Source organism: Geodermatophilus sp. SYSU D00525 (assembly GCF_054050475.1).
The window spans coordinates 111242-167697 of record NZ_JBJGZK010000009.1 but is presented as its reverse complement, the minus strand read 5'-3'; the positions used below and the strand labels follow the sequence as shown (position 1 = coordinate 167697).

Annotated in this window: 58 protein-coding genes (2 of these 58 running past the window's edge); 27 read left to right on the top strand and 31 right to left on the bottom strand. The window is 76.4% G+C overall.

Annotated elements, in window-relative coordinates:
• Window positions 1-791, bottom strand: the 5' portion of a protein-coding gene (locus ACI796_RS10540) for a DUF3866 family protein (RefSeq protein WP_456941177.1). The gene continues 262 nt to the left of window position 1, outside the view; only the first 791 of its 1053 coding nucleotides appear in the window; the start codon lies at window positions 789-791; the stop codon falls past the left edge of the window.
• Window positions 792-917: 126 nt separating this feature from the next.
• Here ACI796_RS10540 and ACI796_RS10535 point away from each other — a divergent pair, with 126 nt between their 5' ends.
• The 5 genes from ACI796_RS10535 to tatC all read left to right on the top strand — a co-directional run bounded on the left by ACI796_RS10535 (window position 918) and on the right by tatC (window position 4438).
• Window positions 918-1895, top strand: a complete 978-nt coding sequence (locus ACI796_RS10535; RefSeq protein WP_456941176.1) for a helix-turn-helix transcriptional regulator — start codon at window positions 918-920, stop codon at window positions 1893-1895.
• Window positions 1892-2857, top strand: a complete 966-nt coding sequence (locus tag ACI796_RS10530) for a helix-turn-helix transcriptional regulator (RefSeq protein WP_456903010.1) — start codon at window positions 1892-1894, stop codon at window positions 2855-2857. Before ACI796_RS10535 ends, ACI796_RS10530 begins: the two co-directional genes overlap by 4 nt.
• A gap of 23 nt (window positions 2858-2880) precedes the next feature.
• Window positions 2881-3090 (top strand): hypothetical protein, encoded by a 210-nt coding sequence (locus ACI796_RS10525; protein WP_456941175.1) that lies wholly within the window; start codon window positions 2881-2883, stop codon window positions 3088-3090.
• An 86-nt stretch (window positions 3091-3176) separates the two neighbouring features.
• On the top strand, window positions 3177-3482 hold the full coding sequence (tatA, locus tag ACI796_RS10520) for a Sec-independent protein translocase subunit TatA (RefSeq protein ID WP_456941174.1): 306 nt from the start codon (window positions 3177-3179) through the stop codon (window positions 3480-3482).
• Window positions 3483-3502: 20 nt separating this feature from the next.
• Window positions 3503-4438: a twin-arginine translocase subunit TatC gene (gene tatC / locus ACI796_RS10515; protein WP_456941173.1), complete on the top strand. Its 936-nt coding sequence runs from the start codon at window positions 3503-3505 to the stop codon at window positions 4436-4438.
• On the opposite strand, the gene ACI796_RS10510 is transcribed toward tatC, so the two are convergent.
• Complete coding sequence (locus ACI796_RS10510) at window positions 4426-5835, bottom strand: FAD-dependent oxidoreductase (protein WP_456941172.1); 1410 nt, start codon at window positions 5833-5835, stop codon at window positions 4426-4428. The genes tatC and ACI796_RS10510 overlap by 13 nt on opposite strands.
• Window positions 5836-6069: 234 nt before the next feature.
• Here ACI796_RS10510 and ACI796_RS10505 point away from each other — a divergent pair, with 234 nt between their 5' ends.
• The 3 genes from ACI796_RS10505 to ACI796_RS10495 all read left to right on the top strand — a co-directional run bounded on the left by ACI796_RS10505 (window position 6070) and on the right by ACI796_RS10495 (window position 10902).
• Entirely contained in the window at window positions 6070-6960 is an 891-nt protein-coding gene (locus ACI796_RS10505) for a diacylglycerol kinase family protein (RefSeq protein WP_456941171.1), read from the top strand.
• Window positions 6961-7259: 299 nt separating this feature from the next.
• A complete protein-coding gene (locus ACI796_RS10500) occupies window positions 7260-10106 on the top strand; it encodes a DEAD/DEAH box helicase (protein ID WP_456941170.1) in 2847 nt (948 codons plus the stop codon).
• Window positions 10107-10257: 151 nt separating this feature from the next.
• Complete coding sequence (locus ACI796_RS10495; protein WP_456941169.1) at window positions 10258-10902, top strand: DUF4333 domain-containing protein; 645 nt, start codon at window positions 10258-10260, stop codon at window positions 10900-10902.
• Here ACI796_RS10495 and ACI796_RS10490 read toward each other — a convergent pair.
• Window positions 10878-11852: a 5'-3' exonuclease gene (locus tag ACI796_RS10490; protein WP_456941187.1), complete on the bottom strand. Its 975-nt coding sequence runs from the start codon at window positions 11850-11852 to the stop codon at window positions 10878-10880. The genes ACI796_RS10495 and ACI796_RS10490 overlap by 25 nt on opposite strands.
• An 89-nt stretch (window positions 11853-11941) precedes the next feature.
• Between ACI796_RS10490 and ACI796_RS10485 the strand changes: the two genes are divergently transcribed.
• The 5 genes from ACI796_RS10485 to ACI796_RS10465 all read left to right on the top strand — a co-directional run bounded on the left by ACI796_RS10485 (window position 11942) and on the right by ACI796_RS10465 (window position 16203).
• On the top strand, window positions 11942-13081 hold the full coding sequence (locus ACI796_RS10485) for a M24 family metallopeptidase (protein ID WP_456941168.1): 1140 nt from the start codon (window positions 11942-11944) through the stop codon (window positions 13079-13081).
• On the top strand, window positions 13056-13523 hold the full coding sequence (locus tag ACI796_RS10480) for an Lrp/AsnC family transcriptional regulator (protein ID WP_456941167.1): 468 nt from the start codon (window positions 13056-13058) through the stop codon (window positions 13521-13523). The genes ACI796_RS10485 and ACI796_RS10480 overlap by 26 nt, the downstream gene beginning before the upstream one ends.
• Before the next feature lie 15 nt (window positions 13524-13538).
• Entirely contained in the window at window positions 13539-14426 is an 888-nt protein-coding gene (locus ACI796_RS10475) for a DMT family transporter (protein WP_456941166.1), read from the top strand.
• Window positions 14427-14555: 129 nt separating this feature from the next.
• A complete protein-coding gene (locus tag ACI796_RS10470) occupies window positions 14556-15683 on the top strand; it encodes an Rv2578c family radical SAM protein (RefSeq protein ID WP_456941165.1) in 1128 nt (375 codons plus the stop codon).
• A gap of 223 nt (window positions 15684-15906) precedes the next feature.
• The gene (locus ACI796_RS10465; RefSeq protein WP_456941164.1) at window positions 15907-16203 is read left to right on the top strand and encodes a DUF1540 domain-containing protein; all 297 of its coding nucleotides are present in this window, start codon (window positions 15907-15909) and stop codon (window positions 16201-16203) included.
• A 76-nt stretch (window positions 16204-16279) separates the two neighbouring features.
• On the opposite strand, the gene ACI796_RS10460 is transcribed toward ACI796_RS10465, so the two are convergent.
• Together ACI796_RS10460 and ACI796_RS10455 are read right to left on the bottom strand one after the other, a co-directional pair.
• Window positions 16280-17134, bottom strand: a complete 855-nt coding sequence (locus ACI796_RS10460) for a hypothetical protein (RefSeq protein WP_456941163.1) — start codon at window positions 17132-17134, stop codon at window positions 16280-16282.
• Between the two features lie 294 nt (window positions 17135-17428).
• A complete protein-coding gene (locus ACI796_RS10455) occupies window positions 17429-17932 on the bottom strand; it encodes an AMP-binding protein (protein ID WP_456941162.1) in 504 nt (167 codons plus the stop codon).
• Window positions 17933-18046: 114 nt separating this feature from the next.
• Here ACI796_RS10455 and ACI796_RS10450 point away from each other — a divergent pair, with 114 nt between their 5' ends.
• The gene (locus ACI796_RS10450) at window positions 18047-19186 is read left to right on the top strand and encodes a carboxylate-amine ligase (protein ID WP_456941161.1); all 1140 of its coding nucleotides are present in this window, start codon (window positions 18047-18049) and stop codon (window positions 19184-19186) included.
• A gap of 30 nt (window positions 19187-19216) precedes the next feature.
• Window positions 19217-20077 (top strand): lysophospholipid acyltransferase family protein, encoded by an 861-nt coding sequence (locus tag ACI796_RS10445; protein ID WP_456941160.1) that lies wholly within the window; start codon window positions 19217-19219, stop codon window positions 20075-20077.
• Window positions 20078-20080: 3 nt separating this feature from the next.
• Here the strand turns inward: ACI796_RS10445 and ACI796_RS10440 are convergent, their stop codons facing one another.
• Complete coding sequence (locus ACI796_RS10440; protein ID WP_456941159.1) at window positions 20081-20614, bottom strand: GNAT family N-acetyltransferase; 534 nt, start codon at window positions 20612-20614, stop codon at window positions 20081-20083.
• Between the two features lie 83 nt (window positions 20615-20697).
• Here ACI796_RS10440 and ACI796_RS10435 point away from each other — a divergent pair, with 83 nt between their 5' ends.
• The 4 genes from ACI796_RS10435 to ACI796_RS10420 all read left to right on the top strand — a co-directional run bounded on the left by ACI796_RS10435 (window position 20698) and on the right by ACI796_RS10420 (window position 25391).
• Window positions 20698-22221: an amidohydrolase gene (locus tag ACI796_RS10435; protein WP_456941158.1), complete on the top strand. Its 1524-nt coding sequence runs from the start codon at window positions 20698-20700 to the stop codon at window positions 22219-22221.
• 197 nt (window positions 22222-22418) lie between these two features.
• Window positions 22419-24050, top strand: coding sequence for an apolipoprotein N-acyltransferase (gene lnt, locus ACI796_RS10430; protein WP_456941157.1), 1632 nt, complete (start codon window positions 22419-22421; stop codon window positions 24048-24050).
• Window positions 24047-24838 carry a polyprenol monophosphomannose synthase gene (locus ACI796_RS10425; protein WP_456941156.1) on the top strand — a complete coding sequence of 264 codons (792 nt, stop codon included), beginning with the start codon at window positions 24047-24049 and terminating at the stop codon, window positions 24836-24838. Before lnt ends, ACI796_RS10425 begins: the two co-directional genes overlap by 4 nt.
• Window positions 24839-24878: 40 nt before the next feature.
• The gene (locus ACI796_RS10420) at window positions 24879-25391 is read left to right on the top strand and encodes an FxsA family protein (RefSeq protein ID WP_456941155.1); all 513 of its coding nucleotides are present in this window, start codon (window positions 24879-24881) and stop codon (window positions 25389-25391) included.
• A 4-nt stretch (window positions 25392-25395) separates the two neighbouring features.
• Here the strand turns inward: ACI796_RS10420 and ACI796_RS10415 are convergent, their stop codons facing one another.
• The 6 genes from ACI796_RS10415 to ACI796_RS10390 form a co-directional block, all read right to left on the bottom strand.
• Window positions 25396-25950, bottom strand: coding sequence for a dihydrofolate reductase family protein (locus ACI796_RS10415; protein ID WP_456941154.1), 555 nt, complete (start codon window positions 25948-25950; stop codon window positions 25396-25398).
• 177 nt (window positions 25951-26127) lie between these two features.
• Complete coding sequence (locus ACI796_RS10410) at window positions 26128-26472, bottom strand: RNA polymerase-binding protein RbpA (RefSeq protein WP_456941153.1); 345 nt, start codon at window positions 26470-26472, stop codon at window positions 26128-26130.
• 192 nt (window positions 26473-26664) lie between these two features.
• On the bottom strand, window positions 26665-27396 hold the full coding sequence (locus ACI796_RS10405; RefSeq protein WP_456941152.1) for a thymidine kinase: 732 nt from the start codon (window positions 27394-27396) through the stop codon (window positions 26665-26667).
• Window positions 27393-28739, bottom strand: coding sequence for an MFS transporter (locus ACI796_RS10400; RefSeq protein WP_456941151.1), 1347 nt, complete (start codon window positions 28737-28739; stop codon window positions 27393-27395). Before ACI796_RS10400 ends, ACI796_RS10405 begins: the two co-directional genes overlap by 4 nt.
• Before the next feature lie 61 nt (window positions 28740-28800).
• Complete coding sequence (locus ACI796_RS10395) at window positions 28801-29700, bottom strand: lysophospholipid acyltransferase family protein (protein WP_456941150.1); 900 nt, start codon at window positions 29698-29700, stop codon at window positions 28801-28803.
• Window positions 29697-30473, bottom strand: coding sequence for a glycerophosphodiester phosphodiesterase (locus ACI796_RS10390; protein WP_456941149.1), 777 nt, complete (start codon window positions 30471-30473; stop codon window positions 29697-29699). Before ACI796_RS10390 ends, ACI796_RS10395 begins: the two co-directional genes overlap by 4 nt.
• A 105-nt stretch (window positions 30474-30578) precedes the next feature.
• On the opposite strand from ACI796_RS10390, the gene ACI796_RS10385 reads away from it, so the two are divergent.
• The gene (locus ACI796_RS10385) at window positions 30579-31004 is read left to right on the top strand and encodes a hypothetical protein (RefSeq protein WP_456941148.1); all 426 of its coding nucleotides are present in this window, start codon (window positions 30579-30581) and stop codon (window positions 31002-31004) included.
• Window positions 31005-31037: 33 nt separating this feature from the next.
• On the opposite strand, the gene ACI796_RS10380 is transcribed toward ACI796_RS10385, so the two are convergent.
• Entirely contained in the window at window positions 31038-31277 is a 240-nt protein-coding gene (locus ACI796_RS10380; protein ID WP_456941147.1) for a hypothetical protein, read from the bottom strand.
• A gap of 586 nt (window positions 31278-31863) precedes the next feature.
• Window positions 31864-32817, bottom strand: coding sequence for an ABC transporter permease (locus ACI796_RS10375; protein ID WP_456941146.1), 954 nt, complete (start codon window positions 32815-32817; stop codon window positions 31864-31866).
• Window positions 32818-32887: 70 nt separating this feature from the next.
• Between ACI796_RS10375 and ACI796_RS10370 the strand changes: the two genes are divergently transcribed.
• Together ACI796_RS10370 and ACI796_RS10365 are read left to right on the top strand one after the other, a co-directional pair.
• On the top strand, window positions 32888-33745 hold the full coding sequence (locus ACI796_RS10370; protein WP_456941145.1) for an ABC transporter permease: 858 nt from the start codon (window positions 32888-32890) through the stop codon (window positions 33743-33745).
• A gap of 665 nt (window positions 33746-34410) precedes the next feature.
• Window positions 34411-36366, top strand: a complete 1956-nt coding sequence (locus tag ACI796_RS10365) for an MFS transporter (protein WP_456941144.1) — start codon at window positions 34411-34413, stop codon at window positions 36364-36366.
• A gap of 57 nt (window positions 36367-36423) precedes the next feature.
• Here ACI796_RS10365 and ACI796_RS10360 read toward each other — a convergent pair whose 3' ends face one another.
• Window positions 36424-37071 carry a LysE family translocator gene (locus ACI796_RS10360; RefSeq protein WP_456941143.1) on the bottom strand — a complete coding sequence of 216 codons (648 nt, stop codon included), beginning with the start codon at window positions 37069-37071 and terminating at the stop codon, window positions 36424-36426.
• 125 nt (window positions 37072-37196) lie between these two features.
• Window positions 37197-37799 carry an antibiotic biosynthesis monooxygenase gene (locus ACI796_RS10355; protein WP_456941142.1) on the bottom strand — a complete coding sequence of 201 codons (603 nt, stop codon included), beginning with the start codon at window positions 37797-37799 and terminating at the stop codon, window positions 37197-37199.
• A gap of 185 nt (window positions 37800-37984) precedes the next feature.
• Here ACI796_RS10355 and ACI796_RS10350 point away from each other — a divergent pair, with 185 nt between their 5' ends.
• A complete protein-coding gene (locus tag ACI796_RS10350; protein ID WP_456941141.1) occupies window positions 37985-38686 on the top strand; it encodes a M50 family metallopeptidase in 702 nt (233 codons plus the stop codon).
• A 6-nt stretch (window positions 38687-38692) separates the two neighbouring features.
• Here the strand turns inward: ACI796_RS10350 and ACI796_RS10345 are convergent, their stop codons facing one another.
• Both ACI796_RS10345 and ACI796_RS10340 read right to left on the bottom strand, forming a co-directional pair.
• Window positions 38693-41065, bottom strand: a complete 2373-nt coding sequence (locus tag ACI796_RS10345) for a glycoside hydrolase family 65 protein (protein WP_456941140.1) — start codon at window positions 41063-41065, stop codon at window positions 38693-38695.
• Complete coding sequence (locus ACI796_RS10340; protein WP_456941139.1) at window positions 41062-41793, bottom strand: HAD family hydrolase; 732 nt, start codon at window positions 41791-41793, stop codon at window positions 41062-41064. The genes ACI796_RS10345 and ACI796_RS10340 overlap by 4 nt, the downstream gene beginning before the upstream one ends.
• A 169-nt stretch (window positions 41794-41962) precedes the next feature.
• On the opposite strand from ACI796_RS10340, the gene ACI796_RS10335 reads away from it, so the two are divergent.
• A complete protein-coding gene (locus tag ACI796_RS10335; protein ID WP_456941138.1) occupies window positions 41963-42508 on the top strand; it encodes a YbhB/YbcL family Raf kinase inhibitor-like protein in 546 nt (181 codons plus the stop codon).
• Between the two features lie 64 nt (window positions 42509-42572).
• On the opposite strand, the gene ACI796_RS10330 is transcribed toward ACI796_RS10335, so the two are convergent.
• Window positions 42573-43376, bottom strand: a complete 804-nt coding sequence (locus ACI796_RS10330) for a GNAT family N-acetyltransferase (RefSeq protein ID WP_456941137.1) — start codon at window positions 43374-43376, stop codon at window positions 42573-42575.
• Between the two features lie 114 nt (window positions 43377-43490).
• On the opposite strand from ACI796_RS10330, the gene coaA reads away from it, so the two are divergent.
• Complete coding sequence (gene coaA, locus ACI796_RS10325; protein ID WP_456941136.1) at window positions 43491-44453, top strand: type I pantothenate kinase; 963 nt, start codon at window positions 43491-43493, stop codon at window positions 44451-44453.
• A 274-nt stretch (window positions 44454-44727) separates the two neighbouring features.
• Entirely contained in the window at window positions 44728-44931 is a 204-nt protein-coding gene (locus ACI796_RS10320) for a DUF5999 family protein (protein WP_456941135.1), read from the top strand.
• Window positions 44932-44947: 16 nt separating this feature from the next.
• On the opposite strand, the gene ACI796_RS10315 is transcribed toward ACI796_RS10320, so the two are convergent.
• Window positions 44948-45778: a hypothetical protein gene (locus tag ACI796_RS10315; protein WP_456941134.1), complete on the bottom strand. Its 831-nt coding sequence runs from the start codon at window positions 45776-45778 to the stop codon at window positions 44948-44950.
• 112 nt (window positions 45779-45890) lie between these two features.
• Between ACI796_RS10315 and ACI796_RS10310 the strand changes: the two genes are divergently transcribed.
• Window positions 45891-46529: a DUF5701 family protein gene (locus tag ACI796_RS10310; protein ID WP_456941133.1), complete on the top strand. Its 639-nt coding sequence runs from the start codon at window positions 45891-45893 to the stop codon at window positions 46527-46529.
• Window positions 46530-46601: 72 nt separating this feature from the next.
• Here ACI796_RS10310 and gcvP read toward each other — a convergent pair whose 3' ends face one another.
• The 11 genes from gcvP to ACI796_RS10255 all read right to left on the bottom strand — a co-directional run.
• Window positions 46602-49589: an aminomethyl-transferring glycine dehydrogenase gene (gcvP, locus tag ACI796_RS10305; protein WP_456941132.1), complete on the bottom strand. Its 2988-nt coding sequence runs from the start codon at window positions 49587-49589 to the stop codon at window positions 46602-46604.
• Window positions 49590-49723: 134 nt separating this feature from the next.
• Complete coding sequence (locus ACI796_RS10300) at window positions 49724-50299, bottom strand: MerR family transcriptional regulator (protein ID WP_456941131.1); 576 nt, start codon at window positions 50297-50299, stop codon at window positions 49724-49726.
• 303 nt (window positions 50300-50602) lie between these two features.
• Window positions 50603-51088 carry a bifunctional nuclease family protein gene (locus ACI796_RS10295; RefSeq protein WP_456941130.1) on the bottom strand — a complete coding sequence of 162 codons (486 nt, stop codon included), beginning with the start codon at window positions 51086-51088 and terminating at the stop codon, window positions 50603-50605.
• Between the two features lie 91 nt (window positions 51089-51179).
• The gene (gene ftsR, locus ACI796_RS10290; RefSeq protein WP_456941129.1) at window positions 51180-51917 is read right to left on the bottom strand and encodes a transcriptional regulator FtsR; all 738 of its coding nucleotides are present in this window, start codon (window positions 51915-51917) and stop codon (window positions 51180-51182) included.
• Between the two features lie 18 nt (window positions 51918-51935).
• On the bottom strand, window positions 51936-52454 hold the full coding sequence (odhI, locus tag ACI796_RS10285) for an oxoglutarate dehydrogenase inhibitor Odhl (protein WP_456941128.1): 519 nt from the start codon (window positions 52452-52454) through the stop codon (window positions 51936-51938).
• A 264-nt stretch (window positions 52455-52718) separates the two neighbouring features.
• Window positions 52719-53123: a glycine cleavage system protein GcvH gene (gcvH, locus tag ACI796_RS10280; RefSeq protein WP_387988174.1), complete on the bottom strand. Its 405-nt coding sequence runs from the start codon at window positions 53121-53123 to the stop codon at window positions 52719-52721.
• Between the two features lie 55 nt (window positions 53124-53178).
• Complete coding sequence (locus ACI796_RS10275; protein ID WP_456941127.1) at window positions 53179-54195, bottom strand: DUF881 domain-containing protein; 1017 nt, start codon at window positions 54193-54195, stop codon at window positions 53179-53181.
• Complete coding sequence (locus ACI796_RS10270; RefSeq protein ID WP_387988172.1) at window positions 54192-54524, bottom strand: small basic family protein; 333 nt, start codon at window positions 54522-54524, stop codon at window positions 54192-54194. The genes ACI796_RS10275 and ACI796_RS10270 overlap by 4 nt, the downstream gene beginning before the upstream one ends.
• A gap of 3 nt (window positions 54525-54527) precedes the next feature.
• Window positions 54528-55400, bottom strand: a complete 873-nt coding sequence (locus ACI796_RS10265) for a DUF881 domain-containing protein (protein ID WP_456941126.1) — start codon at window positions 55398-55400, stop codon at window positions 54528-54530.
• Window positions 55401-55456: 56 nt separating this feature from the next.
• A complete protein-coding gene (locus ACI796_RS10260; RefSeq protein WP_456941125.1) occupies window positions 55457-56191 on the bottom strand; it encodes a CDP-alcohol phosphatidyltransferase family protein in 735 nt (244 codons plus the stop codon).
• Between the two features lie 104 nt (window positions 56192-56295).
• Window positions 56296-56456, bottom strand: the end of a protein-coding gene (locus ACI796_RS10255; protein ID WP_456941124.1) for an elongation factor G-like protein EF-G2. It continues 1906 nt past the right edge of the window; only the last 161 of its 2067 coding nucleotides appear in the window; the start codon falls outside the window, past its right edge; its stop codon occupies window positions 56296-56298.

The window sequence follows — 56456 nt, the reverse complement described above, 5'->3', positions numbered from 1 at the left end:
CGCCCGAACGCGGTCAGCGAGTGGTGGGAGACGCCGCGGTGGCGGGGGCGCGGGTCGGCGTCGGAGATCCGCAGCGCGCCGATCGGCTCCCCGCCGAGCACGCTGACGGCGTTGCACGCCTCCCCGGCCGCGACCCCGGAGAAGCCCCACGGGGTGCCGGTGCCCAGGTTGCCCGGGCCCTGGGTGACGACGGCGACGTCGGCGCCGAGCACGTGCCGTGCGGCCAGCAGCCCGGTGTGCAGGGTGACCGCCTCCAGGTCGCCGCCGAAGGCCTGCCCGACGGTGACCACCCCGGCCAGCGACGGCGCCAGGGTGTGCAGTGTGCGGGAGAAGCCGGCCACCAGGGCGCCGCCGTCGGTCATGACGTAGGCGACCTTGAGGTCGGGGTCGGTGGCGAACACGCCGATGAGCACGGCCGGCAGCGCCGAGTGCAGGTCGGCGACGACGACCGGCATCCCGCCGAGGTCCTCGGCCGCGGCGATGGTGTCGTGGTGCGCGGTGTCCTGCTCGTCCACGCCCTGCACGCTCACCTGCAGCGGCGTGTAGCGCGCCTTGACCAGGTGGCCGGGGCCGGTGGGGTCCGGCGGCAGCCGGTCGGGGACGGCGACGACGAGCGCGTACCCGCCGGTGCCCAGCCGCTGCGCCCACGCGGTCGTGTTGAGCAGCACCTCGTCGCCGACCTCGGGCACGCCCACCAGCGACGGGTGCGCCAGCGAGCGCACCGCGCCGTCGCCGGGCACCTCCACGGTGAGCTCCAGCGCGTCGCGCCAGCTCCTCCCGGTCGCGGTCACCGTGCCGCGTCGCCAGCGGATCCGTTGCGCAGTCGTCCGTTCCCCCACGGGGCCGAGGCTAGCCAGGGAGCGGCTCGCGCGCGGCCGGGACGGTGGGGGAGCGCGCGTCTGACTAGCCTGGGGCGCGTGTCGGCGAAGCGGGCGGAGCGGCTGGTCAACCTGGTCATCGCGCTGCTCGGCACCCGCCAGTACGTGACGGCGGCGCGGATCCGGTCGACCGTCCCCGGCTACGAGCCCGACGACGGCACCGCCCGCGCCGACGAGGCGTTCAAGCGGATGTTCGAGCGGGACAAGGCCGACCTGCGCGAGATGGGGATCCCGCTGGAGACCGGCCGCACCAGCGTCTTCGACACCGAGGACGGCTACCGCATCGCCCGCGCCGACTACGAGCTGCCCGAGATCACCCTCACCGGCGAGGAGGCCGCCGCCGTCGGCCTGGCGCTGCGGCTGTGGGAGTCCGCGCAGCTGGCCGGGGCCGCGCACAGCGCGCTGGTGAAGCTGCGCGCCGCCGGCGTCGACGTGGACCCGACCCGGCTGCCGATCCAGCCGCGGCTGGACTCCGACGAGCCGGCGTTCGAGCCCTGCTACGCCGCGGCCCGCGACCGCCGGGTGCTGCAGTTCGACTACCGCCGTCCCGACGAGGACGCCCCGGCCCGCCGGCACGTGCAGCCCTGGGGCGTGGTCGCCTGGCACGGCCGCTGGTACCTGGTGGGGCTGGACCTGGACCGGCAGGCCCCGCGGGTGTTCCGGCTGTCCCGCGTCGTCGGCACCCCGCGGGCGACCGGGCCGGAGAACGCCTTCGAGCCCCCGCCGGACCTGGACCTCGCCGGGATCGTCGCCGGCCAGTTCGGCGGCCGGGGCGAGGAGCAGCTGGTGGTCGTGCGCGCCCGGCCGGGCACCGCCGTCGGGCTGCGCCGCTGGGCGACCCCGCTGGGCGCCGGGGCGGACGGGGAGGACCGGCTGCAGCTGCGCACCACCGAGCCGTGGCGGCTGGCCGACCAGCTGGCCGCCTACGGCCCCGACGTCGTCGTGGAGTCGCCGACGGCGGTCCGCGACGCGGTCGTCGAGCGGCTGACCCGCCTGGCCGCCATGGGGGAGCGATGACGAGCCCGGCCACCAACGAGCGGATGACGCGGCTGCTCTCGCTCGTCCCGTACCTCACCGCCCGGCCCGAGGGCGTGCCGCTGGCCGAGGTGGCCCGCGACTTCGGGGTGCCCGAGCGGCAGCTGCGCCGCGACCTCGAGCTGCTGTGGATGTGCGGCCTGCCCGGCTACGGCCCCGGCGACCTCATCGACCTGTCCTTCGAGGGCGACCGGGTGCGGGTCACCTTCACCGCCGGGATGGTCCGCCCGCTGCGGCTGACCACCGACGAGGCGGTCGCGCTGGTGGTGGCGCTGCGCACGCTGCTGGACCTGCCCGGGCTGGCCGAGCAGGAGGCGGTGAGCCGGGCGCTGGCCAAGGTGTCGGCCGCCGCCGGGCACGCCGCCGAGCGGGTCACCCCGGTGGCGCTCAGCGTCGACGCCCGCGAGCAGGCCCTCGCCGTCGTCCGGCAGGGCCTTGAGCGCGGCCGGGCGCTGCACCTGCACTACTACGTGCCCACCCGCGACGAGCGCACCGAGCGGACCGTCGACCCGATGCGGCTGCTGCTGGTCGACGGCCGCTGGTACCTGGAGGCCTGGTCGCGGGAGGTGGCCGGCGTCCGGCTGTTCCGGCTGGATCGCATCGACGACGTCGAGGTGCTCGACGAGCCGGCCGCCCCGCCGCCGCAGGCCGCGCCGCGGGACGTGGAGTCCGGCCTGTACCAGCCGGCGCCCGGCGCGCCGGTGGTGCGGCTGCGGCTGGCCCGCACCGCCCGCTGGGTGGCCGAGTACTACCCGGTGGAGGACGTCCGCGAGGTCGAGGACCCGCCGGGCGGGCTGGCGGTCGCGCTGCGCACCCACGACCTGGCCTGGGCGCGCCGGCTGGTCGCCTCCCTCGGGGGCGCGGCCACCGTCGACGAGCCGGCCGAGCTCGCCGCTGCCGTCGCCGCCGACGCGCGGGCCGCCCTCGCCCGGTACGGCGCCTGATCCCCGGCGCCTAGGCTCACCCCGTGCTGCTGCTCGTCGTGTGGATCGTCGCCGTCGTCGTGTCGCTGGTCGTCCTCGGCGCCATCGCCCACGGCCTGCTGGGGGCGTTCCGGCGGCTGGGCCGGGAGCTGGCGGCCGCCGAGCAGGAGGCCCGGCCCGTCCTGGAGCAGGCCCAGGCCACCGCCGCCCGCGCGGCCGCGCTCGCGGACGAACGCCGGTCGAACGACCGCTGAACCGCCGTCGACCCCGCCCTTTGGGGGGACCGGGTGCCCACACCCCCGGCGTAGCATCGGCCCCGCCCCCGCGACCTGGAGGACGCATGAACCTCGGCCCGCTCGAGATCGGCCTGATCATCCTGGCCGTCCTGTTGCTGTTCGGCTACAAGAAGCTCCCCGACGCCTCGCGCTCGCTGGGCCGCTCGCTGCGCATCTTCAAGGGCGAGATGAAGGGCATGAAGGACGACGACCGCACCGCGGCCCCGTCCGCGCCGCTGCCGCCGGCCGCGCTCGACGCCGCCGACCGGGACCGGCGCGCCCAGCTCGAGGCCGAGGCGGCCGCCGCCGAGGCCCGCGCCGCGGAGCTGCGGGCGCGCGCCGCGCAGCCCGGCGCCGCCGACGCACGCTGACCGCCTCCCCGGGCAGCGACGTGAGCGGTCCCTCCCTGCGCCGCCGCCGTCGTCGGCGGGCGCCGCGGGACCCCGAGGCGACGATGACCCTCGTCGCGCACCTCACCGAGCTGCGCAACCGCGTCGCCAAGGCCCTGCTGGCGCTCGCGCTGGGCACCGTCGCCGGGTTCCTCTGGTACGACCACGGGCTGCTGACCTTCCTCAGCCAGCCCTACTGCTCGCTGCCCGCCGACCTGCGCTTCCAGGGCGACGAGAGCTGCTCGCTGGTGGTCCTCGACGTCTTCGGCGGTGTGCTGCTGCGGCTGAAGATCGGCCTGATCGCCGGGGCGGTGCTGTCCAGCCCGTTCTGGCTCTACCAGCTGTGGGCGTTCATCACCCCCGGGCTCAAGCGCAACGAGAAGCGCTACGCGATCACCTTCGTCGCCGTCTCGACGACGCTGTTCGCCCTCGGCGCGGTGCTGGCCTACGTCACCCTCTACAAGGGCCTGGAGCTGCTGCTGGAGCTCGCCGGTGACGAGGTGGCCTTCCAGCTCACCGCGCCGGACTACCTCGGCTTCGTCATCAGCCTGCTGGTCGCCTTCGGGCTGAGCTTCGAGCTGCCGCTGATCGCGGTGGCGCTGAACCTGGTCGGCGTCCTGTCGCACGCCGCGCTGGCCCGCAGCCGGCGGTGGATCTTCTTCCTGACCATCGTCTTCGCCGCGTTCATCACGCCCACCCAGGACCCGTTCACCATGCTCGCCATGGCGCTGCCGATGGTGGTGCTGTTCGAGCTGGCCATCCAGGTCGCCCGGTTCGTGGACAGGCGGCGGGCCCGGCGGGAGGCCGTGGAGCACTTCCACGACGTCCCCGATGACGAGGCCTCCCCGCTCGACGCCCGGCCCTCCGACCTCGACGCCGCCCCGACCCGGCGCGAGGACCTGCTGCCCGGCACCCCGGCGGACACCTACCGCGGCTGAGCCGCCGGGAGTCCCGCGGCGGCCAGCGCCTCGACCAGGACCGACCGCGGGGGTGCGGCCGGCGGGCCGTCGTCGCCGGGGGAGGGGTGCCCGGGCCGCCACCCCCGGGCGAGCAGCCCGGCCACCCGCGGCTGCACCGCGGCCAGCGCCGCCGGCGGGTCGACCAGCTGCGCGTGCCGCAGCACGGCCCGGCCCACCTCCGGGTCGGCGCCGGCGGCGGCGAACACCAGCCGGCCCGGCAGCGGCGCCCCGTCCCCGGCGGGCCCGGACGGCGGGCCGGCGCCCCACCCGGAGCCCCACCCCGCGCCGTCGCGGGCGGCCCGCCACGTCCGGGCGCGGGCGAGGTCGGCCCGGCAGCCGTCGTCGAACCACTCCCGCAGCTCGCCGAGCACCCAGGCGTCCACCCGCGCGCGCCAGGACCGGGCGTCCCCGGGCGCGGCGGCGACGGCCTCCGCCAGGCGCAGCGCGTGCGCCACCGCCAGCGCCGAGCCGCGGCCGAAGTGCGGGTTGCTGGTGCTGACGGCGTCGGCCAGCGGGTGCAGCCCCAGCGGCGCGTCGTCGGTGAGCACCCGGAAGGTGCTGCGCAGGCCGCCCATGACCAGCACCGGCGAGACCGGGACGGCGCGCGCCGGGTCGGTCCACAGCGCGGCCAGCGGCACCAGCCGGGTGACCGCCTCGAAGCCGGGCAGCTCCTGCGACCGGGCCAGCTGGGGGTCGTCGGGCAGCCGGGTCAGGCAGACGGTGAACGTGCCGGCGTCGTGCGGGAAGACGAGCACGGCGTACCCGTCGCCCTCGGCCACCGAGACCACGCCCCGCTCCACCGGCGCGAACCCGGCGCCGGGCAGCAGCCGGTAGCGGCGGGAGACGTACACCTCGTCGGCCGGGACGTCGACGGTGTCGCCGACCCAGGGGCGCGACAGCCGCCCGCGCCGGCCGGTGGCGTCGACGACGAGGCCGGCGGGCAGCACGCCGCCGCCGGCCAGCCGGACACCGGAGACCGCCCCGCCGGCCACGTCCACCCGCTCGACCCCGGCGCGCAGCCGGGTCACGCCCGGCTCGGCGTCGGCGGTGCGCCGCAGCACCCACTCCAGCGTGCTGCGCCGGCACCGCAGGGCGGTGAGCCCGTCGGCCAGCCGCACCGGCTCGGCGCCGTGGGCGACCAGCGCGTCGAGCACGTCGGGAAGGCCGGCGGCGAGCTCGGCGTGCAGCCGGGCGAGGAAGGCGTGCGGCTGGTGGAACTGCGCCACCCCGCGGCGGCGCCAGTCCGCGGCGGTGGCGACGTCGCCGGGTGGCTGCGCGCCGTCCCGGTCCACCAGCTGCACCCGGTGGCCCTGACGCGCGAGCGCGACCGCGGCGGTCAGGCCCGAGATCCCGGCTCCTGCGACGACGACCTGCACGACGACCTCCGCACGACTCGACGGGGCCGGTGGGGTCTCCCCGGGAAGGTGTTGCTGGGCAACAGACCGGCGGCGTCATCGACCCACCGGCGGCGCGACGGTGTCAAGATCAGGACGGCGCGGTACCGACCTCCGACCAGGCCGTTTCCACCGCAGGGAGGGGGTGTCGTCCCCGGGGCGCGCCGGGCCGTAGCGTGGGCCGGCCGCTCGCCGGAGGCAGGGGAGGGAGACCGGGTGGACGTCGCCGTCCTCGTCAGCGCCGCCGCCGGCCGGGGCCGCGCCCGCACCGTGTCCGCGGCCGCCCTCGACGCGCTGCGCCGCGGCGGGCTCACCCCCACGGTGCTCGCGGCCGGCACCCGCGCCGAGGCCGAGCGGGCCGCGGCCGGCGCGGTGGCGGCCGGCACCGGCGCCGTCGTCGCGATCGGCGGGGACGGCGCCGTGCACGCCGCGCTGCAGGCGGTCGCCGGCACCGGCACGCCGCTGGCCGTCGTCCCGGCCGGCACCGGCAACGACCTGGCGCTGGCCCTCGGCGTGCCCCCCGAACCGGTGGCCGCGGCCACCGCGGCCGCCGCCGACCTGCGCGCGGGCACCGTCCGGTCCCTCGACGCCGGCCGCACCGCCGGGCGCTGGTGGGCCACCGTGCTGTGCTGCGGCTTCGACTCGGCGGTCACCGACCGGGCCAACCGGCTGCGCTGGCCGCGGGGGCCCCGCCGCTACGACGTCGCGATCCTCGCCGAGCTCGCCCGGCTGCGGCCCCGCGAGATCACCCTCACCCTCGACGGGGAGGCGCGGACGCCGCCGGTCACGCTGGTCGCCGTCGGCAACACCGCCTGGTACGGCGGGGGCATGCGGGTCTGCCCGGCCGCCGACCCCGCCGACGGCCTGCTCGACGTCACGGTGGTCGGGCCGGTGTCCCGCCGGGAGCTGGTGCGCACCCGGCCGCGACTGACCGAGGGCACGCACGTCGACCACCCCGCCGTCACGGTGCACCGCGCCGCGCGGGTGGAGCTGGCCGGCACGGGGCTGACCACCTACGCCGACGGCGAGCCGGTGGCGGCACTGCCGGTGCGCGCCGAGGCGGTGCCCGGCGCGCTGCGGGTGGTGGGGTCGGCGCGCCCGGCCTGAGTCCGCCGAGGCCGGGGACGGGCTCCGGCGCGCCCAGGATCACCCTCCGTGGCCGGGGGCTCGGGAATGCCGGGGATATATGCCAGGGATCCTGACGCTGCGTGACGTCGCCGACCACCGCCTGCTGTGGGGACGAGGGGGCCAGGCGCCTGCCCGTACCGGGCAAACCCGCCCAGTACGACCGTTATCCCCAACTTTACGACCATCTAGCGGTGGTGCGGCGATCCGGGGGAGGGGCGATGACGCCGGGAGGTCCGGTCCGGGCTGAGGGTCGTCCGGGGAGCGCCTAACGTGGGGGCATGTCCAGCCCCGCCGAGCGGTACGCGGCTGCCCGGCGGCGCAGCGCGCACCCCACCCTCGCCGACTTCACCGCCGAGCTCGGCTTCTCCCTGGACCCGTTCCAGGTCGAGGCCTGCGAGGCGCTCGACGAGGGCGCCGGGGTGCTGGTGTGCGCGCCCACCGGGGCCGGCAAGACCGTCGTCGGCGAGTTCGCCGTGCACAAGGCGCTGGCCGAGGGGCGCAAGGCGTTCTACACGACGCCGATCAAGGCGCTGTCCAACCAGAAGTACAACGACCTGGTCGACCGCTACGGCGAGGCGAAGGTCGGGCTGCTCACCGGGGACAACGCGATCAACGGCGACGCGCCCGTGGTGGTGATGACCACCGAGGTGCTGCGCAACATGCTGTACGCGGAGTCCCCGGCCATCGCCGGTCTCGGCTACGTGGTGATGGACGAGGTGCACTACCTCGCCGACCGCTTCCGGGGTGCGGTGTGGGAGGAGGTGATCATCCACCTGCCGGCGTCGGTGACCCTGGTGTCGCTGTCGGCGACGGTGAGCAACGCCGAGGAGTTCGCCGACTGGCTGGTCACCGTCCGCGGGCACACCCGGGTCGTCGTCAGCGAGGTCCGGCCGATCCCGCTGTGGCAGCACATGCTGGTCGGCAACCGGGTGTTCGACCTGTTCAGCCTGCGGCCCGCCGCGCACGCCGCCGAGCAGGGCGAGACCCCGCGCGGGCAGTCGACGCGCGACCGGGGCGCCAGCGTCGTCGATCCCGAGCTGGTCCGGTACGTGCGCGAGCACGAGCGGCGGCTGGACACCTGGGGCGGCGGCAACGGGGGCTCGCGGCGGGACCGGGACTGGCACCGGCCGCGCTACCGCCCGCCGGCCCGCCCGGAGGTCGTGGAGCGGCTCGACCGCGCCGGGCTGCTGCCGGCGATCACGTTCGTGTTCAGCCGCAACGGCTGCGACCAGGCCGTGCACCAGTGCCTGATGGCCGGGCTGCGGCTCACCGACGAGGCCGAGCGCGCCGAGATCGCCCGGATCGTCGACGAGCGCACCGGCAGCCTGCCCGACGAGGACCTGCACGTCCTCGGCTTCTGGGAGTGGCGCGAGGGGCTGCTCGCCGGGCTGGCCGCCCACCACGCGGGCCTGGTGCCGGCGTTCAAGGAGACCGTCGAGGAGTGCTTCGTGCGCGGCCTGGTCAAGGCCGTGTTCGCCACCGAGACCCTGGCGCTGGGCATCAACATGCCCGCCCGCACCGTCGTGCTCGAGCGGCTGGTCAAGTGGAACGGCGAGGCGCACGTCGACGTCACGCCGGGGGAGTACACCCAGCTCACCGGGCGGGCCGGGCGGCGCGGCATCGACGTCGAGGGGCACGCCGTCGTCGTCTGGGCGCCGGGCATGGACCCCTCCGTCGTCGCCGGGCTGGCCAGCACCCGCACCTATCCGCTGCGGTCGTCGTTCCGGCCCAGCTACAACATGGCGGTCAACCTGGTCGGCTCCTACGGCCGGGCCCGCGCCCGCGAGCTGCTGGCCTCCTCCTTCGCCCAGTTCCAGGCCGACCGCTCGGTGGTGGGCCTGGCCCGGCAGGCGGCCCGCTCCGAGCGCGACGCGGAGCGGTTCGCCGCGGAGATGGCCAGCGAGGGCGGCGACGTGCTGGCCTACGCCCGGCTGCGGCGGGAGATCGCCGACCGGGAGAAGGAGCTGTCCCGCGACTCGCAGGCCAAGCGGCGCATGGAGGCCGCCGACACGCTGGCCGCGCTGCGCCCCGGCGACGTCATCCGGGTGCCCTCGGGCCGGCGGCAGGGCCTGGCCGTCGTCCTCGACCCCGGCGTCACCGACCTGTCCGACCCCCGCCCGCTGGTGCTCACCGAGGACAAGTGGGCCGGCCGGCTGGCCAGCGTGGACTTCCCGACGCCGGTGACCGCGCTGGCCCGGGTGCGGGTGCCGAAGAACTTCAACCACCGCAGCCCGCACGCCCGCCGCGACCTCGCCGCCACGCTGCGCACCGCGCGGCTGGAGAACGACCTCGGCGCCCGGCGGGTCAAGCAGCGCTCGGCCGCCGCCGACGACCCGGTGCTGCACGACCTGCGCCGCGCGCTGCGCGACCACCCGGTGCACGCGCTGCCCGACCGGGAGGAGCGGGTGCGGTTCGCCGAGCGGTACCTGCGCGCGGTCGCCGACGCCGAGGCCACCCACCGGAAGATGGCCGAGCGGACCGGCTCGCTGACCCGGCAGTTCGACCGCACCTGCGACGTCCTCGAGGAGCTGGGCTACCTGGTGCCCGAGGCGGTGCCGCTGGTGCCCGCCGACACCGAGGAGCCCACCCCCGTCGACGACGTCCCGCTGGTCACCGAGGAGGGCCGGCGGCTGGCACGGGTCTGGTCGGAGGCCGACCTGCTGGTCGCCGAGTGCCTGCGCGCCGGGGTGTGGCGCGGGCTCACCCCGGCCGAGCTGGCCGCGGCGGTGTCCACGCTGGTGTTCGAGGCCCGGCGGGAGGTGCCCGGCCAGCCGGCGGTGCCCGCGGGGAAGGTGGGCGGGGCGATCGCCGAGATGCGCCGGATCCGCGCGCGGCTGCAGGACGTCGAGCTCGACCGCGGCCTGCCCGCCAGCCGCGACCTGGACCTCGGCTTCGCCTGGGCGGCCTACCGCTGGGCCGACGGGCAGACCCTCGACCGGGTCCTGGCCGGCGCCGAGCAGGCGGGCACCGAGCTCTCCGGCGGCGACTTCGTCCGCTGGGCCCGGCAGCTGGTGGACCTGCTCGACCAGCTGGCGAAGGTGGCCGACGAGGCCGTGGCCGGCGTGGCGCGGGCCGCGGTGGGGCTGGTGCGTCGCGGGGTGGTCGCGGTGGCGGTCAGCGGCTGAGGGGCCCGCCACCCGGCCGGTTTCCCACGCCGCGGAGGGGCTGCCGAACGGACCTGGTGGTGCACAATCTCCCCCGCTCCGGGGACGGACGGTCATCGGAGCGCGGGAACACGATCCGGCCCCCGCGGGGCCGCACCGGACGGGAGCGACGATGACCAACCCACCGCAGGGTGGCCAGCCGGGGCAGTACGGGCAGCCGGGGCAGTACGGCCAGCAGCCGGGGCAGCCGGGCCCGTACGGGCAGCCGGGGCAGTACGGCCAGCCGGGTGGGCAGTACGGGCAGCCCGCCGCCCAGCCGGGGCAGTACGGGCAGCAGCCGGGCCAGTACGGCCAGCCCGCGGGCTACGGGCAGCCCGGCTACGGCCAGCCGGGCCAGCAGCCCGGCGGTTTCGGGCAGCCGGGGCAGTACGGGCAGCAGCCGGGGCAGTACGGCCAGCCCGGGGCCTACGGGCAGCCCGGCTACGGCCAGCCGGGCCAGCAGCCGAAGAAGTCGCGGACCGGGCTGGTCGTCGGGCTGGTCGCGCTCGCCGTCGTCGTGATCGCCGCGGCGATCGTCCTGCCCCTCGTGCTGCGCACCGAGGTGCTCGACCGCGCGCAGGCCGAGAGCGACATCGCCCAGCAGTTCGAGGAGACCTTCGGCGTCGCGATCGACGTCTCCTGCGACGACGAGATGACGGTGGAGGACGGCGCCACCTACGAGTGCACCGGCACCACCGACGACGGCGAGGACGTGACCCTGCAGGTCGCCATCACCGACGCCGCCGCCGCCGCCTACACCTGGGAGGTCGCCTCCTGACCGGGGGGCGCTGACCCGGGCCGGCCGGCGCCTCGGTCGAGCGCGTCGGCCGGCCAGCCCAGGGCGGCGCCCAGCCGCCCGAGCGAGGACCGTAGCCCGTGCGCGTCGGCCAGCGCGGCCAGCGCCGCGGCGTCGGCCGGCCGGGCGGGCAGCGCCCCCTCCACCGGCGGCAGGTCGACGTCGCGGGCCACGGCCACCACCACCGGCGCGGCGTCCAGGTACTCCCCGCCGGCGTGCAGCTTCCTGAGCACCGCGGCGGTCAGCGGCGCCCTCGGCACCGCGGTGCCGGCCGCGGCGGCGCGGATGCCGGCCAGGTCGCCGAACTCGGTGACCAGCGCCGCCGCCGTCTTCGCGCCGATGCCGGCCACGCCGGGCAGGCCGTCGCTGGGGTCCCCGCGCAGCACCGCGAAGTCGGCGTAGGCCCGCCCGGGGATGCCGTACTTCGCGGCCACCGCCGCCTCGTCGACCACCTCGATGTCGGCGATGCCGCGCGCGGTGTACAGCACCCGGACGCCGCGGGCGTCGTCGACGAGCTGGAACAGGTCCCGGTCGCCGGTGACGACGTCGACCGGCCCGCGCGCCCGGGTGGCCAGCGTGCCGATGACGTCGTCGGCCTCGTAGCCCGGCGCGCCGACCCGGGCGATGCCCGCCGCGGCCAGCACGTCCACCAGCACGGGCACCTGCGGCGACAGCTCGTCGGGCGTCTCCTCCCCGCCGTCGGGCGAGAGCCGGTGCGCCTTGTACGACGGCAGCGCCTCCACCCGGAACGCCGGGCGCCAGTCGTCGTCCCAGCAGGCGACCAGCCGGGTGGGGCGGTGGGCGGTGAGCAGCCGGGCGGTCATGTCCAGGAAGCCGCGGACGGCGTTGACCGGGCGGCCGTCGGGGGCGGTCACGCTGGTCGGGACGCCGTAGAAGGCCCGGAAGTAGAGGCTCGCGGCGTCGAGCAGCATCGTGGTCACGGGCGGACCGTAGCCGCCGCGGACGACGGGCCGGGGAAACCGGCGCGGGCCCGGCCGGGGCGCGGGGCTAGTGTCCGGGCGTGGCAAGCAGCGCGGGGGCCCTCGTCAGCATCGACCGCGTGCACGCCGCGCGCGCCGTCGCCGCGGAGCTCGGCGTCGACGTCCTGGTCCTCACCCCGGGCTCGGACCTGCGCTACCTGTCCGGCTACCACGCCCACGCGATGGAGCGGCTGACCGCGCTGGTGGTCCCGCGCCGCGGGGAGCCGCTGCTGGTCGTCCCGCGGCTGGAGGCGCCGATGGTCGACGCCGGCCCGGCCGGCGCGCTCGGCCTGGACCTGCACGCCTGGGACGAGACCGACGACCCGTTCGCCGTCCTCGCCCGGGAGGTGACCGCCCGGCTGGGCGCCGCCCCCACGCGGGTCGCGGTGGGGGCGCGCACCTGGGCCGAGCACGCCCTCGGCGTGCACCGGGCGCTGCCCGGCTCGGTGCTGGAGCTGGCCACCCCGGTCCTCGACCGGCTGCGGATGGTCAAGACCCCGGCCGAGGTGGAGGAGCTCGCCCGCGCCGGCGCGGCCATCGACCGGGTGCACGCCCGGATGGGGGAGTGGCTGCGGGTCGGGCGCACCGAGGCCGAGGTCGGCGCCGACATCTCGGCGGCGATCCTCGCCGAGGGGCACGTGGGCGTGGACTTCACCATCGTCGGCTCCGGCCCCAACGGCGCCAGCCCGCACCACGAGCTCTCCGACCGGGTGGTGCAGGCCGGGGACCTGGTCGTCGTCGACATCGGCGGGGAGACCGCCACCGGCTACCGGTCGGACTGCACCCGCACCTACGCCGTCGGCGGGGAGCCCGACGCCGAGGTGGCCGAGTGGTACGCGGTCCTCCAGGAGGCGCAGGAGGCCGCCGTCGCCGCCGTCCGGCCCGGGGTGACCGCCGAGCAGGTCGACGCCGTTGCCCGCGACCGGATCACCGCCGCCGGGTGGGGCGGGCACTTCATCCACCGCACCGGGCACGGCATCGGCCTGGACACCCACGAGGCGCCCTACATCGTCGCGGGCAACGACCTGCCGCTGGAGGCGGGGATGGCGTTCTCCGTGGAGCCGGGCATCTACCTGGCCGGGCGCTGCGGCGCCCGGATCGAGGACATCGTGGTCTGCACCGACGACGGCGTCCGCACGCTCAACGAGGGCACCCGTGAGCTCGTCGTCCTCCCCGGCTGAGCCGCCCTCCGACGTCGACCGGGCGTTGCTGGCCGCCCTGGTGCGGGACGGGCGGGCCAGCTACACCGAGCTCGCCGAGCGGGTGGGGCTGTCGGTGTCGGCGGTGCACCAGCGGGTGCGCCGGCTCGAGCAGCGCGGGCTGATCACCGGGTACCGGGCGCGGATCGACGCGCGGCAGGTGGGCCTCGGGCTGACCGCGTTCGTCTCGATCACCCCGCTGGACCAGGCCCAGGCCGACGACGCCCCGGCCAAGCTCACCCACCTCGACGCGATCGAGGCCTGCTACTCGGTCGCGGGCATCGAGAGCTACCTGCTCAAGGTGCGGGTGGCCTCGCCCGAGGCGCTGGAGGCGCTGCTGCGCGAGATCCGCACGACGGCGAACGTCAGCACCCGCACCACCGTCGTGCTGTCCACCTTCTACGAGGACCGTCCCCCCGTCTGAGCCCGGAGGACCGGCGTGCCCGACTCCCTGGCCCGCGGGGTGGGGGACCACCTGCCCGGCACGCTGCTCGCGCTGCTCGCGGCCGGGCTGTTCGGGCTGGGGTCGGTGCTGCAGCACGAGGCCGCGGTCCGCGCCACGGCCGGCGGGCGGCTGCGGATGCGGGCGCTGGTCCGCCAGCGCACCTGGCTGACCGGCCAGGCGGCCACCACCAGCGGCACCGCCGCGCAGGTGGCCGCGCTGGCGCTGGCGCCGGTGGCGATCGTGCAGCCGCTGCTGGCCGGCGCGCTGGTGGCGGCGCTGGCGGTGCGCGCCGCCCGCACCGGGCACCCGCCGTCCCGGACCGAGTGGGCCGGGGCCGCGCTCACCGTGGGCGGGCTCGTCGTCTTCGTGGTGGCCGCCCGCCCGGGCCGGGGGTCCGGGGCCCCGCCGCCGGCCGCAGCGGCGGTGGTCGCCGTCGTGCTGGTGGTGCTGGCGGTCGCGCTCACCGCCCGGCTGGGCGGCGGCAGCGGCGCGGCGCTGGCCTGCGGGGTCACCGGGGGCCTGGCCGCCGGGGTGGCGGCGGTGCTGGTCTCGGCCGGGCTCGCCGTGCTCTCGGCCGACGGGGTGGCCGGCGCGCTCGCCCGGCCCGAGCCGTGGGGCGCCGTGGTGGCCTCGGTGGCGTCCACGGTCGGCGCGCAGCAGGCCTACGGCCGCGGGTCGCTCTCCTGGTCACTGCCGGCGCTCGTGGTGTTCGACCCGCTGACCGCGGTGCCCTCGGCCCGGCTGCTGCTGGGCGAGCACCTCGAGCCCGGGCACGCGGCGGTGTGGGGCCCGGCCGCGCTGGTCGCCGTCGCCGGGGTCGTCCTGCTCACCCGGAGCAGCGGCCGGCCGCCGCGGCAGGCGGCGCCTGCCGTCGGCGGTTGACCATGGTCACCACTCGACCGTTATCCCTAACTTTCCCTCACCATCGCCGGGGTCTTCATCCCGGGGGAGGGGACAGCCACGACGGCGGTGCGACTGGACAACGCCTCGAACACGTGTTCGCATCGGCTCATGAGGTGGGACGCCCGGCGCCTCGACGCCGAGGACGAGTCGCTGCTGCCGGGCATGCCGAGCCTGCGCGGGCTGCTGCGCAGCGTGGAGGTGTCCGAGTTCCCGGGTGTGACGATGCACGAGGTGCTGTGCCGGTCGGCCCTCAACGCGGTGCCCGAGGGCTCGCGGGTGCCGTTCCGGTACACGATCAACCCGTACCGGGGCTGCCTCCACCAGTGCGTGTACTGCTTCGCCCGCGCGACGCACGAGTGGCTGGACCTGGACGCCGGCCGTGACTTCGACACCCAGATCGTCGTCAAGACCAACCTCGTCGAGGTGCTGCGCCGGGAGCTCGCCCGGCCGTCCTGGAAGCGCGAGCACGTGGCGCTGGGCACCAACACCGACCCCTACCAGCGCGCGGAGGGCCGGTACCGGCTGATGCCCGGCGTCATCCGCGCGCTGGCCGACTCCGGCACGCCGTTCTCCATCCTCACCAAGGGCACGCTGGCCCGCCGGGACCTGCCGCTGCTCGCCGACGCCGCTCGCGACGTGCCGGTGGGCTTCGGCGTCTCGGTGGCCATCTGGGACGACGACCTGCACGCGAGCCTGGAGCCCGGCGTGCCCTCGCCGCGCGCCCGGCTGGACCTGGTGCGCGCGGTCACCGACGCCGGGCTGCCGTGCGGGGTGTTCCTGGCCCCGGTGCTGCCGGGCCTCACCGACCGCCTCGCCGACCTCGACGCCGCCCTGGGCGCCATCGCCGCCGCCGGCGCCACCGGGGTGACCGTGGTGCCGCTGCACCTGCGGCCGGGTGCCCGCGAGTGGTTCTCCGCCTGGCTGGCGCGCGAGCACCCCGCCCTGGTGGGGCGCTACCGGCAGCTCTACCGCGGCGGCGCGTACGTGCCGGCCGAGTACCGGGCGTGGCTGGCCGAGCGGGTCACGCCGCTGCTGCGCCGGCACCGCCTCGACGGCCGCTCCGGAGGCGCGGCGCGGGGCGCCGAGGCGCCCTCCGGCGTCCCCGGGGACGACGAGGCCGCCTTCCCCGCCGGCAGCCTGCCGCCGGCCCGCGACGAGACCGCCCCGCGGGGCCGGGCGGCCCGGGCGCGCCGGTCGAGGGACGACGCCGTGCCCGGCCAGCTGGCGTTGCTCTGAACGGTTCAGGCAAGGCTTGCCTGACCATTGGGTGCCGCAACGAAATGGCGGTTGCGAAGGCCAGCCTTGCCTTCACGCGCGGCGTCGACCTGCGGTTTCTCAGGTCAGCCTCACCTCAGGAATGGTCGGAGATCGACACGCGGAATGCATTCCGGGGTCGAACCCGACGCCATTCTGCGGCACACTGGGGCCAGCCGATCCGTCCGAGTCCGGAGGACCAGAGATGACCGCCGTCGTGCCCCCCGTCGCCGAGTGCACCGTCACCGGCTGCTCCTACAACGACCACGACCACGGCTGCCACGCCTTCGCGATCACCGTGAGCAGCCACAACGGCAGTGCCGACTGCGGCACCTTCATCCCGCTCACCGTCCGGGGCGGCCTGCCCCGGGCCGAGGCGTTGGTGGGTGCGTGCCAGCGGACCGACTGCGTGCACAACGACGCCCTCGAGTGCCGCGCCGAGGGCATCCGGGTGGGCTTCGACCACGACACCGCCACCTGCATGACCTACTCGCCGGCCTGACGGGACCAGGTACCTCTCCACGACGACGGCCCGGGCGCACGCGCCCGGGCCGTCGCGCTGCGCTGGGGAGGGGTGCTCAGGCGGGCGGTGCGGGCGCCGCCTGGTTCGCGCGGGCGGCCCGCTCGGCCCGGACCGCACCCCGGGCGGCCACCGGCTCGGCGCCGGCCGCCAGGGCCAGCCGGCGGTAGGAGTCGTAGGACAGCGTCTCGTAGACGGCGGCCAGCGCCTCGGCCCGCTGCCGGCGCGCGCCGGTCGTGGTGGCGCGCAGGTGCAGCGCGGTGCGCACGGCGTGCTTGGCGAAGGTCACCTGCAGCGCCTGGCTGGACAGTCGGCCGCCGACATGGGAGGCGAAGCCGGGGCCGCGGCGCAGCGCGGGCAGCAGCCACGGGCTGTCGGCCAGCGCGGGGAAGCGGTTGCGCACCGACTCCCAGGCGTGCCACGCGGTCAGCGCCCCGGGCACCGACCACTCGCCGTCGTCGGTGCTGACCACCAGGCGCCGGGAGGTGGCGTGCACCTGGTCGCGGCGCAGGTCGCGGAACGTGCCCACCGGGGCCGGCCAGCGCAGCGCGATCGCGCACCACACGACCGTGCGCAGGTGCTCGGGCTGCTCGCTGCGCACCTCGGTGAGCGGCCGCAGGTCCAGCGTCCGGGGGTCGGGCTCCGGTGTGGGGGGCACGGGCAGGGGGACGCCGCCGTACCGGGCGACCTTGCTGTACAGCGTGACGGTGGCGGGCTTCCAGCCGCGGGCCGCCGCCACGTCGTCCATCCCGCCCTCGGCCAGTTCGTCGGGCCCGAGGCCGACCTCCAGGGCGGCGTCGATCAGCCGGCGCCACTGGACGGCGTAGCCCTCCGGGGGCGCCAGCCGGGCCCAGGCCTGGGCCGCGGGCGGTGACGGCATCTCCGGGAGCGGTCCCTGCCAGCCCTTGGCCATGTCCCCATCTTACCCGTTATCCCCAACAAGCGATACAACTCTTCAGAAAAGCGCCAAAGAGCGACAACGACGACGGGAGGGGTCTCCGGGCGCCGGTCGGTCGAACAGGTCGGGTGCGCCGAGGAGCCTGCTGCCGCCTCCGCCGGAGGAGTTCCCGGTCGGGGCAGGCCCGCCAGGGCGGCGCCGACGCCGGCCGTGGGCGCCGCGCCGCGGACGACCCGGGTGCCGCCGGGGGGAGCCGTCGAGGCGGGGCGGGCGCGGATCTCCACCACGCCGGGGAGGCCGCAGGGGCCCTCACGCGCCTCCGCCGGTCAGCAGCCGCGCCCGGACGTCGCCCTTGAGCACCTTGCCCACTCCGGAGCGCGGCAGGTCGGCCAGTCCGCCAGCGCCGGGTCGCCGCCGTCCCCGTCGCCGTCGAGGCAGACGAGGGTGGTCAGCCGCGGCAGGCGCGCGGATCGCGGCCACCAGCGGCGCGAAGGAGCGCTGGTAGAGCAGCGCGGTGCAGCCGAACAGGTCGAGCAGCTCGCGGTTCTCCCCGGCCTCGTTGCGCGGGTCGACCGGGCACCACACCGCACCGGCGCGGGCGATGCCGAACACGGCGGCGAACGCGGTCGGGTCGTTGGCCGACAGGACCGCGACGGGGTCGCCCGGCCGGACGCCGGAGCGGGCCAGCGTCCCCGCGACCCGCCGGCTGAGGCGCTGCACCTCGCCGTAGCTCATCGAGGCGTCCCCGCCGGTCAGGCACGGGGCGTCCGGGCCGAGGGAGGCGCCCTGGTCGAGGTAGGCGGTCAGGCTCACCGGTCCACCCGCCGGTCGCAGGGGTCTCGGACGTCGGTCACGCGGGCATCGTGCCCGAGCCGGGGGCGCAGTGCCCGCCCTGCGGCGGCGTCCGCCCGCCCCGACGATGTCCCGGTGCGCACGGTGGGTGTCGAGGAGGAGCTGCTGGTCGTCGACCCCGCGGGGACCCCGGTGCCGCGGGGTCCCGAGGCGCTGGCGGTGGCCGCCCGCCGCGGGGAGGGGGAGACCCCGGAGCAGCACGAGCGGGACCGGTCCGGGGACGACGGCGGCTCCCCGGGGCACCTGGTGCCCGAGCTCAAGCGGCAGCAGGTGGAGCTGGGCACCCGGGTGTGCACCGGGCTGGACCAGGTCGAGCGGGAGCTGCGGTACTGGCGCGGCCGCGCCGACGCCGCCGCCCGCGCCGTCGGGACCCGGGTGGCGGCGCTGGCCACCTCGCCGGTCGGCGTCGAGCCGGCGACGACCCCCGGCGAGCGCTACGAGGAGATGACCGACACCTTCGGCCTGATCGCCCGCGACCAGCTCACCTGCGGCTGCCACGTGCACGTGTCGGTCGACGGCGACGAGGAGGGGGTGGCCGTCCTCGACCGGATCCGGGTGTGGCTGCCGGTGCTCACCGCGCTGACCGCCAACTCGCCGTTCTGGCTGGGCGCCGACTCCGGCTACGCCAGCTTCCGGTCCCAGGCGTGGAACCGCTGGCCGTCGTCGGGCCCCACCGAGCTGTTCGGCGACCCGGCGACCTACCACCGGGTGATCGCCGACCTGGTCGCGACCCGCACGATCGTCGACGCCGGGATGGTCTACTTCGACGCCCGGCTGTCGCAGACCTGGCCCACGGTCGAGGTGCGCATCGCCGACGTCGCGCTGCGGGTCGAGGACGCGGTCACCCACGCCGGCCTGGTGCGGGCGCTGGTGGACACCGCCGCCCGCGAGTGGCGCACGGGCGTCCCCGCGCCGCCGGTGCGCAGCGAGCTGCTGCGGGTGGCCGCCTGGCGGGCCGGGCGCTCGGGCACCACCGGCGACCTGGTGCACCCGCGCACCGGGGTGCCGGCGCCGGCCGCCGAGGTGGTCGCGGCGCTGCTGGAGCACGTCGGCCCGGCGCTGGAGGCCGCCGGCGACCACGAGCGGGTGGCCGGCGGCGTGGCGGCGGTGCTGGAGCGCGGCACCGGCGCGGACCTGCAGCGGCGGGTGCACGCCGACACCGGCGACCTGACCGCCGTCGTCCGTGCGGCGGTGCAGCTCACGACCGGGAGGTGAGCTGCCAGGGACGGCGGATATCGTCCCGCCATGTACACCGCGAGCTGGCACGACGTCGTGCGGCGCGACCTGTTCGGACCGGCCCCCGACCGCCGGGACCGCCCCTACCGGTTCATCGTGCGGCTCGCGCTGGTGGTCTTCCGGCTGCTGCGGCTGCAGTTCGACGTCCGCGGCTCCGAGCACGTGCCCACGACCGGCGGCGCCGTGGTCTGCAGCAACCACGTCAGCTACCTGGACTTCACCTTCCTCGGCCTGGCCGCGCTGCCGCGGCACCGGCTGGTCCGCTTCATGGCCAAGGCCTCGGTGTTCGCGCACTGGTTCGCCGGACCGTTCATGCGCGCCATGCGGCACATCCCGGTCGACCGCAAGGCCGGCGCGGCCGCGTTCGACGCCGCCGTGCGGGCGCTCAAGGACGGCGAGGTCGTCGGCGTCTTCCCCGAGGCGACGATCAGCCAGAGCTTCACCGTCAAGGACCTCAAGGCCGGCGCCGCCCGGATGGCCATCGACGCCGGCGTGCCGATCGTCCCGGCCGCGGTGTGGGGCGGGCACCGGGTGGCCACCAAGAAGCACCCCGTCGACCTCACCCGCGGCCGCGCGGTGACCGTGCTGCTCGGCGAGCCGGTCGTCCCCCTCCCCGACGAACAGCCCGCGGCGCTGCTGGCCCGCACCCGGCTGGCGATGGAGGCGCTGCTCGACGAGGCCCAGCGCAGCTATCCGCAGCAGCCGTCGGGCCCCGAGGACCTGTGGTGGGTGCCGGCGCACCTGGGCGGCACCGCGCCCACCCTGGAGGAGGCCGCGGCCCGCGACCTGCAGGACGCCACCGGCCACCGCGTCCAGGCCCGGACCTCGCGCCGCGCGCGGCTGGCCCGCCGCCTCCGCCGCCGCCGCTGACCGCTACTCCACCACCGCCGGCGCCATCAGCCGGAACGCCTCCAGCTCGACGTCGTACCAGCGGCGCAGCCGGCCCAGCGGCTGCATGCCCAGGCGCCGGCACACGGCCAGCGAGGCCTCGTTGCCGGGCCGGACGACGGCGTACACCTCCGGCACCCCCGCACCGAAGGCGTGGTCGACCACCGCCCGCGCCGCCTCGGTGGCATAGCCCCGGCCCCAGCACTCCGGGTGCAGGTGCCAGCCCACCTCGACCTCCCCGACACCGTCAGGGAGCGGCTTGAGCAGCACCGTGCCGGCCACCACCGGCTCCGGTTCGCGCACCTCCACCGCCCAGCAGCCGTGCACCGGGTCCGCGCGCCGGATCTCCGCCCACCGGGCCACCAGTTCCACCGGGCCCACCGACGGGGGCCCGCCCAGCCAGCGGGTGACCTCCTCCCGCCGGTAGATGTCGGTGAGCCGGGCCAGGTCGTCGGGGCCGGTGGTCCACGGGCGCAGCCGCAGCCGGGCGGTGCGCAGCTCCCCGTCCGGCACCGTCATCGCGACTGCCTACCCGGCGCGCCCCGCGCTACCCGCGGACCCGGCGCCGCAGCGGCCCGGGCGCGCCGTCATGCTCGGGGACCGTGACGTCCCCGACCGACCTGCTGCTCACCGACGTGACCGTCGGCGACCGTCCCGGCCGCGCCGTGCACGTCGTCGACGGGCGGATCGCCTGGACCGGCGCGGCCGCCGACGCGCCGCGGGCCGGCCGGGTACTGGCCGGGGAGGGCGCGCTGCTCACCCCGGCGTTCGTGGACGCGCACGTGCACGCCACCGCGACCGGCCTGGCGCTCACCGGTCTCGACCTCCACTCGAGGTCGAGCCTCGCCGCGGCGGTGGCCGCGGTCGCCGAGGCCGTGCGCGATGCACCACCGGGCATCCTGCTCGGCACCGGCTGGGACGAGACCGGCTGGCCGGAGGGCCGCGGGCTCACCTGCGCCGACCTCGACGCCGTCGTCGGGGACCGGCCGGCCTACCTCGCCCGCGTCGACGTGCACTCCGCGACCGTCTCCACCGCGCTGCTCGACCGCGTGCCCGGCGTCCGCGACCTGCCCGGGTTCTCCCCGGACGGGCAGCTGCGGCTGGACGCCCACCACGCCGCCCGGCAGGCCGCCTACGGGGCGGTGACGGCACCGCAGCGGGCCGCCGCGCAGGCCGCCACCCTCACCGAGGCGGCGCGGCTGGGGATCGGCAGCCTGCACGAGATGGCCGGGCCCGAGGTGTCCGGCGCCGCGGACCTGCGCGCCCTGCTGGACCTGGCCCGGCAGCAGCCCGGGCCGCGGGTGACCGGCTACTGGGGGGAGCTGGCCGAGCGTGGCGGCCTGGACCTGGTGCGCGAGCTGGGCCTGGCCGGCGCCGGCGGGGACCTGTTCTGCGACGGCGCGTTCGGCTCGCACACCGCCGCGCTGCACGCCCCCTACGCCGACCGGCCGGGCACCGCCGGGGCGCTGCGGTTCGACACCGCCTCCCTGGTCGACCACGTGCGCGCCTGCACCGCCGCCGGGATCCAGGCCGGCTTCCACTGCATCGGCGACGCCGCCGTCGACCAGGTGCTGGACGCGGTCGCGACGGTGGTGGCCGAGCTCGGTGTGCCGGCCGTGCGGGCCTGCCGGCACCGGCTCGAGCACGTGGAGATGGCGAGCCCCGCGGCGGTCGAGCGGATGCGGTCGTGGGGGATGGTGGCCAGCGTCCAGCCCGCCTTCGACGCCGCCTGGGGCGGGACGGGCGGCATGTACGCCGAGCGGCTGGGCGCCGAGCGGGCCGCCGGTTGCAACCCGTTCGCCGACCTCGCCGACGCCGGCGTCGCCCTGGCGCTGGGCAGCGACGCCCCGGTGACGCCGATGGACCCCTGGGGCGGCGTGCACGCCGCCGTCGACCACCGCACCGCCGGCGCCGGGCTGCGCCCCTTCGACGCCTTCGACGCGGCCACCCATGGCGGCTGGCACGCCGTCCGGGCCGAGACCGCCGCCGGGCCGCTGGCGCCCGGCGCGCCGGCCGACCTCGCGCTGTGGGCCACCGACGCCGGCCTGTCGGCGGTGCTCGACCGCCGGGACCGGCCGGCCTGCCGGCAGCTGGTGGTCGCGGGCCGGCCGCTGCCGTCGCTGTAACCATCCGGTCCGGGGGGCGGCCCGGACGGGGGACCCCGCGCACGTCGGGTCCCGGAGGACGGGCCGCGGGATGGGATGCTCGGAGGTGGACCACGGCCGTGGTCCGCACGCCGTCCGCCGCGGACGGGTGCAGCCGGATGCCCGGGCGCTGCCCGCGGCAGGACGTCGCGGGGAGGTCGGGGGTGCCGCCAGCAGCCGTGACGGAGGAGCGCGACACCGGCGCGGGGACGCCCGCGCGCGCCGGCCGTCGCCGCGCCCGCCGCCTGCCGTGGCGCACCGCGCTCGCCGCCGCGGGTGGCCTGGCGATGCTGCTCGCCTTCCCCGGCTGGTCGCTGCCCCCGCTGGCGGTGCTCGGCCCCGCGGCCCTGGCGCTGGCCGTCCGCGGGCAGCGGGCCCGGTCGGGCGCGTGGCTGGGGCTGGTGTGCGGGCTGGCCTTCTTCGTGCCGCTGCTGTCGTGGACCGGCACCTTCGTCGGCGCGTTCCCCTGGCTGGCGCTGGCGGTCTCGCAGGCCCTGTTCCTCGCCCTGCTCGGCGCGGCCACCGCCGCGGTGTCCGGCCTGCGGCTGTGGCCGCTGTGGACCGCGGCGCTGTGGGTGGCCGACGAGGCGCTGCGCGGCCGGCTCCCGCTCGGCGGCTTCCCCTGGGGCCGGCTGGGGCTGAGCCAGACCGACGGCGCCTTCCTCTCCCTCGCCGCCTACGGCGGGGTGCCGCTGGTGTCCTTCGCCGTCGCGCTCACCGGCACGCTGCTGGCCGCCGCCCTGCTCGCCCTCGCCCGCGCCTGGCGGGCCGCCGGGGCGGGCGGTGCCGGCCGAGGCGCCCGCGGGCCGGCGCTGCGCACCGCGGCCGCCCTGGTCGCCGCCGTCCTCGCCGTCCCGCTGCTCGGCGCGCTGGCCTGGGCACCGCTGGCCGGCCCCTCGCTCACCGCGGGCGGGCCCGCCAAGACCGTCGCGGTGATCCAGGGCGACGTCCCGGAGGCCGGGCTGGAGTTCAACGCGCGCCGCCGGGCCGTGCTGGACAACCACGTGCAGCAGACGGTCCGGCTGGCCGCCGCCGTCGCGGCCGGCGACCAGGCGCAGCCGGACCTGGTCGTGTGGCCGGAGAACAGCTCCGACATCGACCCCTACCGCAACGACGACGCGGCCCGCCAGATCAGCCGTGCCGCCGAGGCGATCGGCGCGCCGATCCTGGTCGGCGCGGTCGTGGAGGGGCCGGGCCGGTACCTGAGCAACACCGGCATCGTCTGGGACCCCGAGACCGGGCCCGGCGACACCTACGTCAAGCGCCACCCCGTCCCGCTGGCCGAGTACGTGCCGGCGCGGGCGTTCTTCCGGTTCTTCAGCGACAAGGTCGACCTGGTCCGCCGCGACTTCACGCACGGCACCGAGGTCGGGGTCCTCGACGTCGGTGGCGCGCCGGTGGGCGACGTCATCTGCTTCGAGGTGGTCTACGACTCCCTCGTCGCCGACACGGTGGAGGCCGGCGCCGGGATGCTCGTCGTCCAGACCAACAACGCCACCTTCGGCTACACCGCCGAGAGCGAGCAGCAGCTGGCCGCCAGCCGGCTGCGCGCGGTCGAGTTCGGTCGCACCGTGGTCGTCGCGGCCACCAGCGGCATCTCCGCCGTCGTGGCGCCCGACGGGTCGCTGGCCCGCCGCTCGGAGCTGTTCACCCCCGCGGTGTTCGTCGAGGACGTCGCCCAGCGCGACTCCGCCACGGTCGCCGAGCGGCTGGGCGCGGCTCCGGAGTGGGTGCTGACCGCGCTGGGCGCCGGGGCGGTGCTCGCGGTCGCCGCCCCGGCGCTGCGCCGCCGGCAGCGGGGCACCCGGTGAGCGCGGTGCGGGTGCTGGTCGTCATCCCGACCTACGACGAGGCGGAGAACCTCGAGCCGATCGTGGAGCGGCTGCACGCCGCCGTCCCCGGCGCGCACGCGCTGGTCGTCGATGACGGCTCACCCGACGGCACCGGCGAGCTGGCCGAGAAGCTGGCCGCGCGGGACGACCGGGTGCACGTGCTGCGCCGCACCGAGAAGGCGGGCCTGGGCCCGGCCTACGTCGCCGGGTTCCGCTGGGGCCGGGAGCGCGGCTACGACGTCCTGGTGGAGATGGACGCCGACGGCTCGCACCACCCCGAGCAGCTGCCGCGGCTGCTGGCCGCCCTCGCCGACGCCGACCTGGCGCTGGGCTCCCGCTACGTGCCCGGCGGCAGCGTCGAGGACTGGCCGCGCCGGCGGCTGCTGCTGTCCCGGCTGGGCAACGTCTACACCCGCCACGCGCTGCGCCTGCCGCTGGCCGACGCCACCGGCGGGTTCCGCGCCGTCCGCGGGGAGCTGGTCGACCGGTTGCCCTTCGACCAGGTGGCCAGCCAGGGCTACTGCTTCCAGGTCGACTGGGCCTGGCGGGCCTGGCGGGCGGGCGCCCGGGTGGTGGAGGTGCCGATCACCTTCAGCGAACGGGAGTTCGGCAGGAGCAAGATGACGTCCTCGATCGTTGGAGAGGCGTTGGCACGGGTCACCCTCTGGGGCCTGCAGGACCGGCTGGCCGACCGCCTGCCGGGCCGGGTCCCACGGCCCGTGCCGGGACGGGTCCGCGAGCGCGGGCGGTCCAGCGAGGTCCGGTAGGCGGACCCGGGCCGCCCGCGAGATCGGGCCGGGGAGTGCCGTGGGACACCGGGTACGGGTGCTGGCGGGGCTGTGGGCCCTCGCCGAGGTCGTCGTCTTCGCGCTGGTCGCGGCGTGGATCGGCGTGGGCTGGACGCTGCTGGCCGCGCTGGCCACCACCGTCCTGGGCTGGGTCCTGCTGGCCCGGCAGGGCACCCGGGCGCTGGACGAGCTGCGCGCCCGCGCCCGGGAGCACCGCGCGCCGGGCACCGCGGCCACCGACGCCGGGCTGGTCGCCGTCGGCGGGGCGCTGATGGTGCTGCCGGGGTTCCTCGGCGACGTCGTCGGCCTGCTGTGCCTGCTGCCGCCCACCCGGCCGCTGGTGCGCGCCGCCGTGGGCCGGGGGCTGGCCGCGCGGCTGGGGCTGTCCGCGCCGGTGCGGGTGCGCAGCACCCGGGCGCCGGGGACGGTGTACGCCCGGCCCGACGGCGGGGTCCGGGTCATCGAGGGCGAGGTCGTCGAGGGCCAGGTCGTCGAGGGCCAGGTCGTCGACGCCGGGCCCCGCGGCGGCTGAGCGCTCAGTCGCGGGGGAGGGGCCGGAAGCGCAGGCCGGTGCGCTGGCCCACCTGCTCGACGCCGGTGGCCTCCAGCCGGCCGGGGGCGACGCCGTCGAACAGCCGCAGGCCGCCGCCGAGCAGCACCGGGATGACGTCGACGCGCAGCTCGTCGGCCAGGCCGGCGTCGAGCAGCTGGCGGTTGAGGTCGGCGCCGCCGACGACGGTGACCGCCCGCTCGCCGGCCAGCTCGCGGGCGGTGGCCACCGCCTCGTGCAGGTCGCCGCAGAAGGTGACCCACAGCCGGTCGTTGCGCCGCGGCGGGGTCACCGGCGGGCGTGAGGTCAGGACGACGATCGGCACCTGGTACTCGTAGTCGTCGGCGTAGGAGTCGGGATCGGGCGCGCCGTCGTAGGTGCGCCGGCCCATGAGCACCGCGCCGGTCTCGGCCTGGGAGGCCGCCAGGTACTCCTCGCCGGCCGGGGTGCCGAGGTCGGCGTAGAGCATGCCGAAGTCCCCGTCGGGATCGGCGACGTAGCCGTCCAGGGACACGGTCATGCCGGCGATGAGGTGTGCCACGGGGTCCTCCTCGGTCGGGTCCTGCGGGGCAGACCGGGGGAGGGGAGGGAACTCATCGGTCCCCGGACGCGGAACGGCCCCGGTGGGGGATCCCACCGGGGCCGTCGACGGTCCTGGAACGGCCCACCTCCAGGGGCCCGCCGCGAGCTCGCGAGCGGTGAGGAGGCGGGTCCTTCCTCAGCTGGCGCGGGTCCGCCGGCCGCGCAGCACCTCGAGGCGCTCGGCCAGGACCTCCTCGAGGTCCTCGACGGAGCGGCGCTCGAGCAGCATGTCCCAGTGCGTCCGCGGCGGCTTGACCTTCTTGGGTGCCGGCTCGGAGCCGCCGACCAGTTTGGCCGAGGAGCCGTCGAACTTGCACTCCCAGGTGTCGGGCACCTCGGCGTCGTCCGCGAAAGGGACGGTGAACTGGTGACCGGAGGGGCACCTGTACTCGACGTACTGCCGCTCGATCGGCGCGGTGTTCCGCTCGGTCTCGTAGCTCACGCTGCCCAGTCGGCTGCCCCGCAGGGAACGCTCGCCCATGGCACACCGTCCTCTCGTGCTGGTGGTGTCGGTCAGGACTCCTCGTCGCGGCAGGGGGTACCCACTGCGGGAGGGTGTCGAAAGGGACCAACGGCGGATTTCGCGGAGAGATTCCGCTGAGTCGGTTCCCCATCATCGCATGGGGTGGTATTGGGCCGCGCGCGGCCCCCTCGGCCGGGGGAGGCCGGCCGCTCAGGGCAGGGCGAGCTGCCCCGGGCCGGCCGCGGTCGGGCCGAGCTGGCCGAGCACGTGGTGCCGCCGGCACAGCACCTGGTAGTGCACCTCGGGGCCGGGGCCGGGCCCCTCCGCCTCGCCCGGCGCCGGGGTGGGGGCGGTGTCGGCGACGACGACGGTGGCGCCCTCGCGCACCATCTGCCCGTCGACGACCCGGGCGTTGAGCAGCCCGGGCAGCCCGCACCAGCACAGCACCTCGACCTGGATCCGCTGCACGTCGTCGGCGACCTCGAGCAGCCGCTGGGTGCCCGGGAACAGCCGGGCGCGGAAGTCGGTGGTCAGCCCGAAGGCGTACACGTCGACGTGCGAGGCGTCGACGAGCTCGGCGAGCTGGTCCACCTGCCCGGGGGTGAGGAACTGCGCCTCGTCGACGATCAGGTAGTCCACCCGCCGCCCGTCGGCCCAGTGGCTGCGCACCAGCAGCAGCAGGTCGGTGCCCGGGCCGACCTCGACGGCGTCGCGGCACAGCCCCACCCGGGAGCTGATCCGCGGCTGCGCCGACCGGTCGCCCTGGGTGAGCAGCAGCCCGGAGCGGCCCTGCCGGCTCTGGTTGTGGTCGACCTGCAGCGCCAGCGTGGACTTCCCGCAGTCCATCGGCCCGTGGAAGAACCGCAGGTGCGCCGGGGCCGGGGCACGCCGCCGGTCCCCGGCCGCCGGGACCGACACCAGCGGGGCGGACGGGTCGCTCACAGACGCTCCGGCGGGGTGTTGCCCGCCGCCTGCACGGCCCGGCGCATCGGCAGCCGCAGCAGCAGCAGGAACCCGGCGACGAAGAACACCACCAGGCTGATGATCGCGTACCGGTAGGAGCCGGTGAGCTGGTACGTCAGGCCGAACGCCAGCGGCCCCAGCCAGCTGGTCCCGCGGTCGCTGATCTCGTAGAAGCTGTAGTACTCCGCCTCCCGGCCGGCCGGGATGAGGTGGCTGAACAGCGACCGGGACAGCGCCTGGGTGCCGCCCTGCACCAGCCCGATGACCGCGGCCAGCGCGTAGAACTGCGCGACCGCGCCCTCCTGCAGCCAGTACGCCGCCACCAGCACCGCCGTCCAGGCGACCAGGCAGCCGAGCACGGTGCGCTTGGCGCCGTAGCGGGCCGCCACCCGGCCCAGGCCCAGCGCCCCGAACACGGCGACCACCTGGACCATGAGGATCGCGCCGGTGAGCACCGACTGGGACAGCCCCAGCTCCTCGCTGGCGTAGGTGGCCGACAGCGAGATGACCGTCTGCACGCCGTCGTTGAACAGCAGGTACGCGCCGAGGAACCACAGCGTGAGCGGGAACGCCCGCATGCCGCGCAGCGTCGCGGCCAGCTGCCGGAAGCCGCTGGTGGCGGTGCCGTGCCCGGCGACCGGCGGCCGGTCGCGCAGCAGCGAGACCGAGACCAGGGTGAACAGCCCCCACCACAGCCCCGCCGTCGCCAGGCAGATGCGCACCGCCTCCCCGGAGGTCAGCCCCAGGGACTCCGCGCCGAGGAACAGCCCCAGGTGCACCGCCAGCAGCAGCGCCCCGCCGACGTAGCCGAACGCCCACCCGCGGCTGGAGACCGCGTCGCGCGCGTCGGGACCGGCGAGGTCGGGCAGCCACGAGTAGTAGACGACCGTCGCCGCGCCGAAGGCCACGTTGGCGACGACGAACAGCGCCGCGCCCAGCAGGTAGCGGCCGTCGGCGACGAAGAACAGGCAGGTCGCGGCCAGCGCCCCGAGCAGCGCCAGCCCGCCGAGCAGGTGCCGCTTGCGCCCGGTGCGGTCGGCAACGGCGCCGGTGAGCGGCAGCACGACGACCTGCAGGACCACCGAGAACGACAGCACGTAGGAGAACCAGCTGCCGGGCGGGATGGACAGGCCGAGGAAGGGCAGCCGGCCGTCGGCGCCGACGGCGTCCTCGGCGACGGTGGTCAGGTATGGGCCCAGGAAGACCGTGGTGACGCTGGTGTTGAACACCGACATCGCCCAGTCGTAGGAGTACCAGCCGAAGCGCTCGCGGCGCAGGGCGCGGTCGACGGGCTGCGCCGCGTCGACGTGGGGGGCAGTCACGGGCGCAGGGTGTCAGCCCGGCCCCGCCGGTTCCAGCACCGGGGGGTCGTGGGGTGTCCGGTCACGGGATGTCCTCGGGGACGACGCCGTCGGGGAACGCCGCGGCCCCGTTGGTCGGGCGGGTGGGGTCCGGGTGCAGCGGCCGGCTGGCCGCGCGCAGCGGCACCAGCCCGCGGGTGATCGCCGCGGCGATCCGCATCCGGGCGCGGTTGGCGTCGCCCACCCGGCCCAGCCGCAGGTCCTCCAGGAACACCGGCGGGCCGACGTGCACTCGCAGCACCGGCCGCTGCACCAGCGAGCGGGCCAGGGTGCGCAGCTTCCCCCAGTCGTTGCCGTACTGCAGCACCTCCTGCGCGCCCCACTGGCTGACCGGGATCACCGGCACGCCGACGCCGAGCGCCAGCCGGGCCATCCCGGTGCGGCCGCGCTCGGGCCACCCGTCGGGCGCCAGCCCGACCCGCCCCTCGGGATAGGCGACGACGTGCCCGCCGTGCACCAGCGCCACCTCGGTGACCCGCACCGCGTGCCGGGCGACCTCGGTGCCGCGCTCGACCCGGATGCCGCCGGCGCGCTCGAGCAGCGGCCCCACCACCGGTGCGGAGATGATCCCGCCGGTGGCCATCATCCGCGGCACCACGCCCAGCCGGTGCAGCGCGACGGCGATCAGGAACGGGTCGAAGTCGCCGACGTGGTTGGCCGCCAGCAGCAGCGGCCCGCGGCGCAGCTGCTCGGGGATGCAGCCGGTGACCTCCACCCGGCCGAACAGGTCGACCAGCCAGGAGAACCGGCGCAGCAGGAACAGCCACACGTCCCACGGCGGCGCGGCGGCGATGGCCAGCTCGCGGGCGAACCACTCGGGGTCGCCGTCGTGCAGGACCGCCTCGAGGTGGTCGGGCAGCGGCGGCGGGGTCGGCCGCCACTCACCCAGTGCCGTGCGCAGCCGCCCGAGCCGTCCGGTCACCGGCCCGCCCACTGGCCGCGCGCCTCGAGGATCTCCTTCAGCATGGCCGGGCGGTCGGTCATGATCCCGTCCACGCCGAGGTCGAGCATCGCCGTCGCCTCCTCCGGGGTGTCCACGGTCCACACGTGGACCTGCAGGCCGCGGGCGTGCGCCGCGGCGATGAACCGCTCGTCGACCAGCGCCCGGCCGCCGAGCTGCAGCGGCACCTGGGCGCAGCCGGCCGGCACGCGCACCAGCCCGGCCGCGCGGGGGGAGTAGGAGGACAGCCGCAGCGCCGCCACCCCCCGCGGGCCCAGCGACGTGCACACCGCCGGCCCCAGCAACCGGCGGGCGGCGGCGACCCGGGCGTCGGAGAACGAGGCGAGGCAGACCCGGTCGAGGACGTCCGTCCGGCGCAGCACGCGCACCAGCGGGGCGAGCACGCCGGCGGCCTTGATGTCGAGGTTGAACCGGACGTCGGGCCAGGCGCCGAGCAGCTCCTCCAGCCGCAGGATCGGCTCGCGGCCACCGATGCGGGCGGCGGCGACCTCCGCCCACGGCAACTGCTCGATCCGGCCGGTGCGGTCGGTGACCCGGTCCAGCGCCGGGTCGTGGAAGACGACGACCACCCCGTCCGCGGTCACCCGGACGTCGGTCTCGATGTAGCGGTAGCCCATCTTCACGCAGGCCTCGAAGGCCGGCATGGAGTTCTCCAGGTGCTCGATCGCCCCGCCGCGGTGCGCCATCGCCAGCGGCGCCGGCGCGTCGAGGAAGGCGAACCGGGCGGGAGGCACGGGCGTCACGCTAACCGGCGGCTCCGACGCGCTCACCAGCCCCTTCTCCCGGCGGGTCGGGCGTGTCCCGCGGGACTGTCGGTGGCGGCGTCTAGCGTGCCCGGCGTGGGCAAGCAGCACGCCGACCGCGTGGTCGGGACGGACGGGACGACGGGGAAGGCGGACACGACGGCGGGACGGCAGGGGAGCGGGACCGAACGGCGCTGCGGGTGGTGCCGGCGGGTGCTGCCCCAGGGTGGCTCGGTCGGCCGCCCGCGGATGTACTGCGGCCAGGCCTGCCGGCAGCGCGCGTACGAGCAGCGCACGGCGGTCGCCAAGGCCGGCCTCTCCGACGACGTCGTCCTCGTGCGGCGCGCCGAGCTCGACGGTCTGCAGGACCGGCTCTTCCAGCTGCGCTGCGCGCTCGAGGACGTCCAGACGCTGCTCGGCGAGCGGCACACCAAGGCCGAGCTCGAGCGGTCGCTGGCGGACCTGGTGCACTCCACGGGGCGGCTCGACAAGCTCTGGGTCTCCGAGCGCGCCGCCGGCTGACCCCGGCGTGCGGGCGGGCCCGTCAGCGGCGGGTCAGTCCGGGTCCTGGGTGTCGTCGTCCTGGTCCTCGGGCGCGTTCTGGTCCGGGTTGCTGTTGTCGGGCAGGTTGTCCTGCGACTCGTCGGACGGGTCGTTGCCGCCGCTGTTCTCGCTGTCGTCCGTGGTGCCGTCGTTCTGGGTGTCACCGGCCGCGTTGCAGGCGGTGAGCGTCGCGCCTCCTCCGAACAACGCCAGCGCGGTCATGAGTGCGGCGATCGGGCGTCGGAGTTCCATGTTCCCGACCCTAAGCAGGCACCGGGCGGCCCGCCCGTCGAAGCCGCCGACACCACCGGCATAACGTCACTGTGACGGAATGACGGAGGTGTCGGCGGATGGGGAGCAGGGGACCCGTGGCGGCGACGGCTGCCCGGAGCGGCCGGCGACCGGGGGCCGGACGGGTCCGGGGACGGAGCGGATCGGGTTCCGGTGGAGCCGACGGATCACGGGGCGGCCGACGGATCACGGGGCGGCCGACGGATCACGGGGCGGCCGACGGGCGAGCGGTCAGGGCGTCCGGCGGACCGTCTGACGGCGACGGGTCGCGGACCGGGTGGTGCGGAACGACAGAGACGTGCGGATCGACAGGAACGTCCCGAGCCGCCGGGACGTCGTCGCGCGGCTCGAGACCCGGCACGGCGGGACGGACACGACGACATGGCAACTCGGCGACAGGGGGACGTCCGGTCGTCGACGGGTGGACCGGGCACCGGACAGATGCGCCGTCCAGGTGGTCAGATGGCCTCTCGGGCTCCTAGAGCTGCCGCCGATAATGCACATTATGTCAACTAGCGTGGAGAGGACCCGCTCCCCGAGCACCTGATCAGGTCGCCGGACTCAACCGGACCCGCGGGTCCACCGCCGCCGCGACGACGTCGGCGACCGCGTTCGCCACGATCACCGCACCGATGACCACCGTGGTGAGCCCGACCAGCAGTGCCCGGTCGTGCGCCTCGATCGCCCCCAGGATCGCCGACCCGACCCCGGGCATGCCGAAGACGCCCTCGACCACGACCAGCCCCACGAACAGCTGGCCCAGGTTCGCCGCCACGAACGTCACCACCGGCGTCAGCGCCGGCCGCAGCGCGTGCACACCCACCACCCGCGACGGCGACAGCCCGCGGCCGCGCGCCGCCTGGACGAACGGCGCCCGCAGCGTGTCCCCGACCTCGGCCCGGGTGATGAGCGCGACGTAGCCGGTCGACAGCGCCGCCAGGGCGAGCACGGGCAGGACGTAGGCCGCCGGCTCCCCCGTGCGGCCGTGGAACGGCGCCCAGCCGAGCTCGGAGACGAAGACGAACCGCAGCAGGTAGGCCGCGACGACGACCGGCGTGCCCACCAGCACCGTGGCCACGGCGTAGACGCCCGTCCCGGTCCACCGCCCGCCCGCCGCCAGCGCCCCGGCGACGACGCCCACCACGAGCTGGAGGACGACCGCGCCGGCGAGCAGGGCCGCGCTCACCGGCGCGGTCGCGGCGACGATGTCGAGCACGGCCGGCCCGGGCACCACGGCGTCGCCCCGGAGGGAGGGCAGTCCGCTCCCCCAGTTCCCGGTGAGCAGGTCGCGCAGGTACAGGCCGTACTGGACCGGCAGGGGCTCGTCGAGGTGGTACTCGCTGCGGATCCGGGCGTAGAGCGCCGGAGGCGGCGGCTGGAACCCGAACAGCGCCCGCACCGGGTCCCCGGGGAGTTGCGTCACGGCGACGAACACCAGGGTCACCGCCGCCCACAGGCTGAGCAGCATCTGCCCGGTCCGGCGGGCGGCGAACGCGACCACGGCCGACATCGTGGCAGGACGGTGATCATCCCGGTCGACGCGGCGGCGCCCGCTCGGTCAGACTCCGCCGGTGCCGTCCTCGTCCACCGACCCCCGGGAGGCCCGGCCGGTGGTGGGCCGCCGGAACGCCCCGCTGGTGGTCGCCGTCGCCGTGCTGGCGCTGCTCACCGCGACCGCCCTGGTCCCCGGCGCCGTCACCGACGCCGACCCGCGCTCCTGCGACCTGGCCGACTCCCTGGTGCCGCCGTCCTGGGACCACCCCTTCGGCTTCGACCTGTTCGGCTGTGACCTGCTCGCCAAGACGGCGTACGGCGCGCGGACGTCGCTACTGCTCGCCGTCGCCGTCATCGTGCTCAGCGGCCTGATGGCCGTCGTGCTGGGGACGCTGGCCGGCGCGGCCGGGGGCTGGGTCGACGGCGTCGTCTCGAGGCTCACCGACGTCTGGGCGGGCATCCCGCTCGTGCTCGGCGGGGTCGTCCTGCTCAGCGCGACCGACCGGCGCGGGGTGTGGCAGGTCGTCGCCGTGCTCGCGGTGTTCAGCTGGCCGCCGATGGTGCGCGTCACGCGGGCGAGCACCCGGCAGGTCCTGGCCCTGGAGTACGTCACCGCGGCGCGCGCCCTGGGCACCGGGTCGCTGCGGCTGGTCGTCCGGCACGTGCTGCCCAACGCGGTCCGCCCGCTGCTGGTGTTCGCCAGCGCCTACGCGGGCGTGCTGATCTCCGCCGAGGCGGTGCTGACCTTCGCCGGGGTCGGCCTGCAGCGGCCCACCGAGTCCTGGGGCATCCTGCTGCAGCAGGGCGGCGAGGCGGCGTCGCGCGCACCGCACGCGCTCGTCGCGCCGAGCCTGGTCCTCGTCGTCGCGGTGGCCGCGTTCGTCCTGCTCGGCGAGGGCCTGCGCAAGACCGCCCGGACGGCCCGCGGGCACTGACCCCGCTCCCCTGCCGGCCTCTCGCTCCCATGGGAGGCGTTCACCACGTCGTCCGCTTCACGGACCGGGCCGCCCGCCAGAAGGCGACCCGGTCCGGTCACTGATTTCCACCCCGGGGCGCAAATCGGTCGAATTCGACGCACACGTTGGGGATAACGGGTCAGGAGGACAGTGCGAGGCCGACGCCGCGACAACCGTGTGGCGCCAGCGCACCAGCGCCGGCGTCCGACTCGATGCCGGATCGCGCGGGCTCGGGTCACGGTCCGCGCCTCCGTCCCCGGGGTGCCGGCGGCGGACAGTCTGCCCCGGACGTCCCTGTCGGCGGGCGATCCCGGACGACGTGTCGCCGGCGCCTCGCGAGGCCCGCGCGCCCGGGCGCACCGGCGACCGAACGGGTACGACACTCCCCGCCCTCGTCGTCCGCGGCGGCAGGGGCCCCCTCCCCTGTCGTGGTGGGGTCTTTCCGCTTTCCTGCGTCGTACCAATGTTCGGGATAACGGACGAGTGATCCAGGGTCACAGTCCGGCTACGGCACGGAGCGGTGCCGTTGACCCCTGCAACAGTCCGCCACTACGTTCCGCGCCGGTGTGCTCCGCGCCACACCGGCGGCCTGACCCGGGCCGTCTCCTCCCCGTGCTCGGCGCTGCGCCGGGAAGGGACCGCACGTGACCGCTACCGACCTCCGACCGAGCCAGACACCCACGCCCTCCGGTGGCGGGGGCCTGCGCCGGTTGTGGGACCGCAAGCTCGACCGCTACCCCGACACCGGTCCCCGGTCGCTCTACCTGGGGATCACCGTGCTGGCCACGGTGGTCCTGTACTACGAGCTCTACGTCGGCGGCGCCGTCGCGACGCAGATCATCGCCGAGCTCGGCTACTCGTTCACCGGCTACGTGTTCGTCTCCGTCATCGGCAACCTGGTCGGCGCCTTCGCCTCGCTGTTCGCCGGCCTCGCCGACCGCTGGGGCCGCGCCAACCTCGTCGTCGGCGGCCTGCTCATCACGGGCCTGATCCTGCTGGTCGGGCTCCCGCACGCGCCGGGCAAGACGGCCTTCACCGTGCTGTTCGCGGTGCTGAGCTTCGTCGAGGGCGTCGTGCTGGTGGCCACCCCGGCACTGATCCGCGACTTCTCGCCGCAGGTCGGCCGCGGGGTCGCCATGGGCTTCTGGACCCTCGGCCCGGTGCTGGGCAGCCTCGTGGTCACCACGGTGTCCAGCAACACCCTCGACGACCACCCCGACTGGCGCTTCCAGTTCTACGTCTGCGGCGTCGCCGGCCTGGTCGTCTTCCTCGTCGCGCTGGTCGGGCTGCGCGAGCTCTCCCCCGCCCTGCGCGACCAGCTCATGGTCAGCATGCGCGACCGCGCGCTCATCGAGGCCCGGGCCCGCGGCCTGGACACCGAGCAGGCGTTGAGGGGCCACTGGCGGCAGATGCTGCGCTTCGACGTCGTCGGGTCGGCCTTCGCCATCAGCATCTTCCTGCTGCTCTACTACATCCTCGTCGGCTTCGCGGTCGTCTACTTCGCCACCGTGTTCGGCTACTCCGAGCAGCGCGCCAACGCGCTGGCCAACTGGTACTGGGTCACCAACGCGATCGCCCTGGTGGTCACCGGCGTGCTCACCGACCGGTTCCGGGTGCGCAAGCCGTTCATGGTCGTCGGGACGCTCGTCGGCCTGGTGGGCTCAGTGCTGTTCGCGCTGTCGGCGACGGAGCCGGAGACCGGCTACTACACGATCGCGGTCTACTTCATCCTGTCGGCGGCCGGCGGCGGTATGGCCTACGTCGCCTGGATGGCCTCCTTCACCGAGACCGTCGAGCGGCACAACCCGGCCGCGACGGCGACCGGCCTGGCCATCTGGGGCTGGCTGCTGCGGATCGTGGTGACGGCGTCGCTGGCGGTCTTCACCCTCGTCGTGCCGGCCACCTCGGTGCTGGTCGACCAGGGGTCGCGGGTCACCGAGATCGTCGCGGCGCACCCGCAGGAGGTCGCCGTCCTGTCGGCCGTCCCGCCGGAGGCGTCCGAGGCGCTGGCCGCCGACCCGGCCGACGTCGACGCGCTGGCCACCGCCCTCGGCGCCGTGGCCACCCAGCAGGGCGCCGACGCCGACGAGGCCGCCGCGGTCTCCGAGGCGGTGCGGAACCGGGCGCCCCAGCTGGCCGCCGCCCAGGCGGTCGACCCGGCCACGCTGGCCGCGCTGCAGCAGGACCCGGCCGACGCCGCGGCCGGTGCCGCCGCCGTCGGGCAGATCGCGCAGGCCCTCGGCGTCGACGCCGGCACCGCCACGCAGCTGCTGGTCAGCCTCGGCGACCCGGCGGTGCAGGCCGACCTCGCGCTCGTGCAGCGCTACGCGACGGTGCTCACCGAGGCCAACGCCGCGATCCCGGCCGACGACCTCGCCTACCTCGCGGCCCACGGCGACGAGGTCGCCACCGCCGCCGAGGAGAACCCGCACCAATGGCAGCGCTGGTGGTGGGTGTGCGTCGCCGGGCAGGTGCTGTTCCTGCCGTTCGTGTTCGTGATGGCCGGCCGGTGGAGCCCGCGCCGGGCGCGCCAGGACGAGCAGGCGCACGAGGAGATGGTGGCCCGGGAGCTCGCCGCGCTCGAGCGCACGACCGCCTGACCGCCGCCTGACCGCACGACGGGCCGGGGAGCACGCGCTCCCCGGCCCGTCCGCGTCTCAGCGGGAGGCGGCCGCCACCCGCACGCCCAGGCCCACGAGCACCGCGCCGGAGGCCGCGTCGAGGCCGCGGCGCACGCGGGGGCGCCGGAACCAGCTGCCGGCCCGGCCGACGCCGGCCGCCAGCCCCAGGTACAGCGCCGTCTCGACGGCGACCTGCAGCAGCCCGAGCAGCGCGGCGGTCAGCAGCGGGGAACTGCCGGCCGGGACGAACTGCGGGTAGAAGGCGATCATGAACACGGCCAGCTTCGGGTTGGCCAGCTGCACGAGCAGCCCCTCGGCGAGGGCCCCGCCCCAGCGGCGGCGCACCGGCCCCTCCGCGGCGGCCGGCTCCGGCCCGGGACCGCCGCGCACCGCCCGCCACAGCGCCCGGCCGCCCAGCCAGAGCAGCACCGCCGCCCCGACGGCGCGCAGGACGAGGAAACCGGCCTCCGACGCCGCGACCGCGGCCGCCACCCCCGCGCCGGCCAGCAGCGCCCAGACGAACAGCCCGGCCTCGAGCCCCAGCACCGTCGGCACCGCGGCCGCGCTCCCCCGCAGGGCCGCGCGGCGCACGATGAGCGCGACGGCGGGCCCGGGGGTCGCGGCGATCAGCAGCACCGCGCCCAGGAAGGCGGGCAGCGCGAGCACCAGCGCCGGGACGTCCACGGGACCAGCGTGGCAGCAGCCCCTCCCGTCGTCGTCGGCTTTTCCCCGTCGGTTCGTCCCAAGCCGTCTTCACTGCAGATAGTTGGGGATAACGGTCGAGGGCAGGACGCGGGGTCCCGGGTCGCTCAACGACGGCGGTCGCGCCAGGACCGGCCGTGCAGCCACCACTCGAGCCGGCGGGTGATCCACGGCAGCAGCAGGTAGGTCATCACCGGGGTGAGCGCCAGGGTGACGACCAGCACCCGCAGCGCCACGGGCACGTCCGCCAGCAACGCGCCGAGGGTCACCGTGGCCAGCAGGTTGAGCGGGTAGAAGACCAGCCAGATCGTCGTCGCCTGCTTCCACCGTGGCGGCGCCGGCGGCCCGGCCGAGGTGGCGACCTCGGTGCTGACCGGCTGGTCGAACCAGCCCTCGATGCCGGTGCGGCGCTCGGTGCGGGTCACCTCGGCCAGCCCCTCCGCCGAGCGCAGCCACCAGGCGCGCTCCGCGGAGGCCTCCCACGCGGCGAGCGCCTCGTGGTCGGCGAAGCGGCAGAGCATGTGCCACTCGTCCGAGCCGCCGCGCGGGCGCACCCACCCGGCGCCGAGGAAGCCCAGGAAGGACTCGGCCATCGTCATGCCCGCCCGGATCCACGCCGTCATCTCCCGGGTGTGCGCCGGGTCGGCCCGGCGGGTGAAGGAGACGGTGACCGGGAGGCGTGCGGCGGCGACCGGGAGCGACGTCGTCATACCGCCAGGATCGGCGACCGGCCGGGTGCCGCGCAGGCCGCGGGAGCGTGATCTGCCCCGCCCTCGCTGCTCCCCCGTCCGGGCGGGGCAACCGTCGCGCGGCCCGGGTAGTTGGGGATAACGGGCGACACGGCGGCCGGGCACCTGCCCGGGTCCTCCCAGGTGCGTGCGGTTGACTCGCCGGGATGGACGCCGTCGACCGCCTGTGGACCCGCGTGACGGCCGAGGCGCCGCTCCCGCCCGCCGTCCTGACCGGGGCGGCCGTCGTCGCGCTGCTCGTCGTCGCCACCCCCGCGCTGTGGCGGCCGGCGCGCACCGTGGTGACCATCGCCCACGAGGGCGCGCACGGCCTGACCGCACTGGCCACCGGCCGCCGGCTGGCCGGCATCCGGCTGCACTCGGACACCTCGGGGCTCACCGTCTCCCGCGGGCGGCCGGCCGGCGCCGGGATGGTGCTCACCTGCGCAGCCGGCTACGTCGGGCCGGGCCTGTTCGGGCTGGGCGCCGCGGCGCTGCTGGCGGCCGGGCACGCCGTCGGGGTGCTGTGGGCGGTGCTGGCCCTGCTCGCGCTCCTGCTGCTGCAGATCCGCAACCTCTACGGCCTGTGGGCGGTGCTGGTCACCGGCGCGGCCCTGGCCGCGGTCACCGCGTGGCTGCCGCCGGCCGGGCAGGCCGCCGTCGCCGCCGCGGTCACCTGGTTCCTGCTGCTCGCCGCGCCGCGCACCGTGCTCGAGCTGCAGGGCGCGCGCCGGCGGCGGGCCGCGCCGGACTCCGACGCCGACCAGCTGGCCCGGCTCACCCGGCTGCCCGCGCTGCTGTGGGTGGGCGTGTTCCTGCTGGTCGACCTGGCCGCGCTCGGCCTCGCCGTGCGGTGGCTGCTGCTCTGACGCCGCTCAGGAGGAGTACGGGCTGCGCCGCCGCGGCTCGGCGCCGTGCGGCTGAGTGACCTTCCCGGTGTCGGGCGCCGGCGGGATGTCGACCACCATGTCCTCGTGGTCGACGGTCACCCGGCGGCCGTGGTGGTGGACGTCGAGCGGGTCGCCGTCGAGCAGCCGGTAGGTGGCCTGCTCCTTGGTCACGGTGACCTGCAGCGTGCGGCCCTGGTAGGCCAGCCGGAAGCGCAGCCGGGTGATCCGCTCGGGCAGCCGCGGGGCGAACAGCAGGTGCCCGTCGTGGTCGCGCATGCCGCCGAACCCGGCGACGGCGACCATCCACCCGCCGGCCATCGAGGCGATGTGCAGGCCGTGGCCGGAGTTGCCGTGCAGGTTCTGCAGGTCGGTGAGCGCGGCCTCCGCCCAGTAGTCGTAGGCCAGCTCCAGGTGCCCGGTCTCGGCGGCCACCACGGCCTGCTGCGCCGCCGACAGCGAGGAGTCCCGCACGGTGCGGGCCTCGTAGTAGGCGAAGTCGGCGACCTTCTCCTCGAAGGTGAACGCGTCCCCGCGCAGGTGCAGGGCCATCACCAGGTCGGCCTGCTTGATGACCTGCTTGCGGTAGATGTCGAAGTACGGGTAGTGCAGGAGCAGCGGGTAGCACTGCGGCGGCGTGTTCTCGAAGTCCCACTCCTCGTGGTGGGTGAACGCGTCGGACTGCATGTGCACGCCCAGCCGGGTGTCGTAGGGCACGGCCATGAGCCGCGCGGCCCGCCGCCAGGTCGCCACCTCGTCCTCGGTCACCTGCAGCCGCCCGGCGACGTCGGGTTGCCGCTCGGCCGCCTCGGCCGCCTCGCGCAGGTTCCGCTGCGCCATGAGGTTCGTGTAGACGTTGTTGTCCACCACGGCCGTGTACTCGTCGGGGCCGGTGACCCCGTCGATGCGGAAGCCGTGCTCCTCGTCGAAGTGGCCGAGCGAGGCCCACAGCCGGGCGGTCTCGATCAGCAGCTCCGCGCCGAAGTCGCGGTCGAACTCCTCGTCCCCGGTGGCGTGCAGGTAGCGGACGACGGCGTCGGCGATGTCGGCGTTGATGTGGAAGGCCGCCGTCCCGGCCGGCCAGTACCCGGAGGTCTCCTCGCCGCGGATGGTCCGCCACGGGAAGGCCGCGCCGCGCAGGCCGAGCACGGCCGCCCGCGCCCGCGCCTTGTCCAGGGTCGAGTACCGCCAGTGCAGCGCGTCGCGGGCGGCGTCCGGGGCGATGTAGGTGAGCACCGGCAGGACGTAGGTCTCGGTGTCCCAGAAGGTGTGCCCGTCGTAGCCCGGCCCGGTCAGCCCCTTGGCCGGGATCGGCTGCCGCTCGGCGCGCAGGCCGGCCTGCAGCAGGTGGAACACCCCGACCCGGACGGCCTGCTGCAGCTCGTCGTCGCCCTGGACCTCGACGTCCGCCCCCGCCCAGAACTCGTCGAGGACCTGCCGCTGCTCGTCCGCCAGCCGGGCGAAGCCGGCCAGCTTGGCCGTGGCCAGCGCCCCCTCCACCTGGTCGCGCAGCGCCGCCGCCGACCGCCGCGACGACCAGCCGTAGGCGAGGAACTTGACCAGCTTCAGGCCCGAGCCGTGGCCGGGCAGCCGCGCGGCCAGGGTGTAGCGGGCCAGGTCCTCGCCGGCCTCCATGTCCTCGGTGGCGGTGTCGGGCACGTCGACGACGTGGTCCATCCCCGCGGCCATCCGCAACCGGCTGCGCCGGGTGGCGTGCACCATGACCGCGCGCTTGCCGCGGGCCACGGCGATCTCGTTGACCAGCGGCCGGCGCAGCGCCGCCGCCGCGCGCGGGTCGTCGCCCTCGCTGCCGCTGTCCACCGGCTCGTTGGCCAGCAGGTCCGACTGCAGCGCGATGTAGAGGTCGCCCCGGTCGTCGGTGCACTCGACCTGGTACTCGATCGCGGCGATCGAGCGGCGGCGCAGCGACACCAGCCGGGTGCTGGTCACCCGCACCGTGCGGCCGTTGGGCGAGCGCCACTCGGTGACCCGGCGCAGCACGCCGCGGCGCAGGTCCAGGCTCCGACGGTGGTCGACGATCTCGCCGTAGTCCAGGTCCAGCGGGGTGTCGCCGACCAGCAGCCGGATCAGCTTGCCGTCGGTCACGTTGACGACGGTCTGCCCCTGCTCCGGGAAGCCGTAGCCGGCCTCGGCGTAGGGCAGCGGCCGCTCCTCGAAGAAGCCGTTGAGGTAGGTGCCGGGGACGACGACCGGCTCCCCCTCCTCGAACGAGCCGCGCAGGCCGATGTGCCCGTTGGCGAGCGCGAACACCGACTCGTGCACGCCCAGCGACGAGTGGTCCAGGCCGATCTCGGTCAGCGCCCACGGCTCGACCGGGAAGGTCGCTCTCCCCTCCGTCACGTGCGGTCCTCCAGCAGCTGGTCGAGGTCGGTCACGACGACGTCGGCGCCGTTCTCCTTCAGCCCGTCGGCCTGCCCGACCCGGTCCACGCCGACGACGAACCCGAAGTGCCCCGCCCGCCCGGCGGCGACACCGGCCAGCGCGTCCTCGAACACCGCGGCGGCCGACGGCTCGACCCCCAGCGCGCGGGCGCCGGCCAGGAACGTGTCGGGGGCGGGCTTGCCGCGCAGCCCCTCCCGGGCGGTCAGCACGCCGTCGACGCGGGCGTCGATGAGGTGGGCGAACCCGCCCGCGGCGATGACCTGCTCGCCGTTGGCCGAGGCGGTGACCACCGCGGTGCCCAGGCCCGCGTCCTTGACCGCGCGCAGGTAGGCCATCGACCCGGGGTAGACCTCGACGCCGTGCTCCTCGAGCTCGGTGAGCAGCAGCTCGTTCTTGCGCCGGCCGACGCCGTGCACGGTCAGCGCGTCCGGCGGGTCGCCCGGGGAGCCCTCGGGCAGCGTGATGCCGCGGCTGGCGAGGAAGTCGCGGACGCCGTCGGCGCGCGGCTTGCCGTCGACGTAGCGGTTGTAGTCGAGCTGGGTGAACTCCGGCGCCTGCGGCTCCCGGCCGCGGAGGAACTCGTCGAAGGTCCGCTTCCACGCGGCCATGTGCACGGTGGCGGTGCGGGTGAGCACGCCGTCCATGTCGAAGAGGCACACGCGGATGCCGTCGGGGAGTCCGAGCACGGTGCGGACGCTACCCACGCGCGTCCCCGGTGACCCGTCGAGATCACCCGGTCGGGATCCCGCGGTGGACACCGGCGGCGTCCCGTCCGGGGCGCGCGGCGGGGACCGGCTGCCTAGGGTCGGCGCCGGGACGGCACCGGCCGCCCCCCCGCCCGACGAGAGGACCCCGATGGCCGACCGGCCCCAGCCGCCCAGCCCCTACGACTTCCTGCCGCCCGTCCCGTCCTTCACCGTCACCAGCACCGACGTCACCGACGGCGAGGTGCTGCCGATGCGCTGCGTCAGCGGCGTCATGGGCGCCGGCGGCGAGGACACCTCCCCCCAGCTGTCCTGGTCGGGCTTCCCCGGGGAGACCAAGGGGTTCGCGGTCACCGTCTACGACCCCGACGCGCCCACCGCCTCCGGCTTCTGGCACTGGGTCGTCACCGGCATCCCCGCCGACGTCACCGAGCTGCCCTCCGGCGCCGGCAGCCGGGACGGCGCGGGCCTGCCCGCGGGCGCCCGGCAGCTGCGCAACGACGCCGGCTTCCCCGGCTACGTCGGCGCCGCGCCCCCCGGCGGCCACGGCCCGCACCGCTACTTCACCGTGGTGCACGCCCTCGACGTCGAGGACATGGGCGTGCCCGACGACGCCAGCCCCGCCTTCCACGGCTTCAACCTCTTCGGCCACACGCTGGCCCGCGCCGTCCTGGTGCCCGTCTACGTCCAGGACTGACCGGCCTGCCGCGGGGGCGTCCGCGGTCCGGGGGCCCGGGCCGCCCCGGGCGCCCCGCGGCGGCTCAGGCCGGCGGGCGGGCGGCCACCCCGGTCGAGCCCAGCCAGGCGAAGCCGACGCGCTCGTACACCCGGGCGACGTCGTCGTCCCCGGCGGTGAGGAACACCAGGTCCGCGGTCTCCCGGGCCTGCGCCACCAGCGCCGAGGCCAGCGCCGCGCCGACCCCGCGGCCGCGGCGGCGCGGCGAGCTGGCCACGCCGACCACCTCGCTGATCTCGGTGCCGTCGACGTCGACCGGCTGGTGCGCGCCGACGGCGACCGGCTCGCCGTCCTCGACGGCGACCATCACCACGGTCCGCCCGGTGGCCACCCGCTCGCGCAGCACGGCGGTGCGCGCCTCGTCCGGCGGCCCGGGGTCGTCCAGCACGCCCGCGCCGCCCTCCGCGTGCGGGGCGAAGCCGCTCTCCAGCAGGTGCTGGTAGTGCGGCAGCCGCGGGTCCTCGGCGCCGACCAGGTACAGGCGCACCCCGTGCGGGAGCAGCAGCTCGACCGGCTCGTCGACCACCAGCAGCGGGAACTCGGTGACCAGCAGCCCCGCCTCGCGGGCGGCGGCGGCCAGCGACGGCGTCCGCTCGACCACCCACTCGACCGCGGCCGGCAGCCCCGCCTCCTCCTGCAGCGCCACCGCGGCGCGGACGTCGTCGGCGCCCACCCGGCGGGTGCCCGGGCGCGGGCGGGCCGGGAACGGCCAGGCGGGCGGGCCGATCGGGACGTCGAGCGGGCCGGCGGCGACCGGCGGGGCGTCGGGCAGGGACGCGGCGGCGGCGTACTGCTCGACGCGGTCGAGCAGCCCGGGACGCGTCGGCACACCGGCACCCTAGACGCGGGCGCCCGCGCCGGCGCCCGGCCGCGGCCGCCGGGGCCGGTCCGCCACCCCGGCGGGTGACCCCGGCGGCGAGGGCCGGGCGACCCGGGCGGCACGATGGGAGCCGTGACGGCCGGGACCCGCCCCTCGATCTCGCCCTACGCGGCGTTCGACCGCGACGCGTGGCGGTCGCTGGCCGGCACCCGCACGCTGCCGCTGGACGAGGCCGACCTGCGCGCCCTGCGCAGCCTCGGCGACCGGATCGACCTCGACGAGGTCGCGACCGTCTACCTGCCGCTGGCCGAGCTGCTCAACCTGCACGTCACCGCCAGCCAGCGGCTGTGGGCGGCGCGCAACCGGTTCCTCGGCGACACCACCGCCAAGGTCCCCTACGTCATCGCGGTCGCCGGCAGCGTCGCCGTCGGCAAGAGCACCACCGCCCGGCTGCTGCAGACCCTGCTGGCCGCCGCCCCCGGCTCCCCGCGCGTCGACCTGGTCACCACCGACGGCTTCCTGTGGCCCAACGCCGTCCTCGAGGCCCGCGGCCTGATGACCCGCAAGGGCTTCCCCGAGAGCTACGACCGGCGCACGCTCATCCGCTTCCTCGCCGACGTGAAGTCCGGCCGCGGCGAGGTCAGCGCGCCGGTCTACTCCCACCAGTCCTACGACGTGCTGCCCGGCCGGCGGCAGGTCGTCGACCGGCCCGACGTGCTCGTGCTCGAGGGGCTCAACGTGCTGCAGGCCGGCCGCCGCGACGACGGGCGGATGCCCGAGGTGTTCCTCTCGGACTTCTTCGACTTCTCCGTCTACGTCGACGCCGCCGAGCCCGACATCCAGCAGTGGTACGTCGAGCGGTTCCTCGCCCTGCGGCGCACCGCCTTCGCCGACACCTCCGCCTACTTCCACCGCTACGCCGACCTCAGCGACGACGACGCCCGCACCACCGCCCTGTCGATCTGGGCCGCGGTCAACGGCCCCAACCTGCGGCAGAACATCGCGCCCACCCGCTCGCGTGCCCGGCTGGTGCTGCAGAAGGCGGCCGACCACTCGGTGCGCCGGGTGCTGCTGCGCAAGCTCTGACCCCCCCTCCCCTCACCGCTGCCCGTCCCCTCCCGGGCCGGGGCGGCGGCCGAGTTGGGGATAACGGTCGAGTGGGCGCCGGGCGGCGCGCATGGTCCGCCTCCGCCCGCGGCCGTCGCCATGGCGAGGACTGACGACCCGATCGGGTCAGGTGGTGAGGTTCGTCACCTGACACCGGCCCCGGACCGGCGCACACTCGAGACGTCCGGTGATCGGACACTCACCGCCAGTGACGCCGGCTGTCCCGCCGCCGGCCCGACCGGGAGTCCTCCTGATGTGCGTACACCCCACCCCCTGCCCCGACGCCAGCGCCGACGCGCGTGACCTCGCGGTCGTCGTGAGCAGCCACCCGGAGCAGGGCTGGAGCCTGCTGTGCAACGGCGTCGTCCTCTTCGACGACGACGGCGAGCTGCTCCCCGACGGCAGCGCCGTCGCCGACCACCACCAGTGGCGGACCGCCGGGCTCGTTCCCGCGTAGCGCGTCCCCCGGGGACTCAGTCGAAGGCGGCCGCCCCGGCGTCGCCGAACAGGTCGGCGAAGGCCGCGGCGTCGGGCGCCGTGTCCCCGGGTCCCGCGCTCTGGGCGAGGAGCAGTCCGCGCGACCCCTCGACGGCGACGCCGACCAGCTTGGTGGCCGTGTCGCCCCAGCCCTCCACCGTGACCTGCAGGCCGGCGCTCTCGCCGCCGACCGCGGGCAGGTCCAGGCGCGCGAGGCGCACGGTGGCGTCGAGGCCCCAGGGGGTGCTGACCGTCACCGAGGAGCAGGCGCCCAGCAATTCGTCGACCGGCAGCGTGAGCCCGGCGAGCTCCGGCGACTCGGCCACCACCTGGTAGGTGCGCACGTCGTCGCTGCGGGCGACCTGGGCCGCGACCACGGGGTCGGCCGCGTCGTCGGCGGGCTCCGGCAGCGCCTCCAGCACGTCGGCGCACGCGGCCGGCTCCACGCTCACCCCGTCGGGCAGGCCGTCGTGCTCGCCGTCGTCAGCGTCGTCGTCGTCGTGGTCCCGCCAGCCGCCCCAGCCCCGGCCGCCGTGCCACCCGTCCCGGTCGTCGCCGTCCAGCCGGACGACGGACGCGTCCGGTCCGAACGCCTCGGCCGGCAGCAGCCGGTCCCCGAGGTCACCGGAAGCCGGCGTCTCCTCGGGCGTGGCGGGATCCTCGGCGGGGGTCGGGTCGGGGGCCTCCTCGGTGGCCGCCGCCGGGCTCACGTCCCCCGGCTCGGCCACCTGCTCCCCGGTCCCCCCGCACGCCGCGAGCAGCGCCGCCCCGCAGGCCAGCACCGCCGCACACGCCGTCCGTCGCGCCGCTCCCGCCCTCACCGCCATGCGAGTGATGGTCCACCTGCCCGGGGAGCGGCGTCGAGGGGTCGGGGGCCGGAACCGGACCACGCCCCGGGCCGTTGGTCCGCCGTCCGTCCCCCGTCGCCGGAGGTGCCCCGTGCCGACCGCCCTGCTGACCCTCCCCGCCCCCGCCGAGCAGGCCGAGCGGCTGGTCGCCGCCGGCGCCCACGAGCGCGCGGGCCTGTCGGCGGCGGAGCTGCGCGCGCTGGCGGCAGGCGTCCCGGACGACGGGCTGCTCGTCCTCGCGCCGTCGCTGCTGCCGGCCACCGCCCTGGTGGAGCTGGTGTCCTGGCGGGACCGGCCGGTGTTCGTGGTCGTGGACATGACCGACCTCGACCGGTTCACCCCGCTGGACGACGCCGCCCCGCCCGCCGGCGTCTACGCCCTGTCCGCCCCCGAGCGCGGCGACGGGTACCGCAACTGCACGCCCGACGAGTCGCTGCCCCGGATCCGCGCCACGGGCCGGACGCCGCTGACCGTGACCGAGGGCCTGACCTGGCTGCTGCAGTGCCCGGACCTGCTCGAGCGCAACGCCTGCACGATGACCGTCGGCTCCCGGCTGCGGCGGGCGGACGGGTCGCTGGACGCCCGCACCCCGGCGCTGTGGATCAGCAACGGCACCGGCCGCGACGGCCGTGAGCGCCGGGGCACGGCGAAGGTCGGCTGGTGCTGGGCGGGCAACCGGCACACCTGGCTGGGCATCGCCTCCGCCGCCGGCCGCACCCCGCTGTCCTGACGCGGGCGAGATCGGGGTGTGGTCGCCTCCCGCGCCCGGGGGCGACCACACCGCCGATCCCGCCCGGACGCCTCAGGCCTGGGCGCCCACCACGTCGGCGGTGGTGCCGAGGTCGTCCGGGGCGCCCTCGCCGCGGTCGGGCACGTGCGTCTGCGGCGCGTGCGCGGGCTCCGGCTCGACGAAGGCCTCCGGCGACGGGCAGGAGCAGACCAGGTTGCGGTCGCCGAAGGCCTGGTCGATCCGGCGCACCGGCGACAGGTAGCCGCGGGTGACCAGCGAGGGCACCGGGAACACCGCCGCGCTGCGCGGGTACGGCCGGTCCCAGTCGCCGGCCAGCATCTTGAGCGTGTGCGGGGCGTTGCGCAGCGGGTTGTCCGCCTCGTCGTACTCCCCCGTCGCGACCTTCTCGATCTCGCCGCGGATGGTCACCATCGCCTCGACGAACCGGTCGAGCTCGGCCTTGTCCTCGCTCTCGGTGGGCTCGACCATGAGTGTGCCGGCCACCGGGAAGCTCATCGTCGGCGCGTGGAAGCCGAAGTCGACCAGCCGCTTGGCGATGTCGTCGTTGGTGATGCCGGTGGCCCGGGTCAGCGGCCGGATGTCGAGGATGCACTCGTGGGCGACCAGCCCGCCGGCGCCGGTGTAGAGCACCGGGAAGTGCTCGCGCAGCCGGGTGGCGAGGTAGTTGGCGCCCAGCACCGCGTGCTCGGTGGCCCGCCGCAGCCCGTCGGGGCCCATCAGCCGCAGGTACGCCCAGGAGATCGGCAGGATCCCGGCCGATCCCCACGGCGCGGCCGACACGGCCGGGCCGGAGCCGCCGGTGTCGGCCAGCGGGTGCCCCGGCAGGAACGGCACCAGGTGCTCGCGGACGCCGATCGGGCCGACGCCGGGCCCGCCGCCGCCGTGCGGGATGCAGAAGGTCTTGTGGAGGTTGAGGTGGCTGACGTCGGAGCCGAAGCGGCCCGGCCGGGCCAGGCCCACCATCGCGTTGAGGTTGGCGCCGTCGACGTACACCTGGCCGCCAGCGTCGTGCACCGCGGCGCAGATCTCGCGGACCTCGGTCTCGAACACCCCGTGCGTCGACGGGTAGGTGATCATGATCGCGGCCAGCCGCTCGGCGTGCTGGTCGATCTTGGCGCGCAGGTCGGCGACGTCGACGTTGCCGGCCTCGTCGCAGGCCACCACGACCACCCGCATCCCGGCCATGACCGCGCTGGCGGCGTTGGTGCCGTGCGCGGAGCTGGGGATGAGGCAGACGTCGCGGTGCGACTCGCCGCGGGCGGCGTGGTAGCCGCGGATCGCCAGCAGCCCGGCGAACTCCCCCTGCGAGCCGGCGTTGGGCTGCACGCTGACCGCGGCGTAGCCGGTGATCTCCGCGAGCCAGGTGCACAGCTCGTCGATCAGCCGCCGGTAGCCGCGGGCCCGCTCGGCCGGGGCGAAGGGGTGCAGCCCGGCGAACTCCGGCCAGGTGACCGCGGCCATCTCGACGGCGGAGTTGAGCTTCATCGTGCACGAGCCCAGCGGGATCATCGTGCGGTCCAGCGCCAGGTCCTTGTCCGACAGCGAGCGCAGGTAGCGCATCATCGCCGTCTCCGAGCGGTGCGCGGAGAAGACCGGGTGGGTGAGGAACGGGGTACGCCGGCGCAGGGCGGCGGGCAGCGCGTCCGGGCCGTCGTCGTCCAGCGCGGACTCGTCCGCGGCGACGCCGAAGGCCTCCGCCACCAGCCGCAGCACCGCCGGCGTCGTCGTCTCGTCGCAGGCGACGGCCACGGTGTCGGCGTCGACCAGCCGCAGGTCCACCCCGCGCCCGGCGGCCGCGGCGACCACCTCGGCGGCCCGGCCGGGCACGCGCGCCTGCACGGTGTCGAAGAAGGAGTCGTGGACGACGTCGACGCCGCCGGCGCGCAGCCACCCGGCCAGCGCCAGCGCGCTGCGGTGCACCCGGGCGGCGATCGCGGTCAGCCCCTCGGGCCCGTGGTAGACGGCGTAGGCGCCGGCCATGACCGCGAGCAGCACCTGCGCGGTGCAGATGTTGCTGGTCGCCTTCTCCCGGCGGATGTGCTGCTCGCGGGTCTGCAGCGCCAGCCGGTAGGCGACGTCGCCGTCGGCGTCGACCGACACCCCGACCAGCCGGCCGGGCAGCTGCCGGGCCAGGCCCTCGCGCACCGACAGGTAGCCGGCGTGCGGGCCGCCGTAGCCCAGCGGGACGCCGAAGCGCTGGGTGCTGCCGCACGCGACGTCGGCGCCCCACGCGCCCGGCGCCTCGAGCAGGGTGAGCGCCAGGACGTCGGCGGCGACGACCACCGCCGCGCCGGCGGCGTGCGCGGCGTCGGCGAGCGCCCGGTGGTCGCGGACCGCGCCGCTGGCGCCCGGGTAGGACACCAGCACGCCGAACGCGCCGGCCTCGGGCAGGTCGGCCGGCCAGCCGGCGGACAGGTCGGCGACGTGCAGCCCGATGCCCAGCGGCTCGGCGCGGGTCTGGAGCACGGCGAGGGTCTGCGGCAGCGTGTCGGCGTCGACGACGAACACCGCGCCCGGCTTGGCGCGCCCGGCGCGGCGGACCAGCGTCATCGCCTCGGCCGCGGCGGTGGCCTCGTCGAGCATCGAGGCGCCGGCGACCGGCAGGCCGGTGAGGTCGGCGACCATCGTCTGGAAGTTCAGCAGCGCCTCGAGCCGGCCCTGGCTGATCTCGGGCTGGTAGGGCGTGTAGGCGGTGTACCAGGCGGGGTTCTCCAGGACGTTGCGCTGGATGACCGCCGGGGTGACCGTGCCGGAGTAGCCGAGCCCGATCATCGGGACGGTGACCTGGTTGGCCGCGGCCCGCTCGCGCAGCTCGGCGAGCACGGTGGCCTCGTCGGCGGCCGGGGGCAGCGACAGCTCGTCGCGGTCGCGCACCGCCTCGGGGACGGTGGCGTCGACCAGCGACTGCAGCGAGCCGTGGCCGACGGCCTCGAGCATCGCGGCGGTCTCGTCCGCCCGGGGGCCGATGTGCCGGCCGGCGAAGGAACCCGCGGGGCTCAGGGAGCGCAACGAGGGGAGGGAGTGAGCAGCGTCCGCCACTGCCACGACGCTACCAGCGCCTTCCGCGTGCGAACGGCGGCCCGCTCACCGCCGCGGGTCGGGCGGCCTGCCCGGACGCACCGGGAGGGGCGTCCCGCACCCCGCGGGACGCCCCTCCCGGACGTACGGGTCCGCTAGGCGGTCTGGGCGCGGCGGCGACGGCGCAGGGACAGCTCGTCCTCGGCGGCGTGCAGCGGCGCGCCGTCCAGCCGCTCGGCGGGCAGCTCGGCCAGCTCACCGGACAGCTCGCGCAGCGCGCCGGACACCGCGATGCCGAAGACGCCCTGGCCGCCGGCGAGCAGGTCGACGACCTCCTCGGCCGAGGTGCACTCGTAGACCGTCGCCCCGTCGGAGAACAGCGTGACGTTGGCGAGGTCCTTGATCCCGCGGTTGCGCAGGTGGTCGACGGCCTTGCGGATGTTCTGCAGCGACACCCCCGTGTCGAGCAGCCGCTTGACCACCTTCAGCACCAGGATGTCGCGGAACGAGTACAGCCGCTGTGTCCCCGAGCCGGTGGCGCTGCGCACCGAGGGGGCGACCAGACCGGTACGGGCCCAGTAGTCCAGCTGGCGGTAGGTGATCCCGGCGGCGGCACACGCCGTCGGGCCGCGGTACCCGACGAGGTCGGTGTCGACCTCGTCGTAGTCCGTCGCCCCCACGGCGGCGTCGCTGAAGAGCTGACCCTGGGAGCCCTCGCTCTGGTCGCTCACGTCAGCGTCCTCCTTCGAGTCCCGCCACGGGCGCGGCGGAGCGTCCCGGAGTGCTCCCGCTTCCCCACGGGTCACACCGGTGTTGTCCGCGACCGTAAGCCGGGCCCCCAGGGCGGTCAACTGACGCGGGCGGCGTGTCGCCCCACTCACCCCATCAGAGTGGTATCGGCACGTCCGCGCCGGACTCCAGGGTTCTGTGACTGGTGTGACGAGGGTGACCTCCGGGGTCCCACCCGCCCCGTGCGTGCACGCGCAGCAGCGGGACGCCGCGGCCGGAGCCGGCGTCCCGCGCCGCGCCGGGTGTCAGGCGCCGCCGGAGCCGGAGCCGGCGCCGAAGTCCTCGGGCGAGATCTGGTCGAGGAACTCGCGGAACTTCTCGACCTCGTCCTCCTGCTCGTCGGGGATCTCGATCCCGACCTCGTCGAGCAGTTCCTCGGCGCCGAAGATGGGGGCGCCGGTGCGCACGGCCAGGGCGACGGCGTCCGAGGGGCGGGCGCTGACCACCCGGTCGTCGCCGAAGTCCAGCTCGGCGATGTAGATGCCGTCGCGCATCTCGGTGATGTTGACCGCCTCGAGGGTGGCGCCGAGGGTGCGCACGACCTCGCGGAGCAGGTCGTGGGTCATCGGCCGCGCCGGCCGCACGCCCTGCTGCTCGAACGCGATGGCGGCGGCCTCGACCGCGCCGATCCAGATCGGCAGGTACCGCTCCCCCTGCGTCTCCTTCAGCAGCAGGATCGGCTGGTTGCCGGGCAGCTCGACCCGGACCCCGACGACTCTGAGTTCCTGCACGGTGTTGCTCCTCAGCTGCGGCGGTACGGGTGGGCGCCGGTGCGCGGTGACGGACGGCCGGTCCGGCGGCTGGGTCCACCGTACGCCGGACTCACGGGCGCAACAGGTCGCGCAGTCGCGCCTCCAGCAGCGCCCGGTGCAGCTGCGCGGACAGCGCCGCGAGCTCGGCGAGCTGCTCGGTGGCGCGGGCCCGCGCGTCCTCCGAGCGGGAGCGCAGGACCGGCGCGAGCAGCTGCTCGACCAGCGCCGCCTCCCGCTCCGCGCCGGTGCGGAACACCCGCAGGTGGCGCGGCTCGATGCCGTGCCGGGCCAGTCCCGCGGCCGCCCGCGCGATCGGCAGGTCGCCGGCCGGGTGCCGCCCGTCGGCGTCGGGGACGAGCAGCCCGAACTGGACGTGGTCGGCCAGCTGGGCCAGCGTCAGCCCGGCCGCCGCGGCGAACGCGGCGGCCGCCATCGGCCCGGACGCCGCCGGCGGGTCCCCGTCGGGCCGGAGCTCGTCGGGCACGGCCGGGGCGGCCGGGTCCGGCACCGGCTCGCCGCGGTCGAGCGCGTCCAGGTGCTCCTTGATGACCCGCAGCGGGAGGTAGTGGTCCCGCTGGGCGGTGAGCACGTAGCGCAGCCGGTCGACGTCGGCCCGGGAGAACTTCCGGTACCCCGACGGCGTCCGCTCCGGGGAGACCAGGCCCTCGGCCTCGAGGAACCGGATCTTGCTGATGGTCACGTCGGGGAAGTCGTCGCGCAGGGCGCCCAGCACCGCCCCGATCGTCAGGCGGGGGGTGCGGGCGTCGGGCGCGCCGTCCCCGGACGCGCCGGCGGGCGCAGAACGCAAGGGATCAGCGCCCCGCTGTCAGCGGGCGGCGGGCTCGCCGGTGCGCGGGCCGGTCAGGTAGACGAGGCGGAACTTGCCGATCTGCACCTCGTCACCGCCGGACAGGGTCGCGACGTCGACCGGCTCCCGGTTGACGTAGGTGCCGTTGAGGCTGCCGACGTCGTGCACCGAGAAGCCGCCGCCCTCGCGGTGGAACTCCACGTGCCGGCGGCTGACGGTCACGTCGTCGAGGAAGATGTCGCTGTCGGGGTGCCGGCCGGCGGTGGTGACGTCCTGGTCGAGCAGGAAGCGGCTGCCGGCGTTCGGGCCGCGCTTGACCACGAGCAGGGCGGACCCGGCGGGCAGCGACTCGACCGCCCCGGCGTGCGCGTCGGCCGAGGGCTCGACGGCCTCGGGGACGTCGCCGGTGTCCTCGCCGCCGACCTTGGGGATGACGCTCGTCGACTCCCCGACGCGCTCCTGGGAGAGGGCGGCGCCGCACTGCGCGCAGAAGCGACTGCCCTCGGGGTTGTCGTGGCCACAACGAGTGCAGTGCACGTCTGTCTCCTCCGGTGCAGGGGGCACCGCCGCGGGCGTGGGGTCCTGCCGCGGGCGGCCGGCGGACGACGGCACCGGACGGTGTCGTCGCGGGTCGGCCGCCGTGCGGGGCACGGCGGGCCGTTGGTCATGGAACCAGCGGTGGTCCCGGGGGTCAACCGGACGCCGGGGCGGCGTCACAGCTGTCCCACGGGGCCGTCGAGGGCCCGTTCCCGAGGGCAGCATAGTGATCGTCCCCGGGCGTCCGGGCGGCCCGGGGGGTGGTCAGGACGCGTCGACCAGCGCCTGGTAGGCGGCCGCGTCGAGCAGGTCGGCGGTGGGGTCGCCGCCGTCGCCGGCCACGGTGATCTCGACCAGCCAGCCGGTGCCGTAGGGGTCGGCGTTGATGGTCTCCGGGGCGTCGCCGAGGGCCTCGTTGACCGCCGAGACGGTCCCAGCCACGGGCGAGTAGACGTCGGACACCGACTTGGTCGACTCCACCTCGCCGATCGGGTTGCCGGGGCCGACCTCCTCCCCCACCTCGGGCAGCTGCACGAACACGATGTCGCCGAGCGCGTCCTGCGCGTGGTCGGTGATGCCGACCCGGACGACCGTGCCCGCCTCCCCGCTGCCCTGCACGAGCGCCCACTCGTGCTGGTCGGTGTAGCGGCGGTCGTCGGGCGTGCTCATGCGGTGTCGTCTCCCGGGAGTCGTGGGGGTGGTCCGGCGGCCCGCGGGACCGCGGTCAGTCGCCGGCGTCGGGCTGAGCGTATTGAGGCTCGTCGAGCGGCCGCAACGCGTCCACCACGACCCGGTCACGCTGCTCGATGTCGACGCTGCCGCCCTGCCGGCCGACCCGGTCGACGACGCCGCCGGGGATGCTCATCGCCGTCTGCAGGTCCTGCGGGGAGCCGATGACGACGACCTCGTAGGGAGCGCTCACCGCCCGCCCGTCGACCTGCAGGGCGCCCGGGACGCCGGTGACGGCGGTGGAGACGCCGATCCGCACGCCGTCGATCTGCATGGTCTCCGCGCCCGCGCCGCGCAGCTCCTGGACGGCGTCGAGGAGGTCGGCCACCCGCACCTGCCCCTCGGGGTCGCGGATGGTCATGACCAGGCCCGGCCCCTCGGCGGCGACGGTGCCGTTGAGGATGGCCAGGGCGTCGGCGCGCTCGTTGGCGTCCTCGAGGGCGGCGGCCGAGCGGCTGTCGGTGTCGGACAGCTCGCGCAGCGCGCTGCGCTGGTCGGCGATCTGGGCGCGCAGCCGCTCCTCCTCGAGGTCGAGGTCGTCGAGGATCGCGACGAGCTCCTCCTCGCGGGCGCCCTCCAGGGCCTGGCCGGTGTCGGTGCTGCGCACCTGGACCGCGATCGCGAAGCCGAGCAGCAGGGTGAGGACGCCGATGAGCGAGGCGGCGACCAGCCGCTGCCGCCGGCGCCGCGGGGCGGCCGGGGCCGGCTCGGGGGCGGGGGCGTCCTCCCCGGCCGGCGGGGCCGCAGCAGGCTCCTCGTCCCCGGCCGGCGCGGGAGCGTCCCCGGCCGGCTCGGGGGTCTCGCCGGCGGGCGCGGGAGCGCCGTCGGCCGCGGCGGGAGCGTCGTCGGCCGGGGCGGGAGCGTCGTCGTCCACCGGCTCGGGGGTGTCGTCGGCCGGGGCGGTCCCGGCGGCGCGGGCCTCGGCGGGTCCGGCGTCGGTGACCTCCGGCCCGGCGTCGGCCGGGCCGGGGAGCCGCGGGTCGTCCCCGGCGGGACGCGGGGTGCCGCTCATGCCCGGAACAGGTGCCGGCGGATGGCCGCGGCGTTGCCGAAGATGCGGATGCCGAGGACGACGACCACCGCCGTGGACAGCTGCGCGCCGACGCCGAGCTGGTCGCCGAGGAACACGATCAGCCCGGCGACGACGACGTTCGACACGAACGAGATGACGAACACCTTGGCGTCGAAGATCCCGTCGAGGCGGGCGCGGGCGCCGCCGAAGACCGCGTCGAGCGCGGCGACCACCGCGATCGGCAGGTAGGGCTGCAGCCACAGCGGGACGGTGGGGTCGAGGACGAGGCCGAGCGCGATGCCGACGGCCAGGCCGATGACGGGGATCACCGCTCAGTCCCCCGTGCCGCCGGCGGCGGCCTCGGCCGGCTGGCCGGCGAAGGGCTTGGCGGAACGCAGCTCGGGGACTCCCCCGGCGGGAACGGACAGCTCGTCCTCCTGGGCGAACTCGAAACGCAGGCCGTAGGTCTCCGAGATGACCGCCAGGGCGTTGACCTCGGGACTGGCCAGGAACCGGGCCCGGAGCTCGTCCGGGTCCCCGACGGCGCTGACGCGGTAGGGGTTGGTGACCGGGCGGAAGTCCACGAGGACCGCTTCCCCGGCGAAGCGGATCGCGGTCGTGGGACCCAGCCGCTGGTCGTTGATCGACACGGCCTCGGCGCCCGCGGACCACAGCGCGTTGACCACCAGCTGCAGGTCGCCGTCGCGGACGTCGCCGCTGCCGTCGTCCTCGGCGCCGCCGACCGGGTCGGCGTCGGCGTCGGGCTCGGCGTCGGCCAGGGTGACCAGCAGGCCGGGGCCGGTGACCGCGTCGAGGCCCGCGGCGAGCTCGGCGGCGTCGAGGGCGTCGATGGCCCGCTGGCCGACGGTGCTGGCGGCCAGGGCGTCGTCGCGGGCGTCGGCGACCTGCCCGCGCAGGTCCTCCAGCTCGGCGGCGAGGTCGTCGGTGCTGGCGGACTGGGCGCCGATCTCCTCCACCAGCCGGGCGCGGACCTCGTCCTGCCCGGCGGCTCCGGCGGCGGCCTGGTGGTAGGTGACGGAGAACAGCAGCCCGGCCAGCGCCATGGTCACCGCGACCGCCAGCGCGCCGAGCCGGCGGCGGGCCGGCGGGGCGTCGGCGGGACGGGCGGCGCGGGCCGCGGCGGCGCGGGCGTAGGCGGGGTCGAGGGTCTCGGCGAGCACCTGGTCCAGCAGCGAGGCGCCCATGGAGCGCATCCCGCCGCGGACCGGCGGGGCGGGCCGGGGAGTCGGTCGGGCGGCGGTCACGGCGCCGGGCGGGCCGCTGCGCCCGCCCCGGACGGTGCCGCGGCCCGGGTGAGCGCCCGCTCGGTGCGCACGATCCCGGCCACCTGGACGACGTAGAGCACGCCGGCCAGCACGTAGAGCACGCCGCCCCAGATGGTGAACGCGTAGGCGAACGGCTGGACCCAGGCCAGCCAGGCCCCGGTGGCGTCGTCGGCCAGGAGCAGCAGCGGGAAGGCGTAGAGCAGGTTGAACGTGGCCGCCTTGCCCAGGTAGTGCACCTGCAGCGGCTCGTAGCGGAAGTGGCGCAGGACCAGCAGCATCACGCCGAGCACCACCTCGCGGCCGACGAGCACCGCGACCACCCACAGCGGGACGACGTCGCGCAGCACGAAGGCGACCAGCGTGGCGATGATGTAGAGCCGGTCGGCGGCCGGGTCCAGCAGCGCGCCGAGGCGGCTGGACTGGCCGAGCACCCGGGCGAGCTTGCCGTCGGCCCAGTCGGTGACGCCGGAGAGCATGAGCACGGCCACCGCCCAGCCGTCCTCGTGCGGGCCCAGCAGCAGCCAGAGGAACAGCGGCACGCCGAGCAGCCGCAGCACCGACAGGGCGTTGGGGACCGTCCACACCCGGTCGGGCAGCTCGTTGCGGTCGGCCACCCGGCCCACACCCGCGTCCGGTCCCACGACCGCGCCCGCCATCGAGCCCGGCTCCGGGGACGCCGGGACGGCCGACGGCCCCTGCGACGACGTCACTGCTCCTCCACCCCGCTGCACACCGTGCCCGAGGCTAGTCGACGGACGCCGCCGCTCCCCGCCACTCGCGGGCCCGTGGCGGGCCCCCGCGGCGGGGCCGGCCGCTAGGCGGGGACGAGCAGCGACGCCGGGGCCGGCTCGTGGCCCAGCGGGCGGCGGCTGAAGGAGCCGGTGCCGTGACTGACCGAGCGCAGCGCGCCGGCGTAGCCGAGCAGCTCCATCTCGGGCACCTCGGCGCGGACGGTGGTGCGGTCCCGGTCAGGGT

What these genes read in the sequence shown, in the direction of transcription:
- ACI796_RS10530 (WP_456903010.1), top strand. Translation starts at nt 1,892, where the DNA reads ATGACGAGCCCGGCCACCAACGAGCGGATGACGCGGCTGCTCTCGCTC.
- tatA (WP_456941174.1), top strand. Translation starts at nt 3,177, where the DNA reads ATGAACCTCGGCCCGCTCGAGATCGGCCTGATCATCCTGGCCGTCCTG.
- ACI796_RS10500 (WP_456941170.1), top strand. Translation starts at nt 7,260, where the DNA reads ATGTCCAGCCCCGCCGAGCGGTACGCGGCTGCCCGGCGGCGCAGCGCG.
- ACI796_RS10495 (WP_456941169.1), top strand. Translation starts at nt 10,258, where the DNA reads ATGACCAACCCACCGCAGGGTGGCCAGCCGGGGCAGTACGGGCAGCCG.
- ACI796_RS10490 (WP_456941187.1), bottom strand. Translation starts at nt 11,852, where the DNA reads ATGCTGCTCGACGCCGCGAGCCTCTACTTCCGGGCCTTCTACGGCGTC.
- ACI796_RS10470 (WP_456941165.1), top strand. Translation starts at nt 14,556, where the DNA reads ATGAGGTGGGACGCCCGGCGCCTCGACGCCGAGGACGAGTCGCTGCTG.
- ACI796_RS10465 (WP_456941164.1), top strand. Translation starts at nt 15,907, where the DNA reads ATGACCGCCGTCGTGCCCCCCGTCGCCGAGTGCACCGTCACCGGCTGC.
- ACI796_RS10460 (WP_456941163.1), bottom strand. Translation starts at nt 17,134, where the DNA reads ATGGCCAAGGGCTGGCAGGGACCGCTCCCGGAGATGCCGTCACCGCCC.
- ACI796_RS10445 (WP_456941160.1), top strand. Translation starts at nt 19,217, where the DNA reads ATGTACACCGCGAGCTGGCACGACGTCGTGCGGCGCGACCTGTTCGGA.
- ACI796_RS10440 (WP_456941159.1), bottom strand. Translation starts at nt 20,614, where the DNA reads ATGACGGTGCCGGACGGGGAGCTGCGCACCGCCCGGCTGCGGCTGCGC.
- ACI796_RS10410 (WP_456941153.1), bottom strand. Translation starts at nt 26,472, where the DNA reads ATGGGCGAGCGTTCCCTGCGGGGCAGCCGACTGGGCAGCGTGAGCTAC.
- ACI796_RS10380 (WP_456941147.1), bottom strand. Translation starts at nt 31,277, where the DNA reads ATGGAACTCCGACGCCCGATCGCCGCACTCATGACCGCGCTGGCGTTG.
- ACI796_RS10355 (WP_456941142.1), bottom strand. Translation starts at nt 37,799, where the DNA reads ATGACGACGTCGCTCCCGGTCGCCGCCGCACGCCTCCCGGTCACCGTC.
- ACI796_RS10350 (WP_456941141.1), top strand. Translation starts at nt 37,985, where the DNA reads ATGGACGCCGTCGACCGCCTGTGGACCCGCGTGACGGCCGAGGCGCCG.
- ACI796_RS10335 (WP_456941138.1), top strand. Translation starts at nt 41,963, where the DNA reads ATGGCCGACCGGCCCCAGCCGCCCAGCCCCTACGACTTCCTGCCGCCC.
- coaA (WP_456941136.1), top strand. Translation starts at nt 43,491, where the DNA reads ATGGGAGCCGTGACGGCCGGGACCCGCCCCTCGATCTCGCCCTACGCG.
- ACI796_RS10320 (WP_456941135.1), top strand. Translation starts at nt 44,728, where the DNA reads ATGTGCGTACACCCCACCCCCTGCCCCGACGCCAGCGCCGACGCGCGT.
- ACI796_RS10315 (WP_456941134.1), bottom strand. Translation starts at nt 45,778, where the DNA reads ATGGCGGTGAGGGCGGGAGCGGCGCGACGGACGGCGTGTGCGGCGGTG.
- gcvH (WP_387988174.1), bottom strand. Translation starts at nt 53,123, where the DNA reads ATGAGCACGCCCGACGACCGCCGCTACACCGACCAGCACGAGTGGGCG.
- ACI796_RS10275 (WP_456941127.1), bottom strand. Translation starts at nt 54,195, where the DNA reads ATGAGCGGCACCCCGCGTCCCGCCGGGGACGACCCGCGGCTCCCCGGC.
- ACI796_RS10265 (WP_456941126.1), bottom strand. Translation starts at nt 55,400, where the DNA reads ATGGGCGCCTCGCTGCTGGACCAGGTGCTCGCCGAGACCCTCGACCCC.